Source organism: Brevundimonas poindexterae (assembly GCF_020524625.1).
GTDB lineage: Bacteria > Pseudomonadota > Alphaproteobacteria > Caulobacterales > Caulobacteraceae > Brevundimonas > Brevundimonas poindexterae_A.
The window spans coordinates 831,693-884,223 of sequence record NZ_JAIVLL010000002.1; the positions used below are offsets into that span (position 1 = coordinate 831,693).

Below are 52,531 nucleotides of genomic sequence, written 5' to 3' on the forward strand. Positions count from 1 at the left end.
GGCCGGCCAGGTCGTCCAGGTCAAACTTGCCCTTGGCCAGCTTCTTCGCCATGGCCTCGGCCTTGGCGGCATCGAGGTCCTGACTGGCCTTTTCGACCAGGGCCACGATATCGCCCTGGCCCAGGATGCGGCCGGCGACGCGGCGGGCGTCGAACACGTCGAGCGCGTCAACCTTTTCGCCCGCGCCGATGTATTTGATCGGCAGGCCGGTGACGGCCCGCATCGACAGCATGGCTCCGCCCCGCCCGTCGCCGTCGGCGCGGGTCAGCACCAGACCGGTCAGCGGCAACCGCTCGTGGAAGGCGCGCGCAGTGCGCACTGCGTCCTGACCGGTCAGGCTGTCGGCGACCAGCAGGGTTTCCACCGGCTTCGACACCGCGGCGACCTCGGCCACCTCATTCATCAGCCCTTCGTCGAGGGTTATGCGGCCGGCGGTATCCAGGATCAGGACGTCAAAGCCCTGCAGTTTCGCCGATTGCAGCGCACGTTTGGTAATCTGGACCGCGCTCTCGCCCGCCACGATGGGCAGGGTCGCGACCTCGATCTGCTGGCCCAGGGTGGCCAGCTGCTCCATGGCCGCCGGACGCCGCGTGTCCAGCGAGGCCATCATGACCTTCTTCTTGTCGAACTTCGTCAGGCGCAGCGCCAGCTTGGCCGAGCTGGTGGTCTTGCCCGAGCCCTGCAGGCCGGCCATCAGGATCACGGCGGGCGGGGCGGCGTTCAGATTGATGCCGACCGGCTCCTCGCCACCCAGCATCTCGATCAGGCCGTCATAGACGATCTTGACCACCTGGTCGGCCGGCCGGACCGAGCGGATGACCTCCTCGCCCTTGGCCTTCTCGCTGGCGAAGGCGATGAAGTCCTTGACCACCGGCAGGGCGACGTCGGCCTCGAGCAGGGCCACGCGCACCTCGCGCATGGCCTCGGCAATGTCCTTTTCGGACAGGGCGCCGCGGCCGGTGATCCGGTCAAAGACGCCTGTCAGTCGCTCGTTCAGAGCCTCGAACATCAGAACCTCAGGTCTCGCGCAGAATGACCCCGAGGCTCCAAACGAGATCAGCCCCAGCGGACGATCACGTCGGCTGGGGGCCTCTCCCGGCTCAGCCCGTGTCCAGAAGCGAGGATCGGGGGTCGTCCGGGTGGAGGGCGCGAGGTCAACTTGCGCCGGAAGCGGCGGTGTATGGCGGAAAACCGCGAAAAGGGCAAGCCGACCCCGGCTGGGCGGGCCAAAGGGCCCGTCCGCAGGGCACCGAACTACGCAAATTCCGTTACGCAGGGGCGTGTCGCCTATCCCCGCAGGGGTTCGCACGCCTATCGTCGATCTTCAAGGAGACCTCATGACTGACACCCTGCCCGCCGACGCCCTGCCTGCCGACCGCCTGCGCGAGGAGGTCCGCCTGCTGGGCGCCGTGCTGGGGGACGTCATCCGCGAGGCCGGAGGCCAGGATCTGTACGACCGGATCGAGGCGGTCCGCCGGGCCTCGGTCGCCTACCACCGCGACGGCGCGGACACCCGGGACGTCACCGAAATGGAGCGCCTGCTGGCGGGCCTCAGCTCGGAGCAGGCGGTGGGCCTGTCGCACGGCTTTGCGGTCTTCTCCCTGCTGGCCAATGTCGCCGAGGACCGCGAAGCGCGCCGCCGTGCCCGCGAGGCAGAGGCGGATTCAGCCCCGGCGGGAGAGTCCACCGCTACGCCCGAGGCCGCGCTGGCCTGGCTGTCGCGCGGCGGCGCGGACCGCAAGGCCGTGGCCGACATTCTGGCCAAGGGACTGATTTCTCCGGTGCTGACGGCCCACCCGTCCGAGGTGCGGCGCAAGAGTGTGCTGGACCGCATCGCGGCCCTGTCTGCCCTACTGGACGGACGCGGCGAGGGCCAGGGGGCCAGCCGCGCCCTGCGCCGTCAGGTCTTCCTGCTGTGGGCCACGCGACTGGTCCGGACCTCGGGTCTGGTGGTGCAGGACGAGATCGACACTGTAGTCTCCTTCCTCGAGCAGGTTTTCCTCGAGGCCGTGCCCGAGCATCTGAATGCCTGGCGCGAACGGCTGGAGGCGCCGGACCTCAAGCCCTTCCTCAAGGTCGGAAGCTGGGTGGGCGGCGATCGCGACGGCAATCCCAATGTCGACGCCGACGTCATGAAGGCTGCCTTCCGCACCCAGTCGCAAGCGGCGCTGGGCGCCTATCTGGACGATGTCCATGCGCTCGGGGCCGAGCTCAGCCTGTCCGACGCCCTGGTCGACCTGACGCCCGAACTGGCCGCCCTGTCGGCGGCGTCGGGCGATACCTCGCCCCACCGGGCGGGCGAGCCGTTTCGTCGGGCCCTCACCCGCATCTATGCGCGTCTGGCCGCCGACTATCAGGCCAAGGTCGGTGCCCCGCCGCCGCGTCCGGCAGGCTTTGCCGCCGAGCCCTACGGCCGGCCCGAGGCCTTCGTCGCCGATCTGCAGATCTTGCGGCAGGCGCTGCTGGCCGCGGACCCCCAGGCCTTCCGTGACGACGGCCTGTCACGCCTGATCGACCGGGTGGAGGCGTTCGGCTTCCATCTGGCCGTGCTCGACATGCGCCAGAATGCCGATGTCCACGAGCGGGTGGTGGCCGACCTGTTCCGGGTCGCGGGCGTCGCCGACGACTATGAGGCACGCGACGAGGCCGGGCGGATGGCGCTGCTGCGCACCGAACTGGCCAGTCGTCGCCCGCTGTTCGTCCCGGGGGCGGGCGACTATGCCGAAGAGACCCTCAAGGAGCGCGCCATCCTGCAGGCGGCTGCCGAGGCCATCCAGACCTTCGGCCCGGCCGCGATCCGCACCTATATCGTCTCCAAGACCGAGAGCCCCTCGGACCTTCTGGAAGTCTATCTGGTGCTGAAGGAAGTCGGCCTGTTCGACCCGGCCTCGCCCGAGACCTGTCCCATCCAGGCCGTTCCCCTGTTCGAGACCATCACTGACCTGCAGGCGGCCCCCGTCACCCTGCGCGCCCTGATGGCCGAGCCGGCGCCTCTGGCCCTCGCCCGTTCGCGCGGGGTGCAGGAGGTGATGATCGGCTATTCGGATTCCAACAAGGACGGCAGCTATCTGACCTCGACCTGGGAGCTGAACCACGCGTCGCGGGCCCTGCGCGATGTGTCGCGCGAGGCGGGTGTCGGCCTGCAGCTGTTCCACGGTCGCGGCGGGGCCGTCGGTCGGGGAGGCGGGTCCAGTTTCGGGGCCGTCGTCGCCCAGCCGCGCGGCACGGTCGAGGGCCGCATCCGCGTGACGGAACAGGGCGAGGTGATCGCCAACAAATACGGCGAGCCTGGCGTGGCACGTCGCAATCTGGATGCCCTGACCAGCGGCGTGATCCTGGCCTCGCTGCGCCGCGAGTCGGGCGAGGGTCCGGCCGAGCGCCACGGCGATCTGATCTCACGCCTCAGCCAGGCCTCCATGAAGGCCTACCGCGCTCTCGTCTATGACACGGCGGGCTTCGTCGACTATTTCCGCGCGGCCACGCCGATCTCGGAACTGTCCGAGCTGAAGATCGGCTCGCGCCCGGCCTCGCGCAGTTCGTCCACCCGCATCGAGGACCTGCGCGCCATCCCCTGGGTGTTCAGCTGGAGCCAGTCGCGCGTCATGCTGCCCGGCTGGTACGGCTTCGGCTCGGCTATCGACAGTCTGGGTGCGGGGGATGTGGAGACCTTGACCGGGCTGGTCTCCGAATGGCCCTTCCTGTCGACCCTGATCCAGAACATGGAGATGGTCATGGCCAAGTCCGACATGGTCATCGCGCGGCGCTATGCGGGTCTGGTGCCCGATCAGGCCCTGGCCGAGGACATCCATGGCCGGATCGCAGCGGAATGGCAGCGGACCCATGATGCCGTGATGCGCCTGACCGGCCAGACCAGCCTGCTGGAGCGCCAGCCGGAGCTGGCCCGTCTGATCCGGCTGCGCCTGCCCTATATCGAGCCGCTCAACCATGTGCAGGTCGATCTGATCCGGCGCCGTCGCGCGGGCGACGACGACCCCGCCGTGCGCGAGGGCATCCTGGTTGCGCTGAACGGGATCGCCGCAGGTCTCCGGAACAGCGGCTGACATGAAAACGGGCCGGTGGATCGCTCTACCGGCCCATATCCCATGCTCATCACGCTCAAGCAGCGAGCCGCCGCGCGGCGAGCGGTAGCGTCAATCAGTTGACGGGAAAACCGCGCACGCGCAGCAGGGCGTCGACATCCGGGTTGCGCCCGCGGAAGCGGCGATAGGCCTCGCCACGATCCGTCGTATTGCCCTCGGACAGGATGATCGACTTGTAGCGGGCCGCGATGTCCGGATTGAACACATCGCCCGAGCCCTCGAAATAGGCCCAGGTATCGGCGTCCATGACCTCGGACCACAGATAGCTGTAATAGCCCGCCGAATAGGCATCCGAGGTGAACAGGTGATTGAACTGCGGCAAGCGGTGCCGCATCACGATCTCCTTGGGCATGCCGATGCGCGCGAGGCTCTCCCGCTCGAAGGCGTCGATGTCGGTCGGCGGGGTGGCGCGGGTGTGCAGATCCATGTCGACCAGGGCCGACGACAGATAGCTGACGGTCGCATAGCCCTGGTTGAAGGTCGAGGCGGCCTCGATCTTGTCCACCAGTGCCTGCGGCATCGGCTGACCGGTTTCGACGTGCTTCATGAAGCCGTCCAGGATCGGGCGGGACAGCACCCAGTGCTCGTGCACCTGCGACGGATATTCGACGTAGTCGCGCGGCGTGCCGCCCAGCGCCGGATAGGTGATCCTGTACGACAGATAGTGCAGGGCGTGGCCGAACTCGTGGAACAGGGTCTCGGCGTCGTCCAGCGAGATCAGGATGGGCTCGTCGCCCTCGGCCTTGATGAAGTTGTTGTTGTTCGAGGCCAGCACATTCTTGACCCCGTCATAGGTCGAGTACGAGCGATAGGTGGTCATCCACGCCCCCGACCGCTTGCCCGGCCGGGCGAAGTCGTCCGAGTAGAACAGGCCCACATGGCGGCCCGAGGCCTTGTCCTTGACTTCGAACACCTCGACGTCCGGATGGAAGACCGGCACGGTCCCCGCTGGCAGCGGGGTGAAGGTGAAGCCGTACAGGCGCTCGGCCATGTAGAAGGCGCCGCGCTTGACGTTGTTGAGCTCGAAGTAGGGCTTCAGTTCGTTCTGGTCGAGGTCGTACTTCGCCTTCCGGACCTTCTCGGCATAGTACAGGTAATCCCACGGCTCGATCTCGTGACCGGCGATCTCCCGCATGTCGGCGACCTCTTCGGCCACGCGCGCCTTGGCCGGTTCCCAGACCCGCATCATCAGGTCCATGGCGGCCTCGGGGGTCTTGGCCATGGTGTCCTGCATGCGCCACTCGGCATGGTTGCCATAGCCCAGCAGGCGGGCCCGTTCGGCGCGCAGGCGCACGATCTCGGCGATGGTCGAGTTGGTGTCGTTGGCGTCGCCATTGTCACCGCGGTTCACGAATTTGCGCCACACCACCTCACGCATGGCGCGGTCGTCGGCAAAGCTCAGATACGGGTCGACGCTGGAGCGGGTGTTGACGATGGCCCAGCCCTCGACACCCCGATTGCGCGCGGCGGCCGCGGCGGCCGCCTTGTTCGAGGCCGGCAGGCCCGCGGTCTGCGACTCGTCGGTCAGGACCGTCCAGGTGTTCTCGTCGGCGACGACCTTCTGGCCGAAGCGCGTGAAGGCGCTCGACAGGGCGGTGTTGATCCGGCCCAGTTCGGCCTTGCCGGCCGCGTCCAGGGCGGCACCGTTACGGATGAAGCTGTCGCGGCTGCGCTCGGCCACCCGCGTCTGCTCGGCGGTCAGGCCCATGGCGCGGGCGTTGTCGGCCACGGTGCGGACGCGCTCGAACAGTCCGGCGTTGAAGGTGATCTCGTCACCGGCGGCCGACAGCAGGGGCGACACCTCGGTATCGACGGCCTGATAGTCTTCCGAGCCTATGTTGGAGGTCATCACCCCGAACACCGTCAGGGCGCGGTCCAGCGGCTCACCCGCCATCTGCAGGGCGACCATGGTGTTGGCAAAGGTCGGCGGCTCGGGGTTGTTGACGATGGCGTTGATCTCGGCGCGTTGCAGCGCGATGCCCTCGACAATCGCGGCCTTCAGCTTCTCGGGCGTGGCGGCCGGGAAGGGCGGCAGGCCCTCATACGGGCCGGTCCAGGGCTGAAGCAGTTCCGCGCGCGGAGTTTGTTGCGGCAGGACCGCGCGGGCGATGGCCGCGTCGCGGGCCAGATCCTCGGGCGAGAGGCCGACGGGCGCACCGCCCATACCCATGCCCATGTTCGCGCACCCCGTAAGGGCGAACAGGCTGCCCCCCGCTGCAAGAAGCTGGCGTCTGTCCATGAATGACTCCCTTTGTGTCCTGTCGCACGCCCCGGGCCAACGGCGGCCATGGGTCATTGACACCCTCATGTGGGTTTCGGTGCGCTCTTTCGCAAAGACTTGCATCAGGTGAGGGTGCGCGGGCAAGAGGGAGGGCTTGCGGGCCTGCCCGTTTTCGCGACCCTGGAGGGCCTGTATGGCCATTGGCGTGTTTGATTCCGGCGTGGGTGGCCTGACCATCCACCACACCCTGACGCGCCGTTTCCCGGGCCGGGACCTCATCTATCTGGCCGATCAGAAGCATGCGCCCTACGGCGGCCGGGCCGGCGAGGAGATCGTCGACCTGACCCGGGCGGGATGCGAGCGCCTGTTCGCCGAAGGCGCGTCGGTGGTGGTGCTGGCCTGCAATACCGCCTCGGCCATCGCCCTCCGGCGTCTCCAGCAGACCTGGGTGCCCGAGGCCGTTCGGACCTTTGGCCGGCCCGTCAATGTGCTGGGGATCATCGTGCCGACGATCGAGGCGGCCACCGGCCTGCCCTGGACCTATGCGCGCGAAACCGACGACCGTTTCCGCGACGAGCGCAAGTCGGCGGTCGAGGTGCTGGGCCTGTTCTGCACCCAGGCCACGGCCAACAGCCGCGTCTATGAGATCGAGATCGACAAGCGACGCGAGGACCTGGCCGTCTTCACCGAGCCCTGCCCCGGCCTGGCCGGTCAGATCGAGGCGGGTGTCGATGAGGATGAACTCCGGGCCACGGTGCGCGATCACGTCGAGGCGCTGCGCCGTCGCATCGGCCGCTGGCCCGACAAGGTCATCCTGGGCTGCACCCACTATGGCATCGTCGCCCACCTGTTCGCCGAGGCCCTGCCCGAGGGCACGCCCGTGATCGGTCAGCCGGATGCCGTGGCCGATGCGCTGGACCGCTATTTCGCCCGCCATCCTGAATATGTGCTGGGCGATCAGGGCCGGCTGCGGTTCCTGACGACCGGCTCCCCCGGCGGGCAGGGCGAGCGGATCGAACGCTTTTGGGGCGGACCCCTGACTTTCGAGAAGGCCTGATCATGCGCATCCCCGCGATCCTCGCGACCCTCGCCCTGGCTGTCGTGACGGCGTCGCCCGCAGCAGCCGAGATCATCTCACGCAGCGAGAACGCCTTCACCCTGAGGTTCGAAGGACAGACGCGGATGGGCCCGGCCGGAGTGGCAGACGCCTTCTCGCAGGTCGGGCAGTGGTGGGACCCTGCGCACAGCTACACCGGCGATGCGGCCAACCTCAGCCTCGATCTCGCGCCCGGCGGCTGCTGGTGCGAAGCCATGCCGGATGGTTCACGCTTCGACCATGGCCGGGTCGAGTCGGTAGCGTTTGGCGAGGTCCGCCTTCACGCGCCTTTCGGTCCGCTGCGGACCATGGCCACGCGGGCCGATCTGGTCGTGACCTATGCCCTGGTCGACGGTGTCGTCCGGCCGAGCTGGACCTTCGTCGTCGAGGGACCTGGCGTTGGGGCCATGGCCGAGCCGGTTGACGGGGTCATGGGCGGCGGCTTTGCACGCTGGATCGCCCATATGGACGCCTGCGCCGCCGCCCACTGATCAGGCGTTCAGCGCCTCGGCCGAGGCGACGATGCGGCTGGCGGCATGCACCACGGCGCCGATGCGCAGGGCGGCCTGGACCTGGGGGGCCGTAAAGCCGTGCTGGCGTAGGGGCGCCTCGTGGGCGTCGATACAGGCGCCGCAGCCGTTGATGGCCGACACGGCGGTGCACCACAGCTCAAAGTCCATCTTGTCGACGCCGGGGTTGCCAATGACATTCATCCGCAGCCGCGCCGGCAGGGTCCCGTACTCCTTGTTCTTCATCAGGTGCAGGGACCGGTAGTAGATGTTGTTCATGCCCATGATGGCGGCGGCCGACCGTGCCGCATTCAGGGCTTCCGGCGTCAGCTTCCCGGCCGCAGCGGCCTCGATCGCGCGCACCACCGGCACCGTGCCCACGGCATGGGCCGAGGCCAGGAAACAGCCCCACTTCTGCTGGTCGTTCAGCACGGTCTCGCTGGCCAGCGAACCGAGGTTCAGCGAGATATCCTTGGCATAGGCGGGGATCAGGTCGCGCAGGGTGTCGAGGGACATTGGGTATGGCTCCGGCTAGATCCTCCCCAGGAGCGTAGCGAACGGGGGAGGGGGACCACGCGTAGCGTGGTGGAGGGGGCGGACCGGGCGCGGTGGATGGGGTCGCCCCCTCCACCGCTTCGCGGTCCCCCTCCCCCGCTTTCGCGGGGGAGGATTACGACGTCACTGCTTACGCAGCCAGCGTCTCGCCGCCGACGGGGCGGTTGCAGGCGCACAGTTCATCGGTCTGCAGGGCGTCAACGACACGCAGGGTGTCAGCCGGGGCGCGACCGACGTTCAGGTTGGTCACATAGACGTGCTGGACGACGTTGTGCGGGTCGACGACGAAGGTCGCGCGCAGGGCCACGCCTTCTTCCTCGTTCAGGATGCCCAGCTCGCGGGCGAACTTGCCGCCGTTGTCGGCAAACTGCCAGATCGGCAGCTTGTTCAGGTCGGCGTGGTCGCGGCGCCAGGCCAGCTTGACGAATTCGTTGTCGGTCGAGCCGCCGAGCACCACGGTGTCGCGGTCCTCGAAGTCGCGGGCCAGCGAGGCGAATTCGGCGATTTCGGTCGGGCAGACGAAGGTGAAGTCCTTCGGATAGAAGAAGATGACCTTCCACTTGCCTTCAAAGCTGGCTTCGGTGATCGGCTCGAACGCCGAGACGCCGTTTTCCTCGTGGCTGTTGAAGCCGGGCTTCACGCCGATGATCTTGAATTCAGGCAGTTTTTCTCCAACGCCGAGCATGGGCTCTCCTTGGGTTGCTGGAATTGCAGGGTCAAGGGCCGGGGGGAGCCGACCGCTTGGGTGGCACTTGGGGGCTCGCGGGCCGGAAGTCAAATCAATCCTTTCGCGGTTGCGAATAGATTTCGCTTATGCGAAGGGCCGGTGTAGGAGGGGGTGTTCCAAGGAGACCGCCCGTGCTGCCCACCCTGCGCCAGCTGCAGTATCTGAAGCTTCTCGCCGAGCACGGCTCGTTCAGTCGCGCGGCCGAAGCCGCCCACGTCAGTCAGCCAGCCCTCAGTTCGGGCGTGCAGGAACTCGAGCGGATTCTGGGCGCCGCCGTGGTCGAGCGGACGCGGGGCCGGGTGCAGCTGACCGCAGTCGGGGCCGAGGCCGTGCGGCGGGCCGAGGATGTGCTGGCCCGCACCGAGGACCTGGTCGAGGCGGCCCGCAATGCCGGCAAGCCCCTGTCCGGCCGGTTCCGCCTCGGCGTCATCCCGACCGTCGCGCCCTTCCTGCTGCCCGCCAAGCTGCCGGGGCTGAAGGCGCGGTATCCGGCGCTGCGTCTGTTCATCCGCGAAGACCTGACCCCGCGTCTGGTGGCGGGGCTGAAGGCCGGCCAGCTGGACGCCGCCGTCATTGCCCTGCCCTACAACGCCCCGGGCATCGACCACGCGCGCATCGGCGATGACGAAATTCTGGCCGCTGCCCCGGTCGGGCACCGGCTGGCCGGCTCGGGCCCCATTCCGCCCGGGTCTCTGGGTGCCGATGATCTGATCCTGCTGGAGGACGGCCATTGTCTGCGGGACCAGGCGCTGGCGGCCTTCGACATCGAGGCGCCGCGCGGCGAGGATGTGTTTGCCGCGACCTCGCTCCACACCCTGGTCCAGATGGTGTCCTCGGGACTGGGCGTCAGCTTCCTGCCGGAAATGGCGGTCCGCGCCGGACTGGCCGACGATCCGGGCGTGGTGATCCGGCCGATCAGCGCCGAGGCGCCGCGGCGTGAGATCGTGGTGGCCTGGCGGACGGGCTCCAGCCGCGCAGCCGAAGCGCGCCTGCTGGCCGAGGCCCTGACCCTGGACTGAGGAGCGGCACGTCGCCGCCTTCATTGCTGAAAATACATTAGGCGCTGACGAAAAGCCGGGTCATGACGCGGTTCAGGTCTTCCATAACCCCGGTCCCTGAAATGATCCGCCCCGCCCTTTTCTCCGTCGCGGCCTTCGCCGTTCTGGCCACCGCCGCCTGCGCCCCCGTCATCGAGGGGGGCCCGCCGCTCGACCTGCCGCCCGGTCTGGCCGAGACCGCCTCGATCGGCACCATCACCCTGTCCACCGGCTGGCTCCAGGCCGAGGATGACGTCGGCGAGACCTTCATGGAGGAGGTCGGCGAGGAAATGCGCACCTGCGCGTATGGCACCTGGCCGCTCGATCTGCGCCTGCATATCGAGGATATCGACCGCGAAGGCCGTCTGACGATGGCGGTGCGGGGGCACGGCACCCACTATGCGCGTGGCACGGCCGAGCTGGTCGATCCGCGCTCGGGCACCGTCGTCGGCCGCTACCCGCTGGAGGTCGAGGTGGACGCCGGCGGACGCGTGGCGGGCCTTTTCGGCGACCGCCAGATGATCGTGGCCGAGGCCTTCGGTCGCGCGCTCTGCGACGCCGCCTTCTCGCGCAATCCGCGCCGCCCGGGTCCGCACAACGCCACACGCGGCTGATCAGCGGGCCCCGCGTTTCCCCGACAGGGGGCTTTGCGGTTCAGTCGACGACGGGAGGGCTCGGCGGTCCTGCAGGATCGCCAAAGGCATTCCTGCGCGGCTGACCGGGCAGGATGAGCAAAATGACGAGCCCGGCCAACGAGGCCATATAGATCAGATTGTTCAGGAAGATCAGGATGAACAGGCGCTCGTCGAAGTCAGGCAAGTCAAGGGCGCCCATCAACCTCTGCATGCCGATCAGTCCGGTCACCAGAAAGACGACCGGAACCGATCCGATGAAGCCGGACAGGCCGCGGTCATGCAGCCTTCGCGTGACCGCCGCCGCCAGCAGACCGATCAGCAGCGCGGCGCCCGCGCCGAGGGCCAGGAAGAAGTTCGAGAAGTCGGGCGTGAACCCGGCGCCGGGTTCGATCTGCACGGAGTAGTGGGTCGGCGACTGCGTGACGTGCACCGAGTCGGGGTTTTGCTGTGCGGCGAGAAGGGCTTGCTCAAACAGCGGCTCCATGGCCATCGCCACGCCGAAGCCCATCACGGCAAAACCGATAACGAAAGCGACGGCCGCATAGGGCCAGAACTGGCCGGGGCTGTCCCGACCGCCGAACCGGAACAGGTTCATGAAACCGCGACTGATGGCGCGCATGGATTGCCCTCCCTGGAAGCGGAAACCCTGGCCGGGATTCCGCCACGAAAAAAGGGGCGCGATCGCTCGCGCCCCTCTTGATCGATCAGGCGGGACCTAGCCCTCGTTGCGGGCCAGGTTCCGCAGGACGTAGGGCATGACGCCCCCGGCGCGGAAATAGTCCAGCTCAGTGGCGTTATCGATCCGGCAGCGGACCGGGAAGCGCGCCATCTTGCCGTCAGCAGCGCGGAACAGTTCGACCCACAGGTCCTGACGGGGCTTCAGCTTGCCGATGTTGGCGTCCGACAGGCCGCGGATGGTGACGATTTCATCGCCGGTCAGACCCAGCTTGGTCCAGCCGTCCTGTTTGAACTGCAGCGGCACGACGCCCATGCCGATCAGGTTGGACCGGTGAATCCGCTCATAGCTCTCGGCGATGACCGCGCGGACGCCCAGCAGGCGCGTGCCCTTGGCCGCCCAGTCGCGCGACGAGCCCGTGCCGTATTCCTTGCCGGCGAACACGACCAGCGGGCGGCCTTCGGCCTGGTAGCGCATGGCCGCGTCATAGATCGACATGGTGTCGCCCGACGGGAAGTGCTTCGTGACACCCCCTTCGATGTCCGGGGTGATCTTGTTGCGGATGCGGATGTTGGCGAAGGTGCCGCGCATCATCACCTCGTGGTTGCCGCGCCGGGCCCCGTACGAGTTGAAGTCCAGCGCATCGACGCCGTGATCGGTCAGATAGGCGCCGGCGGGCGAGCTCTTCTTGATCGAGCCGGCCGGGCTGATGTGGTCTGTGGTGATGGAGTCGCCGAAGATGCCGAGGATACGTGCCTCGACGATATCGGTGATCGCCGCCGGCTCCATGGTCATGCCGTCGAAGTAGGGCGGGTTCTGCACATAGGTCGAGCTGTCGTCCCAGGCGTAGGTCTGGCCGCCTTCGACCGAGATCGCCTGCCAGTGCTTGTCGCCCTTGAAGACGTCAGCATAGCGCTTGGCGAACATGGCCGGGGTGACGGCCTTCTTCTGGATGTCCGCGATTTCCTTGGTGGTCGGCCAGACGTCCTTCAGGAAGACGTCCTTGCCCTTCTTGTCCTTGCCGATCGGCTCCTGGGTGATGTCGATCCGCATCGAGCCGGCCAGGGCATAGGCCACCACGAGCGGCGGGCTGGCCAGATAGTTGGCCTGGACGTCGGGGTTCACCCGGCCTTCGAAATTCCGGTTGCCCGACAGCACCGAGGTCGCCACCAGGCCATTGTCATTGATGGCCTTCGACACGGCAGGATCCAGCGGGCCCGAGTTGCCGATACAGGTCGTGCAGCCATAGCCGACCAGGTTGAAGCCCATGGCGTCCAGGTCTTCCTGCAGGCCGGCGGCGGTCAGATAGTCGGTGACCACCTGCGAGCCGGGCGCCAGCGAGGTCTTGACCCACGGCTTGACCGACAGGCCCAGCTTGCGGGCCTTGCGCGCCACCAGACCGGCGGCGATCAGCACCGACGGGTTGGAGGTGTTGGTGCAGCTGGTGATGGCGGCGATCACCACGTCGCCGTCGCCCAGATCGAATTTCTCGCCTTCGACCGCCACGCGCGGGGCATCCCCCTCGCGGTTGAAGACGTCCTTGAGCGCAGTGGCAAAGGCCGGGGCGGCGTTGGACAGCTCGACGCGGTCCTGCGGGCGCTTGGGTCCGGCCAGCGAGGGGACGACCTCGCCCATGTCCAGTTCCAGAACGTCCGTGAACACCGGATCCTCGGACGACTCATCAATCCACAGGCCCTGGGCTTCGGCATAGGCCTTGACGAGGGCGACCCGCGCCTTGTCGCGGCCGGTGGCGGTCAGATAGTCGAGGGTGGCCTGCGACACGGGGAAGAAGCCGCAGGTCGCGCCATATTCCGGTGCCATATTGGCGATGGTGGCCTGGTCCTCGATGGTCAGGACGTTCACGCCCGGGCCGAAGAATTCCACGAACTTGCCGACCACGCCCTTCTTGCGCAGCATCTGGGTGACGGTCAGCACCAGATCGGTGGCGGTGGCGCCTTCCGGCAGCCGACCGGTCAGCTTGAAGCCGATCACCTCGGGGATCAGCATCGGGATCGGCTGACCCAGCATGGCGGCCTCGGCCTCGATGCCGCCCACGCCCCAGCCCAGGACCGACAGGCCGTTGATCATGGTGGTGTGGGAGTCAGTGCCGACCACGGTGTCGGGATAGGCGACCGTCTTCTTGCCTTCCTCGGCGGTCCAGACGGTCTGGGCCAGATGCTCCAGGTTCACCTGGTGGCAGATGCCGGTGCCCGGGGGCACAACGCGGAAATTGTTGAAGGCCGACGAACCCCAGCGCAGGAATTTGTAGCGCTCGATGTTGCGCTCATACTCGCGGGCGACGTTGGCCTCGAAGGCTTCGGGCGTGCCGTAGTGGTCCACCATGACCGAGTGGTCGATGACCAGATCGACCGGGTTGAGCGGATTGATCTTCTTGGGGTCGGCTTCCAGCTTGGCCATGGCATCGCGCATGGCGGCCAGGTCGACCACGGCCGGAACGCCGGTGAAGTCCTGCATCAGCACGCGCGCGGGGCGGAAGGCGATCTCGTGCTCGACCGTGCCCTTGTTCTCGACCCAGGCGGCGACCGCCTTCAGGTCCTCGGCCGTGACCGAGACGCCATCCTCGTTGCGGAGCAGGTTCTCAAGCAGCACCTTCATGGAGCGCGGCAGGCGGGAAATCCCGGTCAGACCGGCTTCCTCTGCGGCAGCAAGGCTGTAATAGGCATACTTCTTACGCCCGACGGAGAGATCCCGGCGGGTGGAGTGAGTGTCGACTGACGGCATGGAGAGCTTCCTCTGGCAAAGGCCGCCCGGACATCCGGTTGCGCGATCGCGCGACAGACGCAGGGGCACACAGGTCCCCGGCGCGCGCGGCGAAAGCCTGCTGCGGCCATGGCGGATATAGTCCGCGCCCGGGCCGTCGTCCATGTATCCCTGTCAGCGTCATGGACATTGAGAGCCGCTCGCAACACGGCGTCCGGCCAATGATCACCCTTTCCCTCAAGGACCTTGCCGTCCGGCGCGGTGACCGCACCCTGTTCGAGGGGCTGGATCTGGATGTGGCACCGGGCGAGGCCGTGTCCCTGACCGGGGCCAATGGCGCGGGGAAAAGCAGTCTGTTGCGGGTCGTGGCCGGCCTGCTTGCCCCCGTGGCCGGAGCGGTGCGGTTCGAAGAGGGCGGACAGGCGCTTGAACCGGCCGAGGCCCGGGCCCGGCATCTGCACCTGCTGGGCCATCAGGACGGGTTCCGCTCGGGCCGGACGGCTGCGGACGAGCTCGCGTTCCAGGTCGGCTGGTGTGGCGGCACGGTGGAAGCCATGGAGGCGGCGGTTCGCCGACTCGCGCTCGGAGCCCTGCTGCCGCTCGAGGTGCGACGCCTGTCGGCCGGACAGAGACGGCGCCTCGCCCTGGCACGCCTGCTGGCCGCGCCCCGTCCGGTCTGGCTGCTGGACGAGCCACTGTCGCCACTGGATTCTCACTGGCGCGCCGAGGTCGGCCAGATCCTTCAGGCCCATCTCGAGGGGGGCGGCATGGTGCTGGCCGCCGTGCACGATCCCCTGCCGATCCCGGCGCGGACCTGCCCGGTCGGAGGGGCCGCATGAACGGCGCCGGGCTTCTTTTGCGGCGCGAGATGGCCCTGGCCTGGAACGGGGGTGGGGGTCCGTTGCTGGCCTGTGGCTTCCTGCTCAGCCTTGCCGTCATCGTCCCTCTGGGTGCCGGGCCGCAGCTGGATCAACTGGCCAACCTCGCGCCCGGACTGGTCTGGCTGGCGCTGTCGCTCGCCAGTCTGCTGACCCTCGAGCGCCTGTTCGAGCGCGATTTCGAGGACGGGACGCTTGATCTTCTGGCGATGGGGCCGCTGGCGGACGAAGCCGTGGTGGGGGTCAAGGTCCTCGCCCACTGGCTGACCATCGGCCTGCCGCTCGCGCTCATGACGCTGCCGGTCGGCATCAGCCTCGGCCTCGCCCCTGACCAGCTGCCGCTGCTGGCCGTGACGGCCGCCCTTGGGGCGCTGGCCTTCTCCTTTACCGGCGGATTGGGAGCGGCGCTCGCCATCGGGGCGCGCAAGGGCGGCCTGCTGATCGCCGTCATCGTCCTGCCCCTGTTCCTGCCCCCGGTGATCTTCGGGGCGGGTGCGCTGGTCGCCCAGGCGGACGGCCGCTCGCCCGGCCCTGCGCTGGCGCTGCTGGCGGCCTGCGTTCTGGTGGCCGGGGTGGTGGGGGTGCTGGCCGGAGCCGCAGGCCTGAGGGGCAGCCGGACATGAACCGGACCGCGCGGACCGGCGCGACATGCAGGCCGCTTGCCGCCTCCCGGTCAGGGGGGTAAGCCGCGCCCATGTTCGGTCTGGCCAATCCCGACACCTTTGCCCGCGTCACCCGACCGCTGATCGCCCCGCTTTGGGTCATCGCGGCCGGACTGCTGATCACGGGCGCCGTCTGGGCCTTCCGCGTGCCCGAGGATGCCCTCCAGGGCGACACCGTCCGCATCCTGTTCATCCATGTGCCGGCGGCCAGTCTGGGGCTCGCGGTCTATGGCGCGCTGGGCCTCAGCTGCCTGTTCTATCTGATCTTCCGGCACTCGCTGGCCGATGCGGCGGCGCGGGCCGCTGTGCTGCCGGGTGCGGCCTATACCGGTCTGGCCCTGATCACCGGCGCCCTGTGGGGCCAGCCCATGTGGGGCACCTGGTGGGTCTGGGATGCGCGCCTGACCTCCATGCTCGTGCTGTTCCTGCTCTATATCGCCTATGCGGTCCTGCGCGGGGCCTTCGACGACGAGGGGCGCGCCGCCCGCGCCGCCTCGGTGCTGGGTCTGGTCGGCCTGATCAATCTGCCGATCGTGAAATTCTCGGTCGACTGGTGGAACACCCTGCATCAGCCGGCGTCGCTGTTGCGGGCCGGGGGCACCAGTCTGGACCCCGCCTATCTGTGGCCGCTGCTGATCATGATGGCCGCCTATTTCGCCCTGTTCCTGGCGATCTGGCTGACCACCCTGCATACCGAGATCATGCGACGCCGCGTGCTGGCGATGCGCGCCCGTCAGGCCCGGGAGGACCGCCATGTTTGATCTGGATATGGGCCGCTATGTCGCCTTCGTCTGGCCGGCGTGGGGCATCACGGTCGTGGTGCTGGGCGCGGTCGTGGCCCGCTGTGTGGCTGAGGCCCGGCGCTGGCGGCGCGAGCTGGATCGGGTCAAGGGGCCGGACCAATGAAGCGCTGGCTGGCTGTACTTCCGTTGGTGGTGCTGCTGGGACTGGCGGTCCTGTTCGGCGTCTGGGCGCTCAACCGGGACCCGGCCTACAAGCCCGATGCCCTGGTGGGCCAGCCGGTGCCGGAAACCGTCCTACCCATGCTGACCGGGGCGGTTGCGGGGCCCGGTCAGGTCGATCTCAAGACCGCCGGCGTCGGGCGGCCCATGCTGATCAATCTGTTCGCGTCCTGGTGCGGGCCCTGCCGTATCGAGCACCCCGCCCTGATGGCGCTCAAGGATCAGGGGATCGCCATTGTGGGTATCGCCTACAAGGATGAGCCCGCCGCCACGCGCGCCTTCCTCGACGAACTGGGCGATCCCTTTGCCATGGTGCTGGTGGACGCTGAGGGCCGTGCCGGGCTGGAGCTGGGCATCGCCGGCGTGCCCGAGACCTATGCGGTCGACCCCTATGGCCGGATTGTCGCCAAGCACACGGGGCCCCTGACCGATGCGGCCGACGTGCGCCGTCTGGTTGACGCCCTCAACGCCCCGGCCGAGCGCCCGCGTTAACGACTTATATACCGCGTCTGTTAAGGTATCGGGGATGAGCGAGATTCGCCCCTTCCTGCCTGCCCCGCTGAACGGTCCGACCCAGTCGGCGCCGACCCCGGCCTCGCGTCAGGCCCAGGCGGCCTTTTTCCGGGCGGCGCTGGCCGGAGCCGAGGCGACGGCCCCCCCGAAGGCCCTCACTGTCACGCAGACGCCGGTGAGCACGCAGGGCGCACAAGGCGAGGCGCAGGCGGCGGATCGCCCCCTGCGCCCCGGCAGCTATCTGGATATCCGGGTCTAGCCCCGGCCTAGCGTTGCACCCAGCGACCGTCGGCAGTGCGGTACCACTGGCCCGAGGTGATGCGCGGAAGCAGCTGGTTTTCGAACATCACCGCACCGGCAACGGCCGTGGTTGTGCCCGCTTCGGCCGCGCTGCGGGCATAGGCCTGACGGCGGCCCTGGTTGATCACCTCGACGGCCTCGGTCAGGGCGGCACTCGACGACGCCACCCGGAAGCCGAGATAGCCGTCGGACTGTTCGCCGACGATGCCCTCGGCCTTGGCGCGGTCGACCATGGCCTTTTGTTCAGCCGACTGGGCGAAGACGCTGGTCGCGGCGACGCCGAGGGCGGCGACAGCGGCGGCGATGACGAAGAGTTTGCGGAAAGACATGGTCATACCCTTCAGGGTTTCGATCATCAGAACAGGTTGGGGTTTTCGACCAGGAGCTGCTGCAGCTCCCGATCCAGACGGACCCGCACATCGGCATCGAGCTTGGCGTAGATCTCGATCGGCGCGACTTCCAGCCGGACCGTCGGCGTGCAGGCGCCCAGCGACAGGACCGTGGCGGCCATGACAAGGGCGGGCGCAAGGCGGAGGGGCGAAGGTGGCCTCATATCCGGAAGTCTCCTCAATTCGATGCGGCCATACAGCGCCCGCGGGGGTGAACAGGGTCTGAACGCACAAGTCGGCGCATGGTGCAGGTCATTCGGATGCCGGCGGGTCGGCTTCGCCGCGCCGGGCGCGGTTCAGCGCCAGAATGTCCGAAATGATCTGGTCCAGATTGAAGGTGGTGTCGAGCGTCAGGTTGATGCCGGTGTCGGACGGCAGCTCCAGCTCCTGACCCAGGAAGTCGCGGCGGATCAGGTCCATCCAGCCCAGCCGCAGCTCCTGCCGTTCGGGTGGATCGTGCCGTCCCCTGATCCGGAACAGCACGCCGATCCGGCCCTCGTCCAGACTGTCGACACGGGCGGTCAGGGTGTCGAACGCCAGATACTCCATCGCCTGATAGGCCAGGTCCTCGACCGTATTGGGGGGTACGTCCTCGCCACCGCCGCCGGCCTCAAGGCCGGACAGGGCCTCGCGCTGGATCGACAGGCGCCCGGGCTGAATGGCGTCAAGCGTGCCGCCTGATATGCGGATCTGGCCGTCCGGACTGCGCACGAACGGCACGCGGCCCGAAACGACGGCATCCAGCTGGACCTTGTCGCCAAAGCCCGCGCCCGCCACCAGATCGCCCAGCTGCAGGCGCTCGACGCGGATGGTGCCGCTCCAGGCGACGGCTGGATCCAGCGGAATGTCGAACGGTTCGACCGTGACCCGGCCTTCGCCCACCGACAGCGTAGCGCCTGAAACGGTCAGGGCCGCCTTGTCGAGGGTGAAGGTGGCGCCGAGATCGGACACGCCGCCGGCCACTTCCAGGGATTGCGCCGTCAACGACTGGTCCGGTGCCGTCGTCAGCGGGGCAAGGCTGGTGAATTCGATCGTGCCTTCGACCCCCTCGACCCGCCCGGCGGGGCTGGAGAAGCCCAGATTGTCGAGCGTGAGGCGTCCGGTGCTGGTGCCGTCCTCTTCCGTCCAGGCGATGCGCCCGTCGAACCGCGCGGTCCCGGTGACCGGTTCACCCAGCACATCGGCGCCCATGGGGGTCAGGTCCGAGGGCTGAAGGCCCCCTTCGGCGAACACCAGATCGCCGGTCGCAATGTCCACGCCACCAATTCCGGTGGTCCCGTCGTGGGCAAGGTCGAGCGTTGCGACGACGGTCGACGCGCGCGACAGGGTGAAGTCCCCGGTCCAGGACTCGCCCCGCATATGGGCCTCGCCCCGGGCGGTGACCGGGTTGAAGCGGATCGGCCGGGTGGCATCGACGACCTCGGCGTCGGCCACGATCAGATCCAGCGACATGCCGGACGGGCGGCCGGTGGCCACCAGTCCGCCGGACAGGTCCTCGACCTCCAGCGCGAGGAAGGGCGCGCTGCCCGAGCCGTCTGCCAGCCGCCCGTCGACCCGCCAGTCGCCATTGGCGATCCGCACCAGAGGCGCGCGCCCGGTCGGGCACAGGCCAGTATTGAGGTCGGTGACGTCATTCTCACCCAGTTCGAGCCGTTCCGCCGTGACGCCGAGACACTGGGTCGTGGAGATGCTGACCACGCCATTGTCGTTCCGCAGGCGACCCCCGCCCTGGACGCTCAGGCCGCGGCCCAGCCCGAAATCCAGCGCGGCGCGGCCGTTGAAGTCGGCCGAGAATCCGCCGGGCTCCAGCGTCCAGCGCGGGATGGCCAGGTCCGCCTCGGGCAGGCCCCCGCCGCGCGTGGCGGTGATGCGAAACTGGCCGCCCGGCGCCTGTCCGTCTCTCAGCGAAAGGACGGGCGCGCTGGTCGGTGCAATCGTCAGGGCGCCACCGCTGCGGGGGCGCAGGACCGCCGCCTGGGTCAGGTCCAGCCGACCGCCGCCGCTCCCTGAGCGATAGGTAAAGGCCGGCGCCACAAGACTGAAATCGCCGAGCGCCGCCTTCATCGCGGCCAGCTCGGGCACGTCGTCGGCTGCGGGCTGCCCCAGCAGGGGCCAGCGCCCGCCGCGGGCCTCCAGCCGCCCGGCCAGCGTCAAACCGGCGTCGGATATGAGGTCCAGATCGACCCGGCCCGAAGTGTTTGTCAGCACGAGATCGCCTGACGACAGGCGGTCGGCCGAAACCGACCACGGGCCGGTGACCTCGAAGCGTCCGTCCTGACCCCCGGCCTCCAGCCGCGCTGTCTCGAGGGTGATCCCTTGTCCGGCAAAGGCTTCGGCGGCGGCCCGGTCCATGTGGACCCGTACCGGGCCGGACAGGCTCCAGCGCGGCGAGGTGCCGGACAGATCAAGGCGGAGGGCGGCCGCGTCGAGGGTGGTCGAGACGGCGCGCGCGTCCACACCGGCGACCTGTACGCGCTGGCCATCCAGCCGACCGTCGACCTGCCCATCGAAGACCGGGCGGGTCAGAACGCCGGCGAACTGACCCCGGCCGGCGAGGCGGGCCGAGAGCGTCTGACCGGAGGTCGTACCGGTCCGACCCGCGTCGGCCTTGAGATCCAGATCGATCTGACCGGGGCCGTCCAGCCTCAGCGGCGTTCCGGTGGGGTAGGGCAGGGTGGCATTGAGCGTCAGGACCGCGTCACGCACATCCCGGTCGGGCGCGGTCATGGCGTCTGCACGCGCGGCCAGCTTCAGGGTACTGCGGTCGCCCTCGGTGATCAGGTCGAGCGTGGCGGTCAGGCCCTGGATGGACTGGTCGTCCAGCGCCAGCGAGGCCTTGGGCACCTCGGCCGTCAGCCGCTTTAGACGCCCGTCCTCGATGCGCGCGTCCGCCAGAATGCCGACCGGGCCCCAGTCAGTGGTCAGGCGCACCTGACCCTGTTCCACCAGGATGAGGGGCGAGGCTGCCTCGGGCTGGGTCGGTCGACCGGTAAACCGCTCGATCAGCGGATCGAGACTGCCAAAGCTGAAGCGACCCTCCCGCCAGGTGCCGCGCAGCGTGGGGCCGACCAGGCGAATTCGGCTGGGGCGAGCCCCCAGACCCGAGGCGGACCACGGCGCGGTCAGGCTGTAGTCGACCTCGACCCGCTCAGCCAAAAAGTCGGGATTGTCCGGATCGCCGATGCGGACGCGGCCGATAAAGCCATCCAGTTCGAAACGCTCGACCTCAACGTCAGCCGCGATCCCCTGCCGGTCCAGCCAGCCGACCAGCACCTCGCGCGCCACATGGCGACGGTTCACATAGAGGCCCGCCAGAAGAACCAGCAGTCCCAGCAGGATGCCGAGCGCCACCCGTCCGGCGGTGCCGGCGGCGCGGCGCCGTGCGGGCGGCGAAGGCTCGGTCGAAGGTGGCGAAGGGGCGCTCAACCGGCCTGTTCCCCTGCGGGACAGCCGGCCTGACGGGTGTCGCGATTCCGGTCACCCGGACGGGGGGCGAGGCCTTGATGTTGCATCCGGAACACTGAGTAGTGGCCTCAAGAACACTAGTGAAAACCGCGAGACCTTCTGTCGCAGACGGGGGTGAAGCAATAGAAAAGACGGGGCGGCACGCGACCGTAACTCGAAACAGCGCAGTTTGTTCTCGGTGTGGCGCATGGACTTACGGGAAAACAGCCTTGGCCGTTAAGGCTTCGTAACCCTTGCGCTTCACATTCAGGGCCTGACGGGCTATAGGCGGTCCTCCGGTTACGGAGGGGCGTCTTCGGCCCGGAACTTGCTGGTATCACGTGTGGCGCCGCGCTGGCGTCGTCGATTTGTCGGGAAACGATGGCTCAATTTGATCCGCGCCGCCAACCGATGCGCCTTGCGCCTCATGTCTTTACCGCCTGCGCGGCCCTGGTGGTCGCCATGCTGGCCGGTCGGGTCTACCACCCTGTAAGGGCCGAGGTTCCCGTCGCGGTCGTCGCCGAGAACATCACCGAGCTGGAAGCCGAAGCGATCGCCGCCGCCGGCACCCCGGTGGGCATGAGCACCCCGGAGGCCATTCCGGTCCAGATCCGCAAGGGTGAGACCTTCGAGCAGGCCGTGCGCCGCACCGGTATCCCGGAAGAAGAGGCCCGCGCCGTCACCCAGACCATCGCCAACGCCTATGACGTCACCGAGTTGCGTGCAGGCCTGCGGTTCGAGACTGCCATTGCCCAGCCGCGCGGCGGACGGGGCGGGGCGCGCCTGATCGGCCTGACCATGCGCACCGGACCGGCCAGCCAGCTGACCGTCTCGCGCACCTTTGACGGCGCCCTGCGTCTGCGGGCCATCGAGGAAAAGGTCACGCACGAGACCGTCGTGGTGCGCAGCCAGGTCAAGGGTTCCATCTACGCCACTGCGCGTCAGGCCGGGGCCAATGCCCAGGTGATCCGCAAGGCCACCCAGCTCTTCTCGCACAAGTTCGACCTGGATCGCGATATCCGCGCCTCGGACGAGTTCGTGATGGTCTTCAGCCAGACTGTGACCGAGAGCGGTCGCGTGGTTGAGGCTGGCGAGCTGCTCTATGCCGAGCTGAAGGGCCAGGTCTTCTATCGCTTCAAGCCGGCCAACTCGGCCGAAGCCCAGTATTTCGACGCCTCGGGCAAGAACATGCGCTCGGCCATGATGCGCACGCCGCTGGACCGCGCCCGCGTCAGCTCCTCCTACGGCTATCGTCGCCACCCGATCTCGGGCTACCGCCGCATGCACCAAGGTATCGACTTTGCTGCCGGCACGGGCACGCCGGTGCTGGCCCCCGCCGACGGCGTTGTGGTTGAGGCCCGCCGCTGGGGCGGTTACGGCAACTGGCTGCGCATCCGCCACGCCAACGGGCTGGAAACCGGATATGGCCACCTGTCCCGCTATGGCTCGGGCATCCGTGCCGGCACGCGCGTTCGTCAGGGCCAGGTCGTGGCCTATGTCGGCTCGACCGGCGCCTCGACCGGCCCGCACCTGCACTACGAAATCTGGCGCAACGGCCAGCGGATCAATCCGGCCGGGGTCAAGACCCAGGAGGGCACCATCCTCGGCGGCGCCGATCTGGCGGCCTTCCGGGCCGAAAAGACCCGTATCGACCGCGTCATCCTGTCGGGTGGCGAGCAGCGCCCCGCCACCGCCGACGGCCTGCGTCGCGTCGGCGCCTGATCCGGGCTCTCGACCTTCTAGATTGACCTGAGCCGCTCCACGGCCTCGACCATGCGCGTCAGGTCCGCGGGTCCGGACAGCCGGTGGTCGCCCCCGGCGATCAGGTCCAGCCGCACATCGGCCCCTTCCAGCGCCTCGACCAGCGGCAGCTGGTGTCGCCAGGGCACTGACGTGTCCTGCCGCCCCTGAAGGATGTGCACCGGGCAGCGGATCGGCAGCGGTCCTTCCGGCAGCATCCGGGCCCGGGCTTCCTCGAACATGGTGCGGGTCAGCGGATAGGCGCCCAGCCCCTCGTCGGGCATGACTGTCTCGCCGTGCTCCAGCACCTCCTTCTGCCGCTCCGGGGGCAACTCGGGCCACATCAGCCGCTCGGTGAAATCCTGCGCCGGATTGATCAGCAGCAGGGCCTTCACCGCCGCCGGTCGGGCCAGCGTCAGGTTCAGCGCCACCCAGCCGCCCATGGAGGACCCGACCGGAATGACCGTTCGCCCGGTTGTCCCCGTCAGGTGATCGACGAGGGCCGCAGCGTCGTCGCACCAGCGCCCCACGGTGGCGTCGCGCCAGTTCCCCGACGACTGGCCGTGGGCGAAGTGATCGTAACGGACGAAGGCCCAGCCCCGCTCGCGCGCCGCGGCATCCAGCGCCAGCGCCTTGGTCCCCTCCATGTCCGAGCGGAAGCCGCCGACCCACAGCACGACCGGGCCGTCGCCCTCGACCTGCTTCAGGGCCAGGCGTGCGCCGTCGGGGCGGGCCAGATAGTCGATGTCGGGTGCGCGCATTGCCGGCTCCTCTCGCCATGGGCTTCAGACCCTGATAGCCAGACCCGGCCCCGGAAGCGAAGTCGGATTTGCATGGCCCCCGCCCCCACAGTCACCCAGACGCCCCGAGTCCTGTTCGTCAGCTCCAACCGCATCGGCGACTGTGTGATTTCCTCCGGCGTGATCCGCGAGATCGGCCGCCAGCTGCCTGGCGCCCGCATCACGGTGGCGGCGGGCCGGCCGCCTGCACCCCTGTTCCGGTCCGCGCCCGGGGTGGAGCGCGTCATCGTTCTCGACAAGAAGCCGATGTCCGGCCACTGGCTGGACCTGTGGCAGCAGGTACGCGGCACGCGCTGGGATCTGGTGGTCGATATCCGCGGCTCGGCCCTGGCCTGGACCGTCCCCGCCCGGCGTCGCGTGGTCTACACCCGCAAGTGGGAAACCGGGCTGCGCAAGGTCGAGATGGTCTCGCGCCTGATGGGGGCAGAGGCGCCGCTCGATCCGGAAATCTTCCTCGATGATCAGGCCCGCGCCGAGGCGGCGGCGGTCATTGATCCGCAGCTTCAGGGGGGAGCGGGCCCCGGACCCATCCTCGCGCTCGCCCCCATCGCCCACCAGCCGGGCAAGTCCTGGCCCGCCGACCGCTGGGGCCAGCTGGTCGAAAAACTGTCCGCCGATGCCCGCTTCGACGGCTGGCGCTTCATGCCGGTGGGCGGCCCCGGTGACCGGCCGCCGGCCACCCCCGCGCTCGAAGCCGCCGGGGACCGGGGCATCGACTGCGTGGGCAAGGGCGACATCCTGTGTTCGGCCGCCGCGATCGACCGTGCCGCCCTGTTCGTCGGCAATGACTCGGGCCTGATGCATGTGGCCGCCGCCCTTGGCCAGCCGACGCTCGGCCTGTTCGGCCCGACCGAATGGTGGCTCTACGGACCCTGGGGTCCCCGCACCCGCACCGTCGCCTCGAACGAGACCCGGGGCCAGTTCGCCCCCATCGAGGACCTGACCGTCGAGCGTGTCTTTTCTGCCGTGGTCGACCTGCATGACGCATGGCCCGGGGGGCGTTCCGTCCCCGCGCCTTGAAGAAACGGGCATCCGGGGGCATATTGTCCCGTCAGGAAACGGGGCGGTCCGCCGCGCGTTTCCGCACGACATCCGCGATATCCCTTTTGACCACACAAGGAAACGACGCCCATTCGCCGTCCGATGCAAACACCGCCCGTCAAGGATGGGCCGCCCATGAACCAGGATATCCGCGCCGCGCGCGTGCTCCTGATCGACCAAAACGGTGAAAAACAGGGCGTCATGCCTCTGGCCGCGGCGCTCGAAGCCGCTGAAGAGGCCGGTATGGACCTGGTGCAGATGGTCTCGAACGCCGAGACCCCGGTCTGCAAAATTCTCGACTACGGCAAGTTCCGCTTCCAGGAGCAGAAGAAGAAGGCCGAGGCGCGCAAGCGGCAGAAGATCGTCGAGCTGAAGGAAATCAAGCTTCGGCCGAACATCGACACCCACGACTATGATGTGAAGGCCAAGGCCATGCACCGCTTCTTCGAGGACGGTGACAAGGTCAAGGTGACCCTGCGCTTCCGGGGCCGTGAGATGGCCCACCCGGAACTGGGCATGAAGCTGCTCAACAAGGTCCAGGCCGACTTCGAGGAAGTCGCCAAGGTCGAATATGCCCCGCGCATGGAAGGCCGCCAGATGATCATGATCCTGGCACCCCGCTAGGGCGCCGCGGCTGGGGGGCTGCCATGAGACCGGAGCGGTTGTTCGGGGTGATGCTGGCCCTGCTGGTGTTGTTTGGCCTTCCGGTGGCCTCTGCAGCCCAGACCCTGTCATCCCCGGTCGAGGCGGCCGCACCCCTTCCGCTGGAAGCCTATGGCGCACTGCCGTCGCTTGAGCTGGTCCAGCTGTCCCCGGCGGGCCAGCGCCTTGCCTTCATCAGCGTCGCCGGCGAGCAGCGTCGGCTGATCCTCATGGACCTGGTCGCTCTCGCGCCCCTGGCCAATGTCGGGGTCGGCGAGGCCAAGGTCCGGGATTTGCAGTGGCTGGGAGAGGACCGGATTCTGGTCGTCACCACCGAGACCCAGGCCGCGCGCACCCTCGGCGTCGAGGAAACCGAATTCGCCGCCGGACAGGTTTACAATGTCTCCACCGGCCGGGTCGTCCCGCTTTTGACGACCACGCGAGGCATGTTCCCGGCCTTGCTCAGTCACGTCACCGTGGTGCCTGGCGAGGGGCGTCCTGACATTCTGGTTCGAGCCTTTTCGACCGAGCGGCCGCAGCGGGTCGACCTTTACCGTGTGGACCCGGACTCCGGTCGCGCCCGCCTCACCGACACCATGTTCCCCGAGACCACCGACTTCGTGTTCGATCCCCTCACGGACCGGACCGTGGCCCGCAGCGAGTATCAGAGCCGCACGGGAGACTGGAGTCTGCTGATCCGCAACGAAGACGGAAATTTCCGCAAGGTTTGGGAGACGGTGGCCCCGATCGACCTGCCCTCGCTTCTCGGGCTGGGGGTGAATGGCGACAGCGTCATCATGGGGGTCGACCGGCCGGACCTAGATCCGGCAGAGGGCGAGCCCGGCCAGTTCTTTGAAGTCGACCTCAAGACCGGGGAGTGGCAGCCCCTACGGTTTGGTTTCCGGGCCCGCTCGCTGTGGTTCCATCCCTCGACCGGTCGACTGGTCGGTGCGGTCGGCCTCGAGGGAGACCTGCCGACCTATGGCTTTGTCGACCCGGAAGCCCAGCGCCTGTGGGACACGGCCCGGGCTACCCTGCCCGACCTGGCACCTACCCTGCTCAGCTGGAGCGAGGACTACCGCAAGGCCATCCTGTTCACGAGCGGGACCGGCGACTCCGGGACCTACTATCTGCTGGATCTCGACGCCGGCGCGCTCAATGCGATTGGAGCGGCCTATCAGGACATCGGCCCGGACCGCGTTGCCCCGATCCAGCCGGTCACCTATGCGGCGGCCGACGGTCTGGAAATCCACGGCTATCTGACCCTTCCCCCGGGAGTAGAGACACCCCAGGGCCTGCCGCTGATCGTGCTCGCGCATGGCGGACCCGCGGCCCGCGATGTGCTGGGATTTGACTGGTGGGCCCAGGCGATTGCCTCGCGCGGCTATGCGGTTCTCCAGCCGAATTTCCGCGGCTCGACGGGCTATGGTCGGGACTTCCTTGAGGCTGGCTATGGCGAATGGGGCCGCAAGATGCAGACCGACCTGTCCGACGGGGTGCGCTGGCTGGCCGGGCAGGGCGTGATCGATCCGGCGCGCGTCTGCATCGTGGGCGCCAGCTACGGTGGCTATGCGGCCCTGGCCGGCCCGACACTGGATCGGGGGGTCTATCGCTGCGCTGTCTCGGTCAATGGTGTCTCGGACCTGCGTCGCATGGTGGATCGGGAGGCTCGCATGCGGGCCGAGGACGAGAATGCAGCCGTGCGCTACTGGAACCGCTTCATGGGCGCCGAGCGGCTCGGCGACCGGTCGCTGGATGAGCGGTCGCCTTCCCGGCTCGCGGAGCAGGCCGACGCGCCGATCCTGCTGATCCATGGCCGCGACGATACGGTGGTGCCCGTCGAGCAAAGCCGGCTGATGGCCCAGGCCCTGCGTCGCGCCGGCAAGCCGGTCGAGCTGGTCGAACTGGATGGCGAAGATCACTGGCTGTCGCGATCCAGCACCCGCCTGCAGATGCTCACCGCCCTGATGGCCTTCCTGCTGGATCACAACCCGCCGGACTGAGCCGGGGCGGCCCTTGCCTTCGGGCGGGCCTTGCCGTATGACGCGCGGCTTCGCGTACCGGTCGTCGGGCGAACAGGCATGCCTTGGCGACCGTTCATCCGCTCTCCGTTCCCGATCGGACCTCTGGTCCCGGGGCGGTGGCTTCAAGAGAGAGAGTGAAAATGCCGAAACTGAAGACCAAGTCGGGCGCCAAGAAGCGCTTCAAACTGACGGCCTCGGGCAAGGTGAAGGCCGGCGTGGCGGGCAAGCGCCACCGGCTGATCAGCCATAACTCGAAGTACATTCGCCAGAACCGCGGCACGCAGGTGATGTCGGATGCCGATGCCAAGAAGATCAAGTCGTACATGCCGTACGCCTGATCGGCGTCGCATCACGAGATCTCCCACCGCATCAGTTTGAAACCTCGTCCCTGAACCACTGAGCCGCCGCGCGGCCGATCTCAGGGGCGCTTCTCGAAGAGACACACATCATGGCTCGCGTTACCCGGGGCGTTACGTCCCACGCCAAGCACAAGAAGGTCCTGAAGCAGGCCAAGGGCTTCTACGGCCGCCGCAAGAACACCATCCGCGCCGCCAAGGCCGCCGTGGACCGCGCCGGGCAGTACGCCTATCGCGACCGCCGCACCAAGAAGCGCAACTTCCGCGCCCTGTGGATCCAGCGCATCAACGCTGCGGCCCGCCTGGAAGGCTTCACCTATTCGCAGTTCATGCACGGCCTGTCGAAGGCCGGCATCGAGATGGACCGCAAGGTTCTGGCCGCGATGGCCGCCGACGAAGCCGGCTTCAAGGCCGTGGCCGACAAGGTTCGCGCCGCCCTGGCCTGAACCGGTCCGCATTGAGACCCTGAAGACGCCCGCCTCCGGCACCGGACGGCGGGCGTTTTCATGTCCGGACTCCGTGTCGAGGCAACCGCGACGGCCCGCCGCCGTTGGAAGGGAACCTCAACCATACAGGAGTTTCCCCATGTCCGTTGCCCGCGTCACCGAGATCACCTCCGCCTCGACCGTCAGCTTCGAGGACGCGATCAAGAAGGGCATCGCCCGCGCCGACGAAACGCTCGACCAGGTGCGTGGCGCCTGGGTCCAGGAGCAGAAGGTCGTCGTGGACGGCGGCCAGATCACCGAATACCGCGTCAATCTGAAGATCACCTTCGTCCTGAAGGACTAGGCTCAGGCCGCCTGCTGCAGGGAGGGTGCGCCCATGGCCCGCCGGATCGCGTCCAGCAGGACGTCGGGCTGGATGGGCTTTGACACCACCGCATTCATGCCTGCAGCCAGATAGGACCGGGCGTCCTGCTCATCCGCATTGGCCGTAAGGGCCAGGATGGGCAGGGCGGCCCCCGCCGGACCCGAGGCGCGGATGGCCCGCGTGGCGGCGACCCCGTCCATGACGGGCATCTTGATGTCCATGAGCACGAGGTCGAAGGCGCCGGACCGCACGGCGTCGACCGCCTCGGCGCCGTTCTGGACGGCCTCGTGGCTGCACCCGAACAGTTCCAGAAGCTTGCCCGCCAGAAAGCGGTTGGTGGGGTGGTCGTCGGCGACCAGCACATGCAGGCTGTCGTGGGCCGTGGGTTCGGGGCGTTGCTGGCGTGCCGCACGGTGCTCGGGCGTGGCGGCCTCAAGTTCCAGGGTGAACCGGAAGGATGCGCCACCAAACCCTGAGCGGTCTGCGGAAATCCGGCCGCCCATCCGCTCCACGATCTGCCGGCAGATGGCCAGGCCCATGCCGGCGCCGGCACCCTCACGCCCGGCCCCGCCGGTGTTGAACGGCTGGAAGACCTGCTCGATGCGGTCGGCGGGGATACCCGGCCCGCTGTCGTCGACCTGGCCCTCGACGCAAATACCTTGGGCTCGGGCCTGCACTGTCAGGGTCGCGCGCACCTCTCCTGACGGGGTGAACTTCAGCGCATTGCCGATCAGATTGTTGAGCACCTGTTTGATGCGGACCTCGTCGCCCAGCACCCAGACCTCGTCCGGATTCTCGCAGGACACCGACAGGGTGATGCCCTTTTCCTCGGCCCGGGCCCGCCAGAGCGCCTTGAGGTCATCGGCCACGACCGTCAGGTCGAGGGGTTGGGGCTCCAGCGTCAGGGCTCCCGCATCCGCGCGCGACATGTCGAGGGCGTCGTTCAGCAGGCGCAGCAGGCCCTGGCCGGAATCGAGAATGGTCCGGACATGGGGGCGCAGGTCCTCCTGCGTCAGTTCGCGCTCCATCAGCGCCGCGACCCCCAGCACCCCGTTCAGGGGCGTGCGGATCTCGTGGCTCATGACCGCCAGGAACTCGGACTTGGCGCGGCTGGAGGCACGGGCCAGCGCGCTGGCCGCCTGCAACAGCTGCACGCCCGATCCCACCCCGCTGTAGCGCCCGTCTTCGGTGACGATGAACCCGCCGAGGAGGCCGCCGAGCGCGGCATTGTCGAGGTTCTCGAACAGGGTGGCCGCGTCCATCTCGCCATCAACCACCAGCGGGGCAGGGTCCATCAGGGCTGCGACCGGACGACGGGCATAGAGGGCCCGCCCGAACTCCGCGGCCATTTTGAGCGTGAAGGCGTTCCGCTCGATCAGGCCCAGCGGCTGGCCCGTGTCATCCACGACGGCGATGGCCAGGGTGTCCGGCTCGGCCCGGAAGCGCTCAAAGACGGACGATCCCCTCACATCGGGCCCCACGGGCTCGGCGATGACGCGATAGTCCCTGATGCGGGCCATTCCGGTACTCCTGACTAACCGGCGCATCCTGACGGGCCATCTCTTAAGGATGGCTTTGCTGAAATCGAAGTTTTTGCAACGAAAACATAGAGATATATCCTTGTCCGGACGATAATTCGCGGGATGTCTTCGGCCCTGGCCCTCGCTGCCCATTCGGGCGCGATTGTCGAAGGGGCCTTTCGGGGTGACGAACGGCTTGCGGCTCGCTAGACGACGGGCGTCATGACAGACCTCAATCAACTGGAACTCGACCTGATCAACGCCATCGGCTCGGCCGACAGCGTGCAGGCGCTGGAAGAACTGCGCGTTTCGGCCCTCGGCAAGACGGGGTCGATCTCGGGCCTGCTCAAGGGTCTGGGCGCCATGAGCCCCGACGAGCGTCGCGTCGAGGGCCCGCGCATCAACGGCCTGCGCGATCGCGTCAGCGCGGCCCTGACGGCCCGCAAGGCTGAGCTGGAGGCCGCCGAGCTGGAAGCCCGGCTGAAGTCCGAACACATGGACCTGACCCTGCCGCCCCGCGCCGCCCGGGCCGGCAGCGTCCACCCGACCCTGCAGGTCATGGACGAAATGGTCGCGCTGTTCGCCGAAATGGGCTTCTCGGTCGCCGAAGGTCCCGACATTGAGGACGACTTCCACAATTTCACCGCGCTGAACTTTCCGCCCAAGCACCCGGCGCGGGAAATGCACGACACCTTCTTCCTCAAGCCCGACCCGGAGACGGGCGAGCGCAAGGTGCTGCGCACCCACACCAGCCCGGTGCAGATCCGCACCATGATGTCGGGCCAGCCGCCGATCCGCATCATCGCGCCGGGTCGGACCTTCCGGAAGGACTCGGACGCGACCCACACGCCCATGTTCCATCAGGTCGAGGGTCTGGTGATCGACCGCGACATCCACATGGGCCACCTCAAGTGGACGCTTGAGACCTTCGTCGCCCGCTTTTTCGAGGTGGACGGCATCGACGCGCGCTTCCGGCCCCACCATTTCCCCTTCACCGAGCCCTCGGCCGAGATGGACATCCGTTGCGACCGCTCGGGCGGGGTGCTGAAGCTCAACGAGGGCGACAGCTGGATGGAGATCCTGGGCTGCGGCATGGTGCATCCCAATGTGCTGCGCACCTGCGGCATCGACCCGGACGAGTACCAGGGCTTTGCCTTCGGCATGGGTGTCGACCGCCTGGCCATGCTCAAATACGGCATCCCCGACCTTCGCCCCATGTTCGAGGCCGACAGCCGCTGGCTGGCCCACTACGGCTTCTCGGCCTTCGCCGCGCCCAGCCCCGCCGCCGGGCTGAGCTGACCCTACCGATTCCAGGACATTTCCCATGACCGAACCTTCGAAGACCCCGATCACCAGCCCGTCCGGACGTGAACTGGTCGAGCGCGACACCTTCCAGAACGAGGCGATCTGGCTGCCGGCCATGGCCGCCCAGCATATGAACGCCGGCACGTTCCTGATCGAGGGCAAGACCTTTACGGATTGCCTGATCGAGGGGCCGGCCGTGCTGGGGATCGGCGAAGGGGTACAGTTCGAGGGCTGCAACATGGGCGCCGCCACGGACGTGCGGACGCTGCTGCTGACTCCGCGCGGACCGCGCGCGGCCGGCGTCGTGGGCTTCCGCAACACGCGCTTCGTCAACTGCCGCTTCATGCAGATCGGCTTCACGGGCCCCGAGCAGGCCGTGGCCGAACTGGAACGTGGCCTGACGGGCACCCGCGAGGCCATGGACCGCATGCATGCGGAGGCCGAAAAGGCCCGGCAAGAGGCTCAGGGCAAGACGTCGTGAAATTCACCCTCTCCTGGCTGAAGGCGCACCTCGACACGACTGCCGACGTCGATGCGGTGGCCGATGCCATGACCATGGCCGGTCTCGAGGTCGAGGGCGTCATCGACCCCACCGCGAAACTGGCGCCCTTCACCGTTGCCCGGATCGTCTCGGCCGAGCGCCATCCGAACGCCGACCGGCTGCAGATCTGTCAGGTCGAGACGGTGGACGGCATGAAGGAGATCGTGTGCGGGGCGCCCAACGCCCGCGCCGGTCTGGTGACCATCTATGCGCCCATCGGGGCCTATGTGCCGGGGCTGGACGTGACCCTGGTCGAAAAGCCGGTGCGCGGCGTGGTGTCGAACGGCATGCTCTGCTCGGCCGCCGAGCTGGATCTGGCCGGCGACAGCGACGGCATCCTGGATCTGGACCCGGGCCATGCGGTCGGGACCCCCGCCGCCGGCGTATTCGGGGCCGAGCCGGTCATCGATTTCGAGGTCACCCCCAACCGGCCCGACTGGCTGGGCGTGGACGGCATCGCCCGCGATCTGGCGGCTGCCGGTCTCGGCACCCTGACGACACCCGCCATCACGCCGGTGGCGGGACAGTTTCCGTGTCCGGTCTCGATCCGGCTGGACGCGCCGGAGCAGTGCCCGGTCTTTGCCGGCCGGGTGATCCGCGGCGTTACCAACGGCCCGTCGCCCGACTGGCTGCAGCAGCGGCTGACGGCGATCGGGCTGCGCTCGATCAACCGGCTGGTCGATGTGACCAATCTGATCGCCTATGACCGTGCCCGGCCGCTGCACGCTTACGACCTCGCGGCCCTGCAAGGCACGACCGTGGTGGCACGGGCCGGCACCGAAGGCGAAAGCCTGGCCGCGCTGGACGGCAAGACCTATGCGACGGCGCCCGACATTTGTGTGATCGCGGACGACGACGGCTGCCGCGCCATCGGCCTCGGCGGCGTGATGGGCGGCGAGACGACCGGCTGTTCGGACGCCACGACCGATGTCTTCCTCGAGAGCGCCTGGTTCGATCCGCTGGTGACGGCCCAGACCGGCCGGACCCTGGGGATCAGCTCGGACGCCCAGTACCGCTTTGCCCGCCGGGTCGATCCGGCCAGCGTGGTGCCGGGGATCGAGCTGGCCACCCGGATGATCCTGGACCTGTGCGGCGGCGAGCCGTCCGAGGTGGTGGTCGCGGGCCGGACCCCGGCGGCCCCCGAAGCCTTTGCCTTTGACCCGGCGCGGGTCGGACGCCTGACGGGCCTCGACATCAGCGCCGACCGCACGGCCGAAGTGCTGACCGCGCTCGGCTTTACCGTCGAGACGGGCCAGCCGTGGACGGTGACCCCGCCCAGCTGGCGCGCCGACGTCGAGGGACCGGCGGATCTGGTCGAGGAAGTCGCCCGGATCGTCGGCTATGACGCCCTGCCGTCGACACCGCTGCCTGATCTGGGCGCGCCCAGCGCCGGCCTTCTGTCGCCGCTGCAGGGCCGTGTGCGGCTGGCCCGGCGGGCGCTGGCCGCCATGGGCTATGCCGAGGCGGTCACCTGGTCCTTCACCAGCGAGGCGATCGCAACGCATTTTGGGGGCGGCGACGCCCGCCTGCACGTCGAGAACCCGATCGCCCAGGGGCTGGACTGCATGCGGCCCTCGATCCTGCCGAACCTGATCCAGGCGGCGGCGCGGAATGCCGACCGGGGCCACCCCGATGTGGCCCTGTTCGAGATCGGCCCGGTCTATCGCGACGACAGCCCGACCGGCCAGCGGACGGCGATTACCGTGGTGGTCGCCCCCCACGCCGCCCGCCACTGGAGCGGCGCGGGCGAGGACCCGCTGTTCCAGCTGAAGGGCGATCTGATGCGGCTGCTGACCCTGATCGGCGCGCCGGCCGGTCTGCAGACCGTGCAGGACGCCGAGCGCGCGCCCGTCGACCCGTGGTGGCACCCCGGCCGTTCGGCCCGGGTCCAGCTGGGCCCGAAGATGGTGCTGGCCCAGTTCGGGGCCCTGCACCCGGCGACGCTCAAGACCCTCGACGCCGAGGCGCCGATGCTGGGCTTCGAGCTGATCCTCGACGCCGTGCCCGAACCGCGGGGCGCGCGGACCAAGTCGCGCGGGCCGGCGAAGCTGTCGGCCCTGATGCCGCTGAGCCGTGACTTTGCCTTCGTGGTCGAGGACCGCGTGCCGGCCGGCGATCTGGTCCGGGCCGTGCAGGGCGCGGACAAGACCCTGATCACCGAGGTCGCCGTCTTTGACGTCTATCGCGGCAAGGGCATCGAGCCGGGCTTCAAGTCGGTGGCGCTCGAGGTCACGGTTCAGCCGGATCAGGCGACCCTGACCGAGGCCGAGATCGACGCCCTGTCGGCGAAGGTCGTGGCCGCGGCGGGCAAATTGGGCGCCACCCTGCGTCAGTAGATCGTCAGGGCCGGTCAGATTGTCGATTTCCAAAGTCCGGATTACAGTTTTCCGGAACTGAGGGGATGACCATGAAATTCAAGGTGCTGTTTGCCGTTGCCGCGTGCGCGGCCCTGTCGGGCTGTGCGGAATTCGAGACCGGGCTGATGGCCTATGCGGACCAGCTCGACATGGAAAACGGGGCCTGGTGGCCCGACGAGCATCTGACCGATGTGGTGACGGGGGTCTGCCCGGCCTACAGCGAGTACGGCCACGTCAACAACCAGACCTATTACCGGGTGCGCAACACCGGACGGAAACCGATGCAGGCCACGGTCACCTGGAACACGGGCTATGAAAGCAACTTCTATCTGGAGCCCGGCGAGACCAGCGACTTCGTCTATATGACGCCGTCGGTGACGCCCCGGGAGATCGTCACCCGGTGCTGACGGCAATGTGCGGTTAACCTTGTCGCCGCAAGTCTGACTCAATGCAGCGACAATGTGGGCCGCGACAGGGTGTGCCCGTCGCTGCCTGAGGAGAATCGCCATGGACCGCCGCAAGCTGATCATGACCGGCCTGGCCGCCGCCACGCCGCTGGCCGCCTCTTCGCTGGGCGGATGCGCGACCTCGCAGCCGGGACAGGGACAGGCCGGCCCCAACTATCCGATCCGCTCGGACCAGGATGCGCCCGCCTATACCGCCGATGAACTGGTGGCCGCGGGCTCGCGCGAGCTGGGCATCGCCGCCGAGGCCATGGGCGCCGCCATCGAACGCATCTTCGCCGACCAGGGCGACCGCCCGACCGCCTATATCGCGGGCGAGGAGGGCGCAGGGGCCATGGGCGTCGGGGTCCGCTACGGGCGCGGCGCGCTGCATATGAAGGACCTCAGCGCCTCGCAGGAAATCTTCTGGCAGGGCATCTCCATTGGCTGGGACGTGGGCGGCAACGCCAGTCGCGTCTTCACCCTGGTGTACGGGCTCTACTATCCGGACATGATCTATCGCCGCTATCCGGGGGTCGAAGGGTCGGCCTATCTGATCGGCGGAGTCGGCGTGAACTACCAGCAGGCCGACGGCATCATCCTGGCGCCCGTGCGGACCGGGGTCGGCCTGCGCCTCGGCGCCAATGTCGGCACCATGGCCTACAGCCGCCAACGGAACCTGCTGCCGTTCTAGGCACGCCCGAGCGCCCGTCCGTGTTGGCGGCGGGTTGGAGGGCAGGCGGAGCGCCGGGCCTTCGCCCGGAGTGAGTAGAGTTTACCGTTTCGACGAAGGCTGACGCTCCGCGCGGTGGTTTTCCGGAAGCTTGCGTCGGGTGGCGGTCTTATCGCCTTACCGCAGCGCCTCCGACGGGCGGGCGGGGCCTGCGCCCCGTCCCGGAACGGCCGAGTATCCCCCTCGACCCTTGCCCTGATCCCGCACCCGGAGGCGGAGATCGAGGGTGTTTGAAGGTGGCCTAACGTTCGCGACGCGGTCGCTCGCTGCTTGAGGCCCCTCCAACCCCGCTCCATCGCTCCCGTCGCTCACAAGGTCGCAGGCCTTACGAGCCCTCCGTGCGACGGGACGAGAGGAGGTTTGCACAGGCCCGGGGTGAGGCGGGGAAGTCGGGCCGGGAACCGGCGGGGGTGTTGAAAGGGTGGGGGAATTTGGGCGCTGATTTCATAATCGGGCGCATCGGGTAAGCGGTCCTTCTCCCCTTGCGGGAGAAGGTGGCAGGCGAAGCCTGACGGATGAGGGGTCTCTCGGTCGTTTGACGAGCAGTCCGCTTCATCCGGTCCGATGACTTTCCAATCTCGGCGCGACCCCTCATCCGCCCCCTTCTCAGGGGGCACCTTCTCCCACAAGGGGAGAAGGGAGAGTTCGCTCCCGACCCGCCATTCGTCTGCTTTCCGGCTCAATGGACAGGACCGCTCTCGACCCATAGCGGACGGCCACGTTCTGCTACCAGCGGCCGAGCTTCCACCAAGGCCGCCTGGTGCCAGGCTCTGTGGCGGCATTCTGTTCAGGATAGTCGAAGCGTATGTCGAAGTTGGTGTTCTCGCCCTCGCGCCACCATGTCAGCCGTGCGCCTGTCCAGACTTCGCCAGCGTGGTCCATACGCACATACAGTTCGTCGATCAGGTCCCTCAATGTCTCACTGATTGAAGCCCTGTCCGCATGACCTTCGTTCTGAAGCTGATACGTGAGCCTGAAACCGTCTGACTGGATCGAAAGCAAACCTCTATCCCAGCTGCCTGGCGAACAGGCCACGGTCTCGCCCGCCAGGCGGGTGATCACGTCGGAGTAGAGGTCAAGCTTATCGGCCATGGAGGAATCCATTAGCCTCGCCATCGGCCGTTCAGCAAGCTGGCGCAGGCAGTGTCAGTTCAACAACTTCAGGCGACAGTCCGCTGTCGACCCATAGCGGACGTCCAGCGTTTCACCGTCTTCCATACGGTTTAGGGTATCTGCCCCAACGTCCGCATTCCATCCCCACGCGACGGTCGGCTCCCGACCCATAGCGGACCTAGCGTTCAGTTTGTAAGCTTCCTCAGGCCAGCGGAGGTAGGCATGCAATCTGACAGCGAGATCGCCGTTGAGCGTGTCCAATCGGAAGCCGCCAATGCGCTTCTCTCGATCCAATCGTACCGGGACATTGGTCCCGCCTACTTCGACCGCTTCCGGGCATCGGTAACCGACGCCCTGACATTTTTCGAGGGTGAGGACACGGTGCCTCCAGCTCTGATTGAGGAGTTGGAAGCCTCGGCGCAAATACTCCGCAATGAGGCCACGGTATTTCCGGGTCGCGCTTTGGCGTGCGAGGAGATGGCCGAATGGCTGGTCGAACAACGAGCCCTTTTTCAAAGGCGATGAGCGTCCGCTTTCAACCCATAGCAGTCGCCGCGAGAGTCCGCTTTGCGCGGAGGATCACTCCGCCTGCAGCAGGGCTTCCATCCCCTCGCGGTAGCTGGGGTAGCGGGGACGCCAGCCGAGTTCGGCCTTGGCGCGGGCGTTGGAGAGGCGCTTGTTGTCGAGGTAGAAGCGGCGCATGGAGTCCGACACCGAGGGGTCGGTCCAGTCGATCTCGGGCGGGGTCGGCAGGCCCATGCGGCGGGCGGTCCAGGCCATGACGGCATCGGCGGGCGAGGGCGCGTCGTCGCACAGGGTGTAGGCGCGGCCGGGGTTGGGCCGGTCCATGGAGGCCCTGAGCCCCGAGACCACATCGTCAACGTGGATGCGGTTGAAGACCTGACCGGGCTTGTGCACCAGCCGGGCGGTTCCGTCGCGCAGACGCCCGATGACATTGCGCCCGGGACCGTAGAGGGCGGGCAGGCGGAAGATCTGGATGGTCAGGCCCATGCCCTGACCGGCTTCCAGCCATTCGGCCTCGGCGCGGACGCGGCGGGCGCCGGTCAGGCTGGAGGCATGGAGAGGCTCGTCCTCGAAGGCCCAGGCACCGGCCCGGTCGCCATAGACGGCGCTGGACGAGATGTAGCCGATCCAGTCCGGCCAGGCGCCCGAGGCCGACAGCGCCGGCACAAGGGCGCGCAGGCCGGGACAGCCGGAGGGTTCGGGCGGGGTGGTGACCAGCAGGGTCTGGACGGCCGATACGGCCTCCTTGAGCGCGTCGGGATCGGCCGGATCGACGGCCTGAAAGCCGGCGTCCGCAAGCTCCGCGCGGGTGTCGGGCGAGCGCGAGGTCAGCCAGGCCGTGCCGCCCCGGGCCTGTACGTCGCGCCCGACGGCCTGACCCAGCCAGCCGCCGCCGAAGACCAGAATCGACGGGGTCTGGCGGGGGCGGGACGGGCTCACGCGTGATCCGGGATCAGGCCGTGCGCAGATGGGCGGCGGCGGTCGCCGACACCACGGGCTCGGACTTGAGGGCCTCGGCGCGCCGGGCGTTCCAGCTGGAAACGCAGGGGATCTTGGAGCGGTCGGCCCGGTCGGCATAGCGGCGCGCGATCTCGGTCACATCCTGCATCAGCCCCTCGGCCAGGGTGATGGGCTTGAGGCCCAGTTCCCGGAACTGGTCATTGGCGACGACGAGTTCGTTCTCGTCGGCTTCCTGACGGGGATTGGGGACGTTGTGGATCTCGGCGCCGGTCATGCCCGAGATCAGTTCGGCCAGGTCGCGCACGCGGCGGCTCTCGGTCATCTGGTTGAGGATCTTGACCCGGTCGCCGGCCTTCGGCGGGTTCTGCAGGGCCAGTTCGACGCAGCGGACCGTGTCCTGGATGTGGATGAAGGCGCGCGTCTGGCCGCCCGAGCCGTGCACCGTCAGCGGATAGCCGAGCGCGGCCTGGATCAGGAAGCGGTTCAGCACGGTGCCGTAGTCGCCGTCATAGTCGAAGCGGTTGATCAGGCGCTCGTCCTTGCGGGTTTCCTCGGTCTCGGCGCCCCAGACGATGCCCTGGTGCAGGTCGGTGATCCGCAGGCCGTCGTTCTTGGCGTAGAACTGGAAGAGCAGGGCGTCCTGCGTCTTGGTCATGTGGTAGATGGAGCCGGGGTTCGGCGGGAACAGGATTTCCTGTTCGGTCGGGCCGAAGTCGGTCTCGACGGTGACCTTGAGATAGCCCTCGGGGATGCGCAGGCCGGCCGTGGTGTAGCCATAGACGCCCATGGTGCCGAGGTGGGCCAGGTGGACGTCGCGGCCGCTCTCGACGATGGCGGCCAGCAGGTGGTTGGTGGCGTTCAGATTGTTGTCGACGGTGTAGAGCTTGTGCCGGGCCGACTTCATCGAATAGGGCGCGGCGCGCTGTTCGGCGAAGTGGACGACGCTGTCGGGCGCGAAGTCGCGGATCAGGGCGACCAGCCGGTCGAATTCCTTGCCGACCGTCATGTTGACGAAGCCGATATCCTTGCCGGAGACGGCCTTCCAGGCCTCGATCCGCTCGCCCATCGGGCGGATGGGCGTCAGGGACGAGACCTCGAGCTCATTGTCGATGTTCCGGCGCGACAGATTGTCGACGATGGTCACATCCCAGCCGCGGGCCGACAGGTGCAAGGCCGTGGGCCAGCCGCAGAAACCGTCACCCCCGAGAACCAGAACGCGCATCGTCACTCACCCAACTGTTGCCGCGGATCCGGTCCGCGCGTCCTGAGTAAAGCAAGGGGGGCCGGTTCCCAAGCCCGAACCGCGCGGCGGAATGGCTCAGGCGCGCAGTAGCTCGTTGACGCCGGTCTTGGCCCGGGTCTGGGCGTCGACCCGCTTGACGATCACGGCGCAGTAGAGGCCGGGGCCACCGTTGGGATCGGGCAGGGTGCCGGGCACCACGACGCTGTACGCCGGAACCTCGCCGCGGAAGACCTCGCCGGTGGCGCGATCGACGATCTTGGTCGAGCCCGACAGATAGACGCCCATGGCCAGAACCGCGCCCTCGCGGACGATCACGCCCTCGGCCACCTCGGCGCGGGCGCCGATGAAACAGCCGTCCTCGATGATGGTCGGGTTGGCCTGAAGCGGCTCCAGCACGCCGCCGATGCCGGCGCCGCCCGACAGGTGCACATTGCGGCCGATCTGGGCGCAGCTGCCGACGGTGGCCCAGGTGTCGACCATGGTGCCCTCGCCCACGAAGGCGCCGATGTTGACGAAGGAGGGCATCAGCACGACGTCGCGACCGATGAAGGCGCCGTGGCGCACGACGGCGCCCGGGACTGCGCGGAACCCCGCGGCCTCGAAGCGGCTGTCGGTCCAGCCAGCCCATTTGACCGGCACCTTGTCCCAGTACGGCCCGGGGGTGGAATCCGGGGTGCCGGTGCCGGCATTGGTGGCCACGCCCTGACGGCGGTTGGGGTTGAGGCGGAAGGACAGCAGCACCGCCTTCTTCAGCCACTGGTGGGTCGTCCAGCTGCCGTCAGCCTCACGCGAGGCGACCCGGAGCGAGCCGTCGTCCAGTCCGGCCAGCACATGATCGACGGCGTCGCGGATGTCGCCGGTCGTGGCGGTCGAGACCGAGGCGCGGTCTTCCCACGCCTGTTCGATGACGGACTTGAAGTGGGCGGGGTCGCTCATGCGGCCTCCTTGAGGGCAGTTTCGGTCAGGAATTCGAGCAGATCGGGCGTGTGGTGATCGACCCAGTCGCCGATCTCGTGGCCGTGGCCGTCGCCGACCAGCACCGTGGTCATGCCCAGCGCCTTGGCCGGGGCGAGGTTGCGCGGCGTATCCTCGAAGAAGACCGCTTCCTCGGCCTCGAGGCCATAGGCCGCGAGGAACCGCCGGAAGGTCGCCGGGGCCGGCTTGGGCACCAGATCCATGTCCTCTATGGCGAAGACACCCTCGAAGGCGCCGGTGATGCCGATGCGCTCCAGCACCCGGGCGGCGTGATAGCGGGCGCCATTGGTCAGGACGAACCGCCGGCCGGGCAGGCGGCGGAGCGCTGCATCCAGATCCGGATTGGGCTCGAGCGAATCCAGCGGCACGTCATGGACCTCGTGGAGGAAGGCCTCGGGGTCGACCGCATAATTGGCCATCAGGCCGGCGAGCGTCGTGCCGTGCTCGTTCAGGAACTGCTTTTGCAGAACGCGGGCCTCCTCGCGCGGCAGGCCGACGGCCGCCATCATGAAGGTGTTGATCCGCTCCTGCACCAGCCGCATCACGCCCTGTTCGCGCGGATACAGGGTGTCGTCCATGTCGAAGATCCAGACGCGGGCGCGGTGGAGTTCGACGCTCATCTGGCCCGCACCAGGGTGCCGGCGCCGTGTTCGGTGAACAGCTCGACCAGCATGGCGTGGGGGCGGCGACCGTCGAGGATGACCACGGCCTCGACCCCGGCGCGCACGGCGGCCATGGCGGTCTGAAGCTTGGGGATCATGCCGCCGGTGGCGGTGCCGTCGGCGATCAGGCCCTCGGCCTCGGCCAGGGTCATCTGGCGGATGATCTGGCCGTCCTTGCCCTTGACCCCCTCGACGTCGGTGAGCAGCAGCATGCGCTTGGCGCCGAGCGCCCCGGCCAGGGCGCCCGCGACCGTGTCGGCATTGACGTTATAGGTCTGGCCGTCCTCGGCCACGCCGATCGGGGCGACGACCGGCACCCAGTCGGCATCGGATTCGATCAGCCGGGTGATCAGCTTGGCATCGACCCGGGTCGGCTCGCCGACAAAGCCCAGATCGACCTCCTGTTCGATCAGGCTGTCGGGGTCGCGCCGCGTGCGGCGGGTCTTCTCAACGGTCAGAAGGCCGGCATCCTTGCCCGACAGGCCCACGCCGCGCACGTCAGCCTGTTTTCCGGCTACCGTGATCCAGTGGGCGATCTCCTTGTTGACCGCGCCGGACAGGACCATTTCGGCCACCTGCATGGTGTCCGGATCGGTGACGCGCAGGCCGTCGACGAAGCTGGACTTCACGCCCGCCTTGTCCAGCATGGCGCTGATCTGGGGCCCGCCGCCGTGCACCACGACCGGGTTCACCCCCATCAGCTTCAACAGCACGATGTCGGCGGCGAATTGTTTCGCGACGGCCGTCTCGCCCATCGCGTGGCCGCCGTACTTTATGACCACGGTCTGGCGGTCATAGTTCTGGATATAGGGCAGGGCCTCGGCCAGGGTCTTGGCCGTGGTCCAGGCGCGGTCTTCGGATTGGCGTTCGATCTCGTCCATGGCCCGCGCTCACTAGATCGGATCGTCCGAAAACGGAAGCGGAGCGCGCGAGGCGTGTGGCGCGGGCGACGCGCTCACCGGCAGTTGATGGACGGCGTTCCGGTAACGCTTGTCGTTCGGAAATCCTGCTCTAGGGTATCCGCCGGATATTCATGTGAGGGGCCTTCCCATGTTCGACACCCTGTTCACCGGTCGTCAGTCGACCGCGCTTTCGGTCTTCGGCGGCACCGGTAACTCGGGCCGGTTCGTGGAAGATTCCACGCCGAATGACGACACCTACTCCAGCTTCGGCGCCATCTCGAGCTATGGTCTGTGCGCGGGCTGCGGGCGCTTCCACGGCGCTATCGACGTGGGCGATGGCGGTGACGGGCAATCGGTCATCCTGAATGGTGACGAGCGCGGCGGGTTCGGCCCCAATGGCAAGCCGTCGCTGGGCCCGATCGATGCGGGCGCCCAGATCACCCGCAGTGGCCTGTCCTGGTCGGGACTGGGTCAGGGCACGACCGTGACCTTTGCCTTCCGGGCCACGGCGCCAGGCACCATGCCGGAAGAGACGACCGGTTTCTCGCAATTCACCCAGGCCCAGATCACGGCCACCCTTCTGGCCCTGCAATCGTGGGCCGATGTGGCGGGCATCACCTTCCAGCGGGTGACCGATACCGGCAGCAACTATTCCGACAATGCCACCATCCTGTTCGGCAACTATTTCGACGGCGCCGAGGGTGCGGCGGCCTTTGCCTATCTGCCCGGTAATGCGGCCGCGGGCGCTGTCCAGGGCGATGTCTGGATCAACAACAGCCTGAGCTACAATGCCGTCCCGGTGCTGAACGCCTATGGCTATCAGGTTCTGACCCACGAAATCGGCCACGCCATCGGCCTCAGCCACCCGGCCGCCTATAACGCCGGACCCGGCGTCTCCATCACCTATGAGGCGCACGCCACCTATTTCGAGGATTCCCGCCAGTACTCGCTGATGAGCTATTTCAGCGAGCAGAACACGGGCGGGGACTTCATCCGCTGGGTCGGGAATTCGGGCTTCCGTCAGTATTCCGCCGCGCCGCTGATGGACGACATCGCGGCTGCGCAGCGTCTGTACGGCGCCAATATGACGACGCGCACCGGCGACACTACCTACGGCTTCAACTCGAACGCCGGCCAGCCCTGGTTCGCGCCGGACGGCAACGGCACGCTGATCTTTGCCGTCTGGGATGCAGGCGGCAACGACACCTTTGACTTCTCGGGCTACAGCACCAATCAGCTGATCGACCTGCGCCAGGCGGCGTTCTCGAACGTCGGGGACTACATCGGCAATGTGTCGATTGCGCTCGGCGCTGTCATCGAGAATGCCATCGGCGGGTCTGGCAATGACCAGATCCGTGGCAATTCGGGCAACAATTCGCTGCGCGGCAACGGCGGCAATGACCAGATCGACGGGGGTCTGGGCATCGATACGGTCGTCTTCTCGGGCAACCGCAGCCAGTACACCATCACCTGGAACGGCCAGATCGGCACGGTGGTCGGACCGGACGGCACCGACACCATCACCAATGTCGAATTCCTTCAATTTGCCGACACGACCATTGCTGCCACCCCGACCGGCGGCCTGGTCGTCGCCGGCGACATCACCAACGAGACCATCAACGGCACGGCCCTCGCCGATGCGATCGGCGGTCTGGGTGGCAATGATACGATCAACGGTCTGGCGGGCAACGACACCCTCGACGGCGGTTTCGGCAATGACATCCTGAACGGCGGTGAAGGCGACGACGTCCTGATCGGGGGCATGGGCGATGACACCCTGAACGGCGGCAACGGCTATGACATCGCCGACTATTCGACGGCGATCGGCGGGATCACCCTCAACGGTACCAGCGTCACCGGCGCAGCGGGAACCGATACCCTCAGCGGCATTGAGGAGGTGATCGGCTCGACCGTCTCGGACACCCTGACCGGCGGTGCCGGCAATGACGTGATCCGCGGCGGTGGCGGGGTGGATGTGATCAATGGCGCCGGTGGCAACGATCGCCTGTATGCCGGAAGCCCGGCGGCCATTGCGGCGCCCGACGTCATAAAGCCGTTCGGGACGACCAATACCAGCATCGCTTCGGCGGTCTCCCTGACCGGCACCTTCGACCTGCTCGAGGACGACGATATCGTCAACTCGACCACGATTCCGCATTCCACAGTGCGGGCAACGACCAATGGAGCCGGCCGCGAATTCTATGCCATCACGGTCCAGGCCGGGGACCAGGTGACGCTGGATATCGATCGCGCCAGCTTTGACACCGTGCTGCGGATCCTGAACGGCAGTGGTCAGCAACTGGCCGTCAACGACGACGCCAGCCCAACGGACGTCCAGTCGACGGACTCGGGCCTGACCTACACCTTCAGCGCCGCCGGCACCTACTATATCGAGGTGTCGCAATGGGCGTCGGGCAGCGGGGCCTCCCTCGTGACGAGCGCTCCGCCCGCCAATGGCACCTATACCCTGCACGTCTCGATTCCGAGCGCGCCGGCGGTTCCGCTGACCCTGCAGGGGTCGACCCTGGACGGGGGAACCGGTGACGACCAGCTGTTCGGCGGGGTCGGTCCGGACACCCTGATCGGCGGGACGGGCAATGACCGTCTGACGGGCGGTGTGGGCAATGACACGCTGAACGGCGGGGACGGCTATGACGTCGCCGTCTATGAGGGCGCGTACCGCAACTATGCCTCGGCGCGCTATGATGCGGTGTCGGGCGGTCGCGAGGGCGGCAATGACACCCTGTCGGGCATGGAGGCCGCCGAGTTCATCGACGGCACCCTGACCTTCAACGCCGACAGCGACGCGGCCCAGCTGATGCGGCTGTATTCGGCGGCCTTTGGCCGGGAGCCCGACGATCTGGGCTTCGAGATCCAGCTGAACGCCCTGCAGTCGGGCGTGTCGATGGAGGAGCTGGCCCGCCGGTTCATCGCCTCGACCGAGTTCGTCAGCACCTATGGCACCCTGACGGATCGTCAGTTCATCGACCGGCTGTACCTCAATGCCCTGGACCGCAACGGCGACCCGGACGGCATCAATAGCTGGCTGGTGTATCTGGCCAACGGCGGCACGCGCGAAGGCCTGATGCTGATCTTCGCCGAGTCGGCCGAGCACCGCGCCATCAGCTGGTCGACGCTGGCCGAAGGGCTGTGGGTCGGCAATGACAATGCCGCCGCCGTCGCCCGCCTGTTCGACACCGCCTATGACCGGCTGCCCGATGAGGACGGCCTGATCACCTGGACCCAGGCGCTGAACAGCGGCACCACCCTGCTGGCGATCGCCACCAGCTTCCTCGCCTCGACCGAGGGGCAGCAGGCCTTTGGCGCGCTGAGCAATGCCCAGTTCGTCGACGCCCTGTACCAGACGGCCCTGAACCGGACCGCCGATGCCGGCGGGCGCGCCACCTATATCGACGCGCTGAACAGCGGCGCCCTGACCCGGGCGCAGCTGCTGGTCGAGATCTCGGAATCGGCCGAGCACCGCGCCATCACCCTGCCGCTCTATGTCGACGGCATCCCCACGGCGGGCGGTGTGCCGGCGATCGCCGAGGCCGCGCCCGAGGGCCACGACGGCGCCCAGGAGTCGCCGCTGGCGGACGACGACAGTGCCCTGCCCGGTCTGCAGGTCCGGGTCGATCACGACGCCCGCGACGACGGCGCCCTGGTGCTTCCGGAGGCCGAGGATGCGGTCGTGACGCTGATGCCCGGCGGCGCGCTGGCCGACGGCGGCGCGGGTGCGCAGGTGCTGCCGGTCGCCGACACGTCTGACCTGGGCAAGGGCGACCTCGGCCCGCAGGTCCTGCCGCCGGTTGAGGACGACCTGTTCGTCACTGCGGCCAAGGACGCCGGCGGGGCCCAGACCCTGCCGGGCGCAGAGGCCGGTCCGGTGACGGGCGGAGACGCCCAGATCCTGCCGGCCCTGGGCGATGACGACTTCGTCTTCGCCAAGGCTACGCTGGATGCGACGCCGCTGGTCCTGCCGCAGGCCGAAGACGACCTGGGCGGCCTCGTCGGGCCGGACCTGTCGGCGGATGCCGGTGCGACGCTGGAGGCGATGAACCTCGACCTGTTCGTCCTGCCGGCCGACGACCGTCACCAGCTGACCCTGCTGGACGACGGCCAGGGCCATACCCCCCACGACCCGTGGGGCCTCGCCTGATCCCAGACCAAACCCGGCCGTCAGACAGGCGGCCGGGACGGGAAGAAGAGGGAGCTGTCGCGCGCGCGGCAGCTCCCTTTGCGTTTCAGGGAGTGTCGGCGGCGGCCAGCTGGCGACGTTCCAGCCCGGCCAGATCGTCCAGCCGGAGGGCCTCGATGAGGTCGGCGCGCGCGGCGGCGTCCGCCCTGTCGCAGATCATGAAGCCGATCACCCCTACGCCGGGCAGGGGCCCGTCCGACGCAGGGGGGTGACCGGCAGGGCGGCTGTTCAGGGCGAGGATCAGGTTGGCCTCCGCCGTCGCGCGCGGGGGCAGGTCCAGCGCCCGCCACTGGACCTGGCCGGCCGGGACGTGGCCCTGATCAAGGCGCACGCCATTGCCCTCCAATTGCCAGTCGCAGCCGTGGCCGGACGGCCCCTTCAGTCCGAGGAACAGGCGTAGCGGCCCGGCGTCCGGATCGACGGTCATCCGCAGCAGGGCCTGCCCGGCCCGGGTGGGACAGCCCCAGTCCTCGGGCGCGCGCCAGCTGTCCCCGGCGCGAAAGGCCTCGGCCGGCAGCAGGCCGGGACGGACGGCCATCTCCTGACTGCGACGCAGCCAGACAAAGCGGCCGGGCGGGAGAGCGGGAACCGGTGCCTCGGGCAGGGCGTCCTGCCCCGTGTCCCAGACCGACAGCCGGTCCAGCATGTCGGCGGCCACGGCGGCCCAGCTCCGGGGCCGGAAGCGGGCGGCAATGTCGGCCCGCAGGCGCTGACGCCAGCCGGGCGTGATGGACAGACGTTCGAGGGTCTCGACCAGACCGTCGAGGTCTCCGGCGCGATAATAGACGGCCAGATCGCCGCCGGCCTCGGGCAGGGACGAGCCGTCCGCGGCCAGCACGGGCGTGCCGTGGCACAGGGACTCGGTCACCGGCAGACCCCACCCTTCATAGAGGCTGGGATAGAGGGTGAAGGCGGCCCGGCGATAGAGGCCCGCCAGCTCGGCATCGGACAGGCCGCGCCGCATCTGCACCTTGCGTTTCAGGACCGGGTCGCTCTCCAGCCGGGTGAAGACCGCATCGTTCAGCCAGCCGTGATTGCCGACGCAGACGAGGGTCGGCACCGCATCCTCGCCATGACGGTCGATCAGGATCCGCCAGGCGCGGAAGGCCTCAAGATGGTTCTTGCGGCTCTCGATGGTCGAGACGAACAGCACATAGCGATCCGCCTGCAGGCCCAGACGGGCCAGGGTGTCCGCGTCGTGGCGGTCGCTCAGCCCGGGGTCGCCCCGAACCTCTGACGGCGGGCGGAAGTCGGCGTCGAGCGGGACGACATGCACCCGGTCCATGTCCACGCCCTGGCCCAGCCGTGCCGCCACGCGCTGCAGGTCGCGGGCCGAGGCGTGCGAATTGGTCAGCCAGCCGTCGGCGTGACTGAACACGCCCATGACCCAGCTGATGAAGTCCTGGGTGAGGGGGCGCACACAGTGCTCGGGCGCCATGACGGGGATCATGTCGTGGACGAAGGGCACATAGCGGATGCCGTACCGCCAGCAGGCCTCGCGGATGCGCAGGAAATAGTTCTGCAGCCACCAGGAGGTGCCCAGATTGACCAGCCAGGCCCCCGTGCGGAACCGCAGGGGGCGGGCCATCTCCAGCTCGATCTGCAGGGTGTCCATCAGGGTGCGCCAGTCCGGGTCGTCCAGCGAGCCCTCGGCGCGGGCGGCGTCCGCCAGGTCGAGGAACAGGCCGGGTGGGATGGCCACCCAGCCGTCGCGGGCCTCGGTAAAGGCGCTGACCGCGATGTCGGCCGCCCGGTCGGTGGCGAGCAGGGCCGAGATGACCTCGATCTGGACCCGCTGGATGCCGGTCGGCAGGCGCGCATTGCGGAAATAGCCGAGCAGGTCCGAGACGTCGAAGACATAGCGTGCCTGATCCGCGGAGGCGGCCGAGGCTGCGGGCGAGGCCGGGTCGAAGCGGGGCCGCCAGCTACGCAGGGCCTCGAGGATCTCCGGGCGGCCGGACCGCACGCCCCGGCGGGCCAGATCGCGCAGGGCCTGCCGGGCAGGCTGGAGGCCTGGCATGAGCAGAAGCGCCGTCTCAAGCCATTCGAGGGCCTTCTCCGGCTGACCCGTGAGGACCAGCAGGTTTCCGAGCTGGAAGGCGGCGTCGGCATCGTCCGGTGCCAGCGCGACGGCGCGGCGATAGGCCTGCTCCGCCTCGTCCCGGCGGCCGGATTCCTTGAGGGCGTGGCCGTACTGGACCCAGATGGCCGACCGGTCGGGATCCTGCTCCAGCGAACGGGCATAGTCGCGCGCGGCCGCCATCCAGTCCCTCCGGTCGCGGGCGGCGTCGGCCCGGGTCTGCAGGTCCTGGGCCGAGGGGGGGCGGAGCGTCCGGCGGGCGGCCGAGAGGAGGGTGGAAAGCCGCGTCTTCATGCCGCCCTCAGAAAGCTGTAGGCCTCGACCGCCTCATGAACGTCTTCATAGAGGCGGGCCTGACCGCCCTCGAGGATCAGGGCGCGGGAACATTCGCGCTCGACCAGATGGGTGTCGTGCGAGGCCATGATGAAGGCCCGGTCGGCGCGGCGGGCAAACAGTTCCTCGCGGCACTTTTCCTGAAAGCGGGCGTCACCGACGGCCACCACCTCGTCGATCAGGTAACAGTCGAACTCGATGGCCAGCGACAGGCCGAAGGCCAGACGCGCGCGCATGCCCGATGAATAGTGTTTGACCGGCTTCTTCAGGTCGCTGCCCAGTTCGGCGAAATCATCGACATGGTCGAGCAGGGCGTCGAAGTCGCGCTCATAGAGGCGGGCGAGGAAGCGGATGTTGTCGAGCCCCGTCAGACTGCCCTGAAAGCCGCCGCCGAAGCCGATTGGCCAGGAGGCGGACATGGTCCAGCGGATCTGGCCGGCCGTGGGGCGCAGCACCCCGCCCAGCACCTTGATCAGGGTGGACTTGCCCTGACCGTTGCGGCCCAGCAGGGCAAGGCGGCCATTGCGCGGCAGGGCGAAGTCAATGCCCGAAAAGACCGGCCGCTGACCGGGCTTCCAGGCCTTGGCCAGGTCGGTGACGACCAGTCCCGGCGCCCCGTCCGGCACGGGGTCTGGCAGGGGCGACGCCGCGTCCGTCATCCCTGATGCCGGTGCTCGCGCAGGCCCGACCAGACCAGCCAGCCCACGCCATACAGCAGCAGACTGCCCAGCAGGACGATCAGCACGGCGCGCCAGCGGCGCGGGCGGGTGGGCTCGTCCGCGAGGCCCGGGTTGACCACGCGCTGCAGATAGAGGGACTGGCGCCGGGCATCGCGTTCGGCCACCACCAGGGCGGCGGTGGCCTCGGACAGCTGGCGGTCGGCCAGTTCGCGCTCCAGCACCAGATCCTCATAGGCGCTGACGGCGGGCACGAGCGAGGTGGCGGCGCCCGCCAGCTTGCTGCGTTCGGCCGAGATCTGGCGCTCATAGGCGGCGATGCGGTTGTCGAGGCTGGGCAGTTGCGGGCTCTGTGGAGCTTCGGCGGCCAGCTGGGCGCGTTCCGCACGCAGCCCCGCGAGGGTGGCCGACAGCTCGCCGATCAGGCCGGCGCCCTCGGCAGCGACCATGGACGGGTCGATGAAGCGCTCGCGGTTACGGAAGGCCACCAGGTTCCGCTGGGCCGCGTCCAGACGGTCGCGGGCCTCGTCGCGCGCGCGCTCGGCCTGGGTGACCGCATCGGCCACGGACCGCGCGTTCAGCCGGTTGACCAGCTCCTCGCCCCCGGCCAGCAGGGTTTCGGCCAGGCGTCGGGCATCCTCGGGGCGATAGGCCTCGACGCGCAGGATGCTGATGCCGGTGGTGGCGTCATAGCCGACGGTCACGAAGCGCTGATAGCCCTGATAGAGGCCCTCGCGGCTGCGGCTCTCCCACGGGCGCGGCCAGCGCGACAGGACATCGACGCCCGGCGGGCCCAGCACGCGCGACAGGTCGAGGGTGCGCTCCAGCTCGGCCACGGCGTCGCGCGAGCGCATGTAGTCGTGGACGGCAAAGGCGTCGGTCTGGGCGGTGCCGAGGCCGACCCCCTGAAGCGTGAGGCCAAGCGCGTCGGGCTGGGTCTGACCCGCCTGACGGACGATGAAGCGCGCCTCGGACACATAGCGCGGCGAGGCGATCAGCAGGAAATAGACGGCGGCCAGCAGGGTCGGCAGGCCGACGCAGATCAGGAACGCCCATGACGGCGCCCAGGGCGGCAGGGCCGGAAGCCGGAAACCCGGTCGAAACGAGGATCGGTGGGACAGGGCGCCCGGCGGGGTATCGGTCATGGGATGACTGATACCGTGCCCGCGCGCGACAGGCTATCCATGGGCGATGGCCGGTTCATTCCATCTCGATCCGGTCGCGCGCCCCGGCGATCAGCAGCAGGCCGACGAAGTTCAGGACCAGCCCCCAGGTGAGGGCGTAAAGACCGTCAAAATGGGTCTCGACGAAGGGGCCGAACACGCCTGCCCGGATCATCTCGACCGCGTGGGGCAAGGGAATGAGCAGATAGGTGTCCCGCCACACCGGCGGCACCCAGGAGGCCATGAAGAAGGCCCCGGACATGGGGATCATCGCATAGGTCAGAAGCGGCACGATGCGCTCCATGACCGTATAGCGCAGGGCCAGGCCGCTGAAGATCAGGGCCAGGCCCACGCCCATGAAGCCGAGCAGCAGCCAGCCGACGATGACGAGGCTCCAGTCGTGGGGCGGCGAGACCTCACCCAGGAAACCCAGCAGCAGATAGACAACCATGAAGGCGGCCGTCGTTCCGAGAAACTCGAGCGCATTGCGGGCTGCATACAGGTGCAGGACAGCAATCGACCGGTGATGCAGCAGGCCGGTGTTGGCCTGCAGGGCCGCGAGGCTGAAGCTGATCTGATGGCGCAGCAGCAGCAGGGCCATATAGCCGGTCATGACCATGGGGCCGAGGCGGATGCCGTGCTCATATTCGGGCCGGATCAGGTTCCACATCAGGACCACGCCGAGGCAGAAGACCAGCGGCTCTCCGATCACCCACAGAAACCCCAGACCCTCGCGCCCGTAGCGCGTGATCAGTTCGCGCAGCATCAGGGCGCGGACAATCGACAGATGGCGCAGCAGGGCGGGCGCCGGGGGCCGGGCCTGCGCGGGAGGGACGGATGCCATGGCTGCAGGATAGGCGGTGGCGGTCGCCGCGCAAGGACAGGCCGCCCGCATCGTTAACGGCCCATAAGCCGACGCGGGATCACAAGGGAGCACGGCTGGCATTGCGCGCGGAGATCCCATGATCGGCGACAAACGGGTGATCGGTATCGTGCCGGCGCGGGCGGGCTCGCGCCGGATGATCGGCAAGAACACACGGATGCTGGCCGGACGGCCCATGATCGGCTGGACGCTGGCGGCCGCGCAGGCCTCGGCGGTCCTCGACCGGATCGTCGTCTCGAGCGACGACCCGGCGGTCCTGGCGCTGGCCGAGCAGATGGGGTGTCCGGCCCCGTTCGCGCGCCCGGCCGCCCTGTCGGGGCCGGAGGCCTCGGTGATCGATGCGGTGGAACACGCGCTCGGCGAAGTGGGCGGCGACTGGGACTATGTGGTGCTGCTGCAACCGACCTCGCCCCTGCGGCGGGCCAAGGATATCGATGCGGCCGTGGCCCTGGCCGAGGCAGAGGGCGCACCGGCGGTCCTCAGCATCTCGCCGCTGGCCAAACCGGCAGCCTTCCACGTGGAGACGGCGGCGAACGGCACGCTGGCGCCGGCGCCCGAGGTGCTTTCGCGCACCTTTGTCGTCAATGGCGCCGTCTATGTCGCCCGACCGGAGCGCCTTTTCGCCGAGCGGACCTTCCGTCCCGAGGGGGCGCTGGGCCATGTCATGCCGGTCGAGCGGGGCTGGGACGTGGACACGGCGGACGAATTCGCGGCCTGCGAGGCGCGACTCCTGGCAGATCAGGCGCGCGAGGATACCTGAGGCTGTATCTTCGGTATCACGCTGCCATAGTTTAGACCCTTTCTGTGTGGTTTCCGCCTCGACCTCGGCGAGCGGCACTGTTATGAGAAGCGCGAGGCGGCGTGTCCGTCGCACATTCAACAAGGCTGCGGAGGGCATTTACCGATGCGTGTTAAGAGTTTGATCCTGGCGTCCAGCGCTGCTGCGGCGCTGGCCATGGGGGCCGGCGCTGCGTCGGCAGAGCCGAACGGCTGGTACGGCGCGGTTGACGCGGGCTGGCACACGGTCAACGACGTTTACGGCGTGGATTCTGCGGCCGGCAACGGCTGGGACTTCGAGAT

General features: G+C 68.3%; 47 protein-coding genes (1 of these 47 running past the window's edge). 26 read left to right on the plus strand and 21 right to left on the minus strand.

What is annotated here, in order from left to right:
* A protein-coding gene (gene ffh, locus LC068_RS10440; RefSeq protein WP_226636951.1) for a signal recognition particle protein crosses the window boundary here: on the minus strand, positions 1-1,009 show its 5' portion. The gene continues 515 nt to the left of window position 1, outside the view; only the first 1,009 of its 1,524 coding nucleotides appear in the window; the start codon lies at positions 1,007-1,009; its stop codon lies off the left edge, out of view.
* Positions 1,010-1,337: 328 nt separating this feature from the next.
* Between ffh and ppc the strand changes: the two genes are divergently transcribed.
* Entirely contained in the window at positions 1,338-4,061 is a 2,724-nt protein-coding gene (gene ppc / locus LC068_RS10445) for a phosphoenolpyruvate carboxylase (protein ID WP_226636953.1), read from the plus strand.
* Positions 4,062-4,155: 94 nt separating this feature from the next.
* Here the strand turns inward: ppc and LC068_RS10450 are convergent, their stop codons facing one another.
* Entirely contained in the window at positions 4,156-6,339 is a 2,184-nt protein-coding gene (locus LC068_RS10450) for a M3 family metallopeptidase (protein WP_226636955.1), read from the minus strand.
* A gap of 175 nt (positions 6,340-6,514) precedes the next feature.
* Between LC068_RS10450 and LC068_RS10455 the strand changes: the two genes are divergently transcribed.
* Both LC068_RS10455 and LC068_RS10460 read left to right on the plus strand, forming a co-directional pair.
* Positions 6,515-7,378, plus strand: coding sequence for a glutamate racemase (locus LC068_RS10455; protein WP_226636957.1), 864 nt, complete (start codon positions 6,515-6,517; stop codon positions 7,376-7,378).
* A gap of 2 nt (positions 7,379-7,380) precedes the next feature.
* Positions 7,381-7,908 (plus strand): SRPBCC family protein, encoded by a 528-nt coding sequence (locus LC068_RS10460; protein ID WP_226636960.1) that lies wholly within the window; start codon positions 7,381-7,383, stop codon positions 7,906-7,908.
* Here LC068_RS10460 and LC068_RS10465 read toward each other — a convergent pair whose 3' ends face one another.
* Both LC068_RS10465 and LC068_RS10470 read right to left on the minus strand, forming a co-directional pair.
* Positions 7,909-8,442: a carboxymuconolactone decarboxylase family protein gene (locus LC068_RS10465; RefSeq protein WP_226636962.1), complete on the minus strand. Its 534-nt coding sequence runs from the start codon at positions 8,440-8,442 to the stop codon at positions 7,909-7,911.
* A gap of 169 nt (positions 8,443-8,611) precedes the next feature.
* Positions 8,612-9,166 (minus strand): peroxiredoxin, encoded by a 555-nt coding sequence (locus LC068_RS10470; RefSeq protein WP_226636964.1) that lies wholly within the window; start codon positions 9,164-9,166, stop codon positions 8,612-8,614.
* A gap of 173 nt (positions 9,167-9,339) precedes the next feature.
* Between LC068_RS10470 and LC068_RS10475 the strand changes: the two genes are divergently transcribed.
* A complete protein-coding gene (locus LC068_RS10475) occupies positions 9,340-10,227 on the plus strand; it encodes a hydrogen peroxide-inducible genes activator (protein ID WP_226636966.1) in 888 nt (295 codons plus the stop codon).
* A 101-nt stretch (positions 10,228-10,328) separates the two neighbouring features.
* On the plus strand, positions 10,329-10,859 hold the full coding sequence (locus tag LC068_RS10480; protein WP_226636968.1) for a hypothetical protein: 531 nt from the start codon (positions 10,329-10,331) through the stop codon (positions 10,857-10,859).
* 40 nt (positions 10,860-10,899) lie between these two features.
* On the opposite strand, the gene LC068_RS10485 is transcribed toward LC068_RS10480, so the two are convergent.
* Entirely contained in the window at positions 10,900-11,475 is a 576-nt protein-coding gene (locus tag LC068_RS10485) for a DUF805 domain-containing protein (RefSeq protein WP_226636971.1), read from the minus strand.
* Positions 11,476-11,595: 120 nt separating this feature from the next.
* Positions 11,596-14,298 carry an aconitate hydratase AcnA gene (gene acnA, locus LC068_RS10490; RefSeq protein ID WP_226636974.1) on the minus strand — a complete coding sequence of 901 codons (2,703 nt, stop codon included), beginning with the start codon at positions 14,296-14,298 and terminating at the stop codon, positions 11,596-11,598.
* A gap of 200 nt (positions 14,299-14,498) precedes the next feature.
* On the opposite strand from acnA, the gene ccmA reads away from it, so the two are divergent.
* The 6 genes from ccmA to LC068_RS10520 all read left to right on the plus strand — a co-directional run bounded on the left by ccmA (position 14,499) and on the right by LC068_RS10520 (position 17,551).
* A complete protein-coding gene (gene ccmA / locus LC068_RS10495; RefSeq protein WP_226636976.1) occupies positions 14,499-15,116 on the plus strand; it encodes a heme ABC exporter ATP-binding protein CcmA in 618 nt (205 codons plus the stop codon).
* Positions 15,113-15,778, plus strand: a complete 666-nt coding sequence (ccmB, locus tag LC068_RS10500; RefSeq protein ID WP_226636978.1) for a heme exporter protein CcmB — start codon at positions 15,113-15,115, stop codon at positions 15,776-15,778. The genes ccmA and ccmB overlap by 4 nt, the downstream gene beginning before the upstream one ends.
* Positions 15,779-15,849: 71 nt before the next feature.
* Complete coding sequence (ccmC, locus tag LC068_RS10505) at positions 15,850-16,578, plus strand: heme ABC transporter permease CcmC (RefSeq protein WP_226636979.1); 729 nt, start codon at positions 15,850-15,852, stop codon at positions 16,576-16,578.
* The gene (gene ccmD, locus LC068_RS10510) at positions 16,571-16,723 is read left to right on the plus strand and encodes a heme exporter protein CcmD (RefSeq protein WP_226636981.1); all 153 of its coding nucleotides are present in this window, start codon (positions 16,571-16,573) and stop codon (positions 16,721-16,723) included. Before ccmC ends, ccmD begins: the two co-directional genes overlap by 8 nt.
* On the plus strand, positions 16,720-17,271 hold the full coding sequence (locus LC068_RS10515; RefSeq protein ID WP_226636984.1) for a DsbE family thiol:disulfide interchange protein: 552 nt from the start codon (positions 16,720-16,722) through the stop codon (positions 17,269-17,271). The genes ccmD and LC068_RS10515 overlap by 4 nt, the downstream gene beginning before the upstream one ends.
* 34 nt (positions 17,272-17,305) lie before the next feature.
* Positions 17,306-17,551, plus strand: a complete 246-nt coding sequence (locus tag LC068_RS10520; RefSeq protein WP_226636986.1) for a hypothetical protein — start codon at positions 17,306-17,308, stop codon at positions 17,549-17,551.
* A 7-nt stretch (positions 17,552-17,558) separates the two neighbouring features.
* On the opposite strand, the gene LC068_RS10525 is transcribed toward LC068_RS10520, so the two are convergent.
* The 3 genes from LC068_RS10525 to LC068_RS10535 form a co-directional block, all read right to left on the minus strand.
* Positions 17,559-17,921: a YdbL family protein gene (locus tag LC068_RS10525; RefSeq protein WP_226636988.1), complete on the minus strand. Its 363-nt coding sequence runs from the start codon at positions 17,919-17,921 to the stop codon at positions 17,559-17,561.
* A gap of 26 nt (positions 17,922-17,947) precedes the next feature.
* Positions 17,948-18,103 carry a YnbE family lipoprotein gene (locus tag LC068_RS10530; protein WP_209119024.1) on the minus strand — a complete coding sequence of 52 codons (156 nt, stop codon included), beginning with the start codon at positions 18,101-18,103 and terminating at the stop codon, positions 17,948-17,950.
* Between the two features lie 130 nt (positions 18,104-18,233).
* Complete coding sequence (locus tag LC068_RS10535) at positions 18,234-21,407, minus strand: intermembrane phospholipid transport protein YdbH family protein (RefSeq protein WP_226636991.1); 3,174 nt, start codon at positions 21,405-21,407, stop codon at positions 18,234-18,236.
* A gap of 429 nt (positions 21,408-21,836) precedes the next feature.
* On the opposite strand from LC068_RS10535, the gene LC068_RS10540 reads away from it, so the two are divergent.
* Positions 21,837-23,147, plus strand: a complete 1,311-nt coding sequence (locus LC068_RS10540; RefSeq protein ID WP_226636993.1) for a M23 family metallopeptidase — start codon at positions 21,837-21,839, stop codon at positions 23,145-23,147.
* Positions 23,148-23,164: 17 nt separating this feature from the next.
* Here LC068_RS10540 and LC068_RS10545 read toward each other — a convergent pair whose 3' ends face one another.
* Positions 23,165-23,926 (minus strand): alpha/beta fold hydrolase, encoded by a 762-nt coding sequence (locus LC068_RS10545; RefSeq protein ID WP_226636995.1) that lies wholly within the window; start codon positions 23,924-23,926, stop codon positions 23,165-23,167.
* Positions 23,927-23,998: 72 nt separating this feature from the next.
* Between LC068_RS10545 and LC068_RS10550 the strand changes: the two genes are divergently transcribed.
* The 6 genes from LC068_RS10550 (at position 23,999) to LC068_RS10575 (ending at position 28,817) form a co-directional block, all read left to right on the plus strand.
* Positions 23,999-24,985 (plus strand): glycosyltransferase family 9 protein, encoded by a 987-nt coding sequence (locus LC068_RS10550; RefSeq protein ID WP_226636997.1) that lies wholly within the window; start codon positions 23,999-24,001, stop codon positions 24,983-24,985.
* 123 nt (positions 24,986-25,108) lie between these two features.
* Positions 25,109-25,630 carry a translation initiation factor IF-3 gene (gene infC, locus LC068_RS10555; protein ID WP_209118965.1) on the plus strand — a complete coding sequence of 174 codons (522 nt, stop codon included), beginning with the start codon at positions 25,109-25,111 and terminating at the stop codon, positions 25,628-25,630.
* Between the two features lie 23 nt (positions 25,631-25,653).
* Positions 25,654-27,651 carry an alpha/beta hydrolase family protein gene (locus tag LC068_RS10560; protein ID WP_226636999.1) on the plus strand — a complete coding sequence of 666 codons (1,998 nt, stop codon included), beginning with the start codon at positions 25,654-25,656 and terminating at the stop codon, positions 27,649-27,651.
* A 161-nt stretch (positions 27,652-27,812) separates the two neighbouring features.
* A complete protein-coding gene (rpmI, locus tag LC068_RS10565; protein ID WP_209118968.1) occupies positions 27,813-28,010 on the plus strand; it encodes a 50S ribosomal protein L35 in 198 nt (65 codons plus the stop codon).
* A gap of 110 nt (positions 28,011-28,120) precedes the next feature.
* Positions 28,121-28,474: a 50S ribosomal protein L20 gene (gene rplT / locus LC068_RS10570; protein ID WP_209118970.1), complete on the plus strand. Its 354-nt coding sequence runs from the start codon at positions 28,121-28,123 to the stop codon at positions 28,472-28,474.
* Positions 28,475-28,613: 139 nt separating this feature from the next.
* Positions 28,614-28,817 carry a dodecin family protein gene (locus tag LC068_RS10575; protein ID WP_209118972.1) on the plus strand — a complete coding sequence of 68 codons (204 nt, stop codon included), beginning with the start codon at positions 28,614-28,616 and terminating at the stop codon, positions 28,815-28,817.
* 2 nt (positions 28,818-28,819) lie between these two features.
* Here the strand turns inward: LC068_RS10575 and LC068_RS10580 are convergent, their stop codons facing one another.
* A complete protein-coding gene (locus LC068_RS10580) occupies positions 28,820-30,358 on the minus strand; it encodes a response regulator (RefSeq protein WP_226637001.1) in 1,539 nt (512 codons plus the stop codon).
* 222 nt (positions 30,359-30,580) lie between these two features.
* Between LC068_RS10580 and pheS the strand changes: the two genes are divergently transcribed.
* From pheS to LC068_RS10605, 5 genes are all read left to right on the plus strand, one after another.
* The gene (gene pheS / locus LC068_RS10585; RefSeq protein ID WP_226637004.1) at positions 30,581-31,657 is read left to right on the plus strand and encodes a phenylalanine--tRNA ligase subunit alpha; all 1,077 of its coding nucleotides are present in this window, start codon (positions 30,581-30,583) and stop codon (positions 31,655-31,657) included.
* 25 nt (positions 31,658-31,682) lie between these two features.
* The gene (locus tag LC068_RS10590) at positions 31,683-32,144 is read left to right on the plus strand and encodes a hypothetical protein (protein WP_226637006.1); all 462 of its coding nucleotides are present in this window, start codon (positions 31,683-31,685) and stop codon (positions 32,142-32,144) included.
* Positions 32,141-34,540 (plus strand): phenylalanine--tRNA ligase subunit beta, encoded by a 2,400-nt coding sequence (pheT, locus tag LC068_RS10595; protein WP_226637009.1) that lies wholly within the window; start codon positions 32,141-32,143, stop codon positions 34,538-34,540. Before LC068_RS10590 ends, pheT begins: the two co-directional genes overlap by 4 nt.
* Before the next feature lie 71 nt (positions 34,541-34,611).
* Positions 34,612-34,968, plus strand: coding sequence for a hypothetical protein (locus LC068_RS10600; RefSeq protein WP_226637012.1), 357 nt, complete (start codon positions 34,612-34,614; stop codon positions 34,966-34,968).
* 100 nt (positions 34,969-35,068) lie between these two features.
* Positions 35,069-35,698, plus strand: a complete 630-nt coding sequence (locus LC068_RS10605) for a DUF1134 domain-containing protein (RefSeq protein ID WP_209118984.1) — start codon at positions 35,069-35,071, stop codon at positions 35,696-35,698.
* Positions 35,699-36,463: 765 nt separating this feature from the next.
* Here the strand turns inward: LC068_RS10605 and LC068_RS10610 are convergent.
* On the minus strand, positions 36,464-36,829 hold the full coding sequence (locus LC068_RS10610) for a hypothetical protein (protein ID WP_226637014.1): 366 nt from the start codon (positions 36,827-36,829) through the stop codon (positions 36,464-36,466).
* A gap of 243 nt (positions 36,830-37,072) precedes the next feature.
* On the opposite strand from LC068_RS10610, the gene LC068_RS10615 reads away from it, so the two are divergent.
* Positions 37,073-37,375 (plus strand): hypothetical protein, encoded by a 303-nt coding sequence (locus tag LC068_RS10615; RefSeq protein ID WP_226637016.1) that lies wholly within the window; start codon positions 37,073-37,075, stop codon positions 37,373-37,375.
* A gap of 54 nt (positions 37,376-37,429) precedes the next feature.
* Here LC068_RS10615 and LC068_RS10620 read toward each other — a convergent pair whose 3' ends face one another.
* From LC068_RS10620 to argB, 5 genes are all read right to left on the minus strand, one after another.
* On the minus strand, positions 37,430-38,314 hold the full coding sequence (locus LC068_RS10620; protein ID WP_226637019.1) for an NAD-dependent epimerase/dehydratase family protein: 885 nt from the start codon (positions 38,312-38,314) through the stop codon (positions 37,430-37,432).
* A gap of 13 nt (positions 38,315-38,327) precedes the next feature.
* The gene (locus tag LC068_RS10625; RefSeq protein WP_226637021.1) at positions 38,328-39,557 is read right to left on the minus strand and encodes an NAD-dependent epimerase/dehydratase family protein; all 1,230 of its coding nucleotides are present in this window, start codon (positions 39,555-39,557) and stop codon (positions 38,328-38,330) included.
* 96 nt (positions 39,558-39,653) lie between these two features.
* Positions 39,654-40,514, minus strand: a complete 861-nt coding sequence (dapD, locus tag LC068_RS10630) for a 2,3,4,5-tetrahydropyridine-2,6-dicarboxylate N-succinyltransferase (RefSeq protein WP_226637022.1) — start codon at positions 40,512-40,514, stop codon at positions 39,654-39,656.
* Positions 40,511-41,173, minus strand: a complete 663-nt coding sequence (locus tag LC068_RS10635; RefSeq protein WP_226637023.1) for a pyrimidine 5'-nucleotidase — start codon at positions 41,171-41,173, stop codon at positions 40,511-40,513. The genes dapD and LC068_RS10635 overlap by 4 nt, the downstream gene beginning before the upstream one ends.
* The gene (gene argB, locus LC068_RS10640) at positions 41,170-42,096 is read right to left on the minus strand and encodes an acetylglutamate kinase (RefSeq protein ID WP_264182321.1); all 927 of its coding nucleotides are present in this window, start codon (positions 42,094-42,096) and stop codon (positions 41,170-41,172) included. The genes LC068_RS10635 and argB overlap by 4 nt, the downstream gene beginning before the upstream one ends.
* 169 nt (positions 42,097-42,265) lie before the next feature.
* On the opposite strand from argB, the gene LC068_RS13820 reads away from it, so the two are divergent.
* Entirely contained in the window at positions 42,266-46,276 is a 4,011-nt protein-coding gene (locus LC068_RS13820) for a DUF4214 domain-containing protein (RefSeq protein WP_264182322.1), read from the plus strand.
* 85 nt (positions 46,277-46,361) lie between these two features.
* Here the strand turns inward: LC068_RS13820 and LC068_RS10660 are convergent, their stop codons facing one another.
* Genes LC068_RS10660 through LC068_RS10675 form a run of 4 tightly spaced genes read right to left on the minus strand, consistent with a single transcriptional unit; the run spans position 46,362 to position 51,412 of the window.
* The gene (locus LC068_RS10660; protein WP_226637024.1) at positions 46,362-48,689 is read right to left on the minus strand and encodes a glycosyltransferase family 4 protein; all 2,328 of its coding nucleotides are present in this window, start codon (positions 48,687-48,689) and stop codon (positions 46,362-46,364) included.
* Positions 48,686-49,387 carry an ABC transporter ATP-binding protein gene (locus LC068_RS10665; protein ID WP_226637025.1) on the minus strand — a complete coding sequence of 234 codons (702 nt, stop codon included), beginning with the start codon at positions 49,385-49,387 and terminating at the stop codon, positions 48,686-48,688. Before LC068_RS10665 ends, LC068_RS10660 begins: the two co-directional genes overlap by 4 nt.
* Positions 49,384-50,550: a chain-length determining protein gene (locus tag LC068_RS10670; protein ID WP_226637028.1), complete on the minus strand. Its 1,167-nt coding sequence runs from the start codon at positions 50,548-50,550 to the stop codon at positions 49,384-49,386. Before LC068_RS10670 ends, LC068_RS10665 begins: the two co-directional genes overlap by 4 nt.
* 55 nt (positions 50,551-50,605) lie before the next feature.
* A complete protein-coding gene (locus tag LC068_RS10675; RefSeq protein WP_226637031.1) occupies positions 50,606-51,412 on the minus strand; it encodes an ABC transporter permease in 807 nt (268 codons plus the stop codon).
* Between the two features lie 118 nt (positions 51,413-51,530).
* Between LC068_RS10675 and LC068_RS10680 the strand changes: the two genes are divergently transcribed.
* Positions 51,531-52,211, plus strand: a complete 681-nt coding sequence (locus LC068_RS10680; protein ID WP_226637033.1) for an acylneuraminate cytidylyltransferase family protein — start codon at positions 51,531-51,533, stop codon at positions 52,209-52,211.
* The last annotated feature ends 320 nt before the right edge of the window (positions 52,212-52,531 follow it).

Bases quoted from the DNA above. Each gene is read 5' to 3' on its own strand.
- ppc (WP_226636953.1), top strand. From the start codon at position 1,338: ATGACTGACACCCTGCCCGCCGACGCCCTGCCTGCCGACCGCCTGCGC.
- LC068_RS10450 (WP_226636955.1), bottom strand. From the start codon at position 6,339: ATGGACAGACGCCAGCTTCTTGCAGCGGGGGGCAGCCTGTTCGCCCTT.
- LC068_RS10455 (WP_226636957.1), top strand. From the start codon at position 6,515: ATGGCCATTGGCGTGTTTGATTCCGGCGTGGGTGGCCTGACCATCCAC.
- LC068_RS10460 (WP_226636960.1), top strand. From the start codon at position 7,381: ATGCGCATCCCCGCGATCCTCGCGACCCTCGCCCTGGCTGTCGTGACG.
- LC068_RS10465 (WP_226636962.1), bottom strand. From the start codon at position 8,442: ATGTCCCTCGACACCCTGCGCGACCTGATCCCCGCCTATGCCAAGGAT.
- LC068_RS10470 (WP_226636964.1), bottom strand. From the start codon at position 9,166: ATGCTCGGCGTTGGAGAAAAACTGCCTGAATTCAAGATCATCGGCGTG.
- LC068_RS10480 (WP_226636968.1), top strand. From the start codon at position 10,329: ATGATCCGCCCCGCCCTTTTCTCCGTCGCGGCCTTCGCCGTTCTGGCC.
- LC068_RS10485 (WP_226636971.1), bottom strand. From the start codon at position 11,475: ATGAACCTGTTCCGGTTCGGCGGTCGGGACAGCCCCGGCCAGTTCTGG.
- acnA (WP_226636974.1), bottom strand. From the start codon at position 14,298: ATGCCGTCAGTCGACACTCACTCCACCCGCCGGGATCTCTCCGTCGGG.
- ccmA (WP_226636976.1), top strand. From the start codon at position 14,499: ATGATCACCCTTTCCCTCAAGGACCTTGCCGTCCGGCGCGGTGACCGC.
- ccmB (WP_226636978.1), top strand. From the start codon at position 15,113: ATGAACGGCGCCGGGCTTCTTTTGCGGCGCGAGATGGCCCTGGCCTGG.
- ccmC (WP_226636979.1), top strand. From the start codon at position 15,850: ATGTTCGGTCTGGCCAATCCCGACACCTTTGCCCGCGTCACCCGACCG.
- ccmD (WP_226636981.1), top strand. From the start codon at position 16,571: ATGTTTGATCTGGATATGGGCCGCTATGTCGCCTTCGTCTGGCCGGCG.
- LC068_RS10515 (WP_226636984.1), top strand. From the start codon at position 16,720: ATGAAGCGCTGGCTGGCTGTACTTCCGTTGGTGGTGCTGCTGGGACTG.
- LC068_RS10520 (WP_226636986.1), top strand. From the start codon at position 17,306: ATGAGCGAGATTCGCCCCTTCCTGCCTGCCCCGCTGAACGGTCCGACC.
- LC068_RS10525 (WP_226636988.1), bottom strand. From the start codon at position 17,921: ATGTCTTTCCGCAAACTCTTCGTCATCGCCGCCGCTGTCGCCGCCCTC.
- LC068_RS10530 (WP_209119024.1), bottom strand. From the start codon at position 18,103: ATGGCCGCCACGGTCCTGTCGCTGGGCGCCTGCACGCCGACGGTCCGG.
- LC068_RS10540 (WP_226636993.1), top strand. From the start codon at position 21,837: ATGCGCCTTGCGCCTCATGTCTTTACCGCCTGCGCGGCCCTGGTGGTC.
- LC068_RS10545 (WP_226636995.1), bottom strand. From the start codon at position 23,926: ATGCGCGCACCCGACATCGACTATCTGGCCCGCCCCGACGGCGCACGC.
- LC068_RS10550 (WP_226636997.1), top strand. From the start codon at position 23,999: ATGGCCCCCGCCCCCACAGTCACCCAGACGCCCCGAGTCCTGTTCGTC.
- infC (WP_209118965.1), top strand. From the start codon at position 25,109: ATGCAAACACCGCCCGTCAAGGATGGGCCGCCCATGAACCAGGATATC.
- LC068_RS10560 (WP_226636999.1), top strand. From the start codon at position 25,654: ATGAGACCGGAGCGGTTGTTCGGGGTGATGCTGGCCCTGCTGGTGTTG.
- rpmI (WP_209118968.1), top strand. From the start codon at position 27,813: ATGCCGAAACTGAAGACCAAGTCGGGCGCCAAGAAGCGCTTCAAACTG.
- rplT (WP_209118970.1), top strand. From the start codon at position 28,121: ATGGCTCGCGTTACCCGGGGCGTTACGTCCCACGCCAAGCACAAGAAG.
- LC068_RS10575 (WP_209118972.1), top strand. From the start codon at position 28,614: ATGTCCGTTGCCCGCGTCACCGAGATCACCTCCGCCTCGACCGTCAGC.
- LC068_RS10580 (WP_226637001.1), bottom strand. From the start codon at position 30,358: ATGGCCCGCATCAGGGACTATCGCGTCATCGCCGAGCCCGTGGGGCCC.
- pheS (WP_226637004.1), top strand. From the start codon at position 30,581: ATGACAGACCTCAATCAACTGGAACTCGACCTGATCAACGCCATCGGC.
- LC068_RS10590 (WP_226637006.1), top strand. From the start codon at position 31,683: ATGACCGAACCTTCGAAGACCCCGATCACCAGCCCGTCCGGACGTGAA.
- LC068_RS10600 (WP_226637012.1), top strand. From the start codon at position 34,612: ATGAAATTCAAGGTGCTGTTTGCCGTTGCCGCGTGCGCGGCCCTGTCG.
- LC068_RS10605 (WP_209118984.1), top strand. From the start codon at position 35,069: ATGGACCGCCGCAAGCTGATCATGACCGGCCTGGCCGCCGCCACGCCG.
- LC068_RS10610 (WP_226637014.1), bottom strand. From the start codon at position 36,829: ATGGCCGATAAGCTTGACCTCTACTCCGACGTGATCACCCGCCTGGCG.
- LC068_RS10615 (WP_226637016.1), top strand. From the start codon at position 37,073: ATGCAATCTGACAGCGAGATCGCCGTTGAGCGTGTCCAATCGGAAGCC.
- LC068_RS10625 (WP_226637021.1), bottom strand. From the start codon at position 39,557: ATGCGCGTTCTGGTTCTCGGGGGTGACGGTTTCTGCGGCTGGCCCACG.
- dapD (WP_226637022.1), bottom strand. From the start codon at position 40,514: ATGAGCGACCCCGCCCACTTCAAGTCCGTCATCGAACAGGCGTGGGAA.
- LC068_RS10635 (WP_226637023.1), bottom strand. From the start codon at position 41,173: ATGAGCGTCGAACTCCACCGCGCCCGCGTCTGGATCTTCGACATGGAC.
- argB (WP_264182321.1), bottom strand. From the start codon at position 42,096: ATGGACGAGATCGAACGCCAATCCGAAGACCGCGCCTGGACCACGGCC.
- LC068_RS13820 (WP_264182322.1), top strand. From the start codon at position 42,266: ATGTTCGACACCCTGTTCACCGGTCGTCAGTCGACCGCGCTTTCGGTC.
- LC068_RS10660 (WP_226637024.1), bottom strand. From the start codon at position 48,689: ATGAAGACGCGGCTTTCCACCCTCCTCTCGGCCGCCCGCCGGACGCTC.
- LC068_RS10665 (WP_226637025.1), bottom strand. From the start codon at position 49,387: ATGACGGACGCGGCGTCGCCCCTGCCAGACCCCGTGCCGGACGGGGCG.
- LC068_RS10670 (WP_226637028.1), bottom strand. From the start codon at position 50,550: ATGACCGATACCCCGCCGGGCGCCCTGTCCCACCGATCCTCGTTTCGA.
- LC068_RS10675 (WP_226637031.1), bottom strand. From the start codon at position 51,412: ATGGCATCCGTCCCTCCCGCGCAGGCCCGGCCCCCGGCGCCCGCCCTG.
- LC068_RS10680 (WP_226637033.1), top strand. From the start codon at position 51,531: ATGATCGGCGACAAACGGGTGATCGGTATCGTGCCGGCGCGGGCGGGC.